The organism is Arthrobacter sp. ov407 (assembly GCF_900102895.1).
GTDB lineage: Bacteria > Actinomycetota > Actinomycetes > Actinomycetales > Micrococcaceae > Arthrobacter.
Window position 1 is genome coordinate 53,890 of the sequence record NZ_FNGD01000003.1, and the last position, 55,617, is coordinate 109,506.

Consider the following 55,617-nt stretch of genomic DNA (forward strand, 5'->3'; position numbering starts at 1 on the left):
TGGGGGACCGGATTCCCGTTACTTGGCGGGGGTGACGGTGGCTTCGTAGGTGAGGATTTCGGTGCCGCTGCCTTCGTCGCCGTTGTCGGGGGCCACCTTCATGGTGAGGTGTCCGCCGTCGGCGGTCATTTTGAACGGGTTGCGCGTGGCCACGTGCCCTGCCGTGGACCACTGCTGGAACGGGACGTCGCGGATCACGCTGCGGGATTTGAGGTCGATCATCGCCATGCCGCCGAGTTCGTAGGTGGCGCCGGTGCCGCCGGCCGCCGGGGTCTGCGGGAGGTTGGTGATCCCGCTGCAGAGCATCCTGGAGCCGGGCACGTACTGGCAGTCCTGGTAGTCGACGAAGTAGTTCGGGTTCTGCCAGGTCGAGAGCTGCTTGCCCTGCAGGTCCCATTCCGCGAAGCGGCGCGAACCCCAGGTGTTGCCGACCAGATGGCCGGTCTGCTTGTCCATCACGATGCCGCCGAAGTGGTCCTTCACCTGGAACTGCTTGTGCACGTCGAGGGTGCTCGCGTCGACTCGGTAGATGATGGCGCTGCTGTCGGGCCGGTACTGGGCCACGGGAACCCAGACATTGGTGCCGTCGAAGTCGATGCCGCCCGGGTGGTACATGTCGCCCTCGCCCAGGATGATGTCCTTTTGCAGGTTGCCGGCCTTGTCCATGACGAACAGGTGGCCGACACCCCTGCCGGGGGTGCGGTCGAACCCGTTCTGCGGGGTCGGGAACTTCACGGTCGGTTCAATGATCTGAACTGCCGAGAGGAAGATGTGGTCCTGGCTGTAGGCGATTCCCTCGGTGTGGTACGTAGGGAAGTTCAGCTTCAGCTTGGAGGTCTGCTGCCATTTCGTGTTCCGGTCAACACCGTTGAAGGTGTCGGCCAGGGCCGTGTTCCTGTCAGCGTGGTTGCCGGAATCGGTGTTGTTGCCTGCGGCCTGGGCGGCCGCAGTGGCGCTGATTGCAGACGCGGCCAGGACGATTGCTGCGGCGGCCGTGAGGATGCCTCGGGTGCGAGTCGTGCTCATTCGGGAGCCTCTCAAAGTTGGATCTCAACAAGAGATCGCCACGTTACTTGCCGGTAATGAACCCCCGGTACGGACAGGTGAACGGCAGATGGCCACAAGCGAACCGGCGGAGGCGGACACAGGACATCGCGTATGTCTGGTGCAGATGCGGCCGGGACCGGTGTGGGGCCATTTGTGAAGACCGTGCTGTGCTTAGAATGCAGGAATGTTGCTAAGGCCCACGTCAGTCGCTGATCTGGACGTTTTCCTGAGCTGGATTCCCGACGAAGAAGCCATGGTGCTGTGGACAGGACCTACGTTCTCGTGGCCACTAAGCCGATTCCAGCTGGAGACGTACCTGGCCAATGCGAACCGCCAGTACTGGACTGGAATCGATGAAACCACCGGCGCGGTTCTCGGGCACGGCACCCTGCTGCTCGACGACGAAGCACGGACGTGTCGTCTGGGCTCCATCATCGTCGATCCGGGCCGCCGGGGCGAAGGGCTGGGGCGGAAGCTGATGGAACTGTTGAGGGCCACAGCCTACGGGACCCCGACCGTAACCGAATTGACCCTAGGCGTGATCGCCCACAACACTCCGGCCCGAAGCCTCTATGAGTCGCTTGGCTTCCGGGGATCCGAGGTTGTCAGGCGTACCCCGATGGGTGACCAGATGTGGGAAGCGATCTCAATGCGGCAAAGCCGGTGAGTATCCGAAGGATTGGAGTCCAAAATGCCGTTGAAAGAATATGGAGTTCTTAAGGGGACCCCCATTAATCGTAGGTTGGGGTCCGGCAGCAATCCTCATTATCAGATCCACGTGGTTGACGACACGACCGACTACCGCATCGCAGTCAACGTTGCCTCTGCCCTCAGCCCCTCGGAGGTTGAGTACCTTGTGGATTCTCACTTCGAGCATCCCTTCCTGGCGCAACTTGATGCACTGGAAACGGGCTGGCACCAACTCGAGTCGACGCCGGGCGGCCCGGCCCTGGATTTCATTCGATCCAATCTGTTCGACCCGCGCGACATGGTGCCGCTGCCATTCAACGTTCCCGGACCGGACAACGATCTGAATGAGAAAATCGACCATTATGTGCAGCGGGCGATGGCTGACGAAGACGCGTTGATCTACGCCTTCGGGGAGCGATGGGGGCCGGAGGAACGCAAGAAGGACAAGATCTTCGGATTCATGCCGGGCAATGGCGTGCACGATATCCACATGAATCAGGCAAACGTTGGCCGCTTCGTCGCGGACGACGGCGTCTACCAGGACGGCGCACTGGTCCTGTACTTTCCGCACCAAAACCAATGGGTGGGGATATTTCTCAAGTTCCAGTCCCAGACCTGGCACACTGACGATACGACGGGCCATCAGATCAGGTCGGAGGTCAGCGGTCCGCCTTCGGATTCGGGCATTTCGCTGCGGCCGTTTGATCCTGGCTTCCTTCCGACGCCGGAAGCACCCGACGGTGCGGTACGCATCGTGGGAGCCCTGGCGAATCCCGTGGTGTCTCCAGAAGTTGAGACGGTGACCCTGCTTAACGCCACGGGCCAAACCGTGGACCTGCATGGTTGGCGGATACTCGACAAGGACAAGAACGCGATGGATTTGTCCGGTTCGATTGAGGCCGGCGACACAGTTCGGATCACGCTGATACCGACGGTTGTGCTGCCGAACAACGGAGGCCAGATTACACTGCTCAACCCGGACGGGTTGCGGGTCGACGGCGTCGCCTATACCGAGCGGGACGCATCACTTCCCGGGTTCTCGATTGCATTCTGAAGGCGGGCTTTAACGCCCCGGCCACTCTTTGCCCGCCCACGGGTCGTAGTCAGCGACGAGCTCCTCCTGTGACGGCCGCTCATTTTCGGGGACATGCTGCAGGTTCACCCGCACCCGGTACCAGAGCGAACTCGATCCGCGCATTCCGTCGACGAGTATGTCGGCGGGATGCAGGGCCGGGACAAGGCCCGCATGCCGTGTCTTCCATTCATCGAGCGCCGCGAGCGCCTCGGGCTTGGTCTTGGTCCGTGCCACCTCGATAAGCGGCATCACCGACTGCCGGCGGCCCAAGCCATCGCCAGCGCGCGGCGGCTTTTCGGCGGGTCCTAGTTCGGCAGCCAAAGCGATGAGTCTGTCGAGTGTCCCTACCGCGTCGTCGATGCCGGAGTGGGGGTCGCCCATCACGGCGAAGCGCTCAAGCACCGTGGGCGCCGTGAACTGTTCCGGCCGGGTGGAGGTAACCTCGTCCCAAGTGAGCGGGGTCGAGACCCGGGCGTCGGGCAGGGGTCGGATCGAGTAAGCCGATGCTACGGTGCGGTCCTTGGCGTTCTGATTGAAATCGACGAACACACTCTCACCACGCTCCTCCTTCCACCACCGCGCGGTGGCGAGGCCCGGAGCGCGGTTCTCGACCTCGCGGGCGAGGGTCTCGGCGGCGAGCCGCACGTCACGGTAGGACCACTGGGGCGCGATGCGTACCAAGATGTGGAGTCCCCGCGAACCGCTCGTCTTCGGCCACCCCACCAGTCCCACATCGTCGAGCACCTCCCGCGCGACATAGGCGACGTCAACGATCTGCGACCAGTCGACCCCCGGCATCGGGTCGAGGTCGACCCGGAGCTCGTCGGGGTGCTCGAGGTCCTCCGCGCGCACGGGGTGCGGGTTGAGGTCCAGGCATCCAAGATTCACGACCCACGCCAAGCCCGCAGCATCCCGGATGACGGTCTCTTCGGCTGATGTCCCCGACGCGTAGTGCAGCGTCGTCGTGTAGATGAAGTCAGGGTGGTTTTCAGGCACGCGCTTCTGAAAGAACGGCTCAGCGCCGATCCCCTTCGGGAAGCGCTTGAGCACCATGGGTCGTCCGCCGGCGCCCCGCAGCGCACCATCCGCGACGGCGAGATAGTAGCGAACCAAGTCGAGCTTGGTCAGCCCGGGCTCGGGGAACACCACCTTGTCCGGATTCGAGATGCGAACCTCGTTACCGGCAATGTCGAGGATCTCGGCGGGGGTCTTCGACGGGTTCATTCCGCCACGCTAGCAATGATCGGATGTCCCAGCCAGAGCAGCTGTGCGGCCGGCGAAATTGCTGACGTTAATTGGTTCGCACGACCCCATAAGCTGGCCCGCAGGCATACTCTACGACTGAAGGCTTTCTTCCAACGCCGGGAGCTCATCATGGACGCCGAATTCGCTGAGGTCATCGATCATGACGTCACCACCATCACCTGCGTATGCGGCAATACCGTCAGCAACGAGGGATTGATTCAGGCCAACTCACAAGGCATCCCGGTTCACATCGGCGGAAACACGGCAGTGCCCGCGGGGCTGGCTACGTGGCCTGAAGACGAGGATCTCTACACCCTGTGTCCCTCATGCGGCCGCGTTTACCATGACGTGGTCATCGAAGAGACAGGGACCGCGCCCGTTGCTTTCCGAGTCGATATCACTGCCGGACCGATTGCAGAGGCAATCCGTGTCCACTGGGACCTCAACACGTAGTCCCCGTGACCCTGCATGAGCCTGCACAGCGGGGAAGTTTGCGGACCTTGACGGCTTGCCCAGTGCTTGGCATGGTGGAAGTCAGATCGGGGAGGCGAGCACCATGCAAGAGAAAAGCTGGTCGGTGAACATCGTTATCGACGAACATGAAAACCAAACGCGGGCCACGGCGCGATTGAGGGCTGAGAACCGGGCAGAACTGGAAGGTGTCGGGTTGGCCAGGCTGAATCCGATTGACTCCGATGTCCCGGAGATCGGGGACGAGCTGGCGACCGCACGCGCCCTGGCGGACTTGGCGCATCAGCTGATCGAAGTCACCGCGGCCGATATCGAGAAAGTCACCAAAGAACCTCCGCATCTCCGCGCTTAGCCCTGCGACGTTGCTGACAGTGTCGACCGTATCCTTGATAGATGAGTGACATCGCGCATTCAACTGTCACATTTGATGGCCGCTTCGCCCGGGAGTTCAAGGAGATGGCTATTCCTTGGCGCGCGGAGGAGGCTCCGGACCCGCACCTTCTGGTGCTCAACGAGCAACTCGCCACCGAGCTAGGTCTCGATCCGGCCTTTCTGCGGAGCCCTGAGGGTCTGCTTTTGCTGATCGGCAACGCCATCCCTGCGGAGGCCAGTCCGGTGGCGCAGGCATACGCCGGCCACCAGTTTGGCTGGTACGCACCCCGTCTCGGCGACGGACGCGCACTCCTGCTCGGCGAGATCGGGCACGCGGACGGGCAGCTCCGCGACATCCACCTCAAGGGATCGGGACGCACGCCGTTTGCGCGAAACGGCGACGGCCAGGCAGTGGTCGGTCCCATGCTGCGCGAATACATCGTGAGCGAGTCGATGCACGCGCTGAACATTCCCACCACACGATCCCTCGCCGTCGTCGCGACGGGGCGCTCGGTGCAGCGCGAGACGGTCCTGCCCGGCGCCGTTCTTACCCGGGTTGCCAGCAGCCACCTGCGCGTCGGCAGCTTCCAGTACGCCCGGTCCACGGGCGACATCGGCCTCCTTCGCCGCCTCGCCGAATACGCAGTATCCCGTCACCACCGGGCCGCCGCGGAGGCCGAGAACCGTTATCTCGCACTATTCCAAGCGGTCATATCCGCCCAGGCTTCGCTGGTGGCCCAGTGGATGCTCGTAGGATTCGTTCACGGGGTCATGAACACCGACAACATGACGATCTCGGGCGAAACCCTCGACTACGGGCCGTGTGCCTTCATGGAAGGCTTCGACCCCGCCGTCGTCTACAGTTCGATCGACGAAACCGGGCGCTACGCCTACCGCAATCAGCCGGTGATGGCGGAGTGGAACCTTGCCCGGCTCGCGGAGTCCCTCCTGCCTCTGCTCCACGATGACCAGGAGCAGGCGGTGGAGCTCGCGGTGGAAGCACTCAGCGACTTCCGCCGGCAGTACAGTGAAGCCTGGTCGGCAGGCATGAAGACCAAGCTGGGGTTCCGCGAAGGGCTCGACGATGAAGTGACCTCGCCTCTTGTGGACGAACTTGTGGCTCTGATTCGGGAGTCACGGGCGGACTACACATCGTTTTTCCGGCACCTCGGCAAAGCCGCCCGCGGCCAGGCTGAGCCTGCGCGGGGCCAGGTTCTGGACCCGGCAGGGTTCGATGCCTGGGTAAGGCGCTGGCGCGCCCTGGCGCCGGATGCTGACGCCATGGACGGGGTCAACCCCGTCTACATCCCGCGGAACCATCTGGTGGAGGAGGCCCTGACCGCCGCCACCGGCGGGAACACGGGTCCGTTGGAACGGTTGATGGACGCGGTAGCCTCACCCTTCGAAGAGCGGCCCGGTCTCGAGAATTACGCCGCTGCCGCCCCGGAAAACTTCGGCCCTTACCGGACCTTCTGCGGAACCTGAGCTGCTGAGGCAGGTTGCGGCACGTAACCATCGTCCCCGACGGTTCGAGGAATCCGCTCAGGCCTAAGCGGCCGGGGCTGACGCCGGGCCGTTTCCTTCCGTGAGCTCCCGGCCGATCGGGGCGGTTCGGATGTCGTCGGCGGCATTCCCTTGGATCTCCTGGGGGAGCGGTGCGAGCGGGAGTTCCCGGTGGAGGATGTAGTCGCAGGCAGCGGGGCCGGTCATCGCCAGCCCTGTGCACAGGCCGCCGCGCTGGTTGGGCCGGATGTTCACCGCGCGCAGCCCTGCTCTGAAAGTTCTGGCTGGGGCGGGCGTGGATCCCCGGAGGGAGCACCAGCTGAGGTATAGACCGTACAGCTCTTCCTGGGTGAGCCCGTCAGCGTCCTGATTCCGGGCGATGCAGTCATTGACGAATTCGTGTAGCGGTGACTTCAGCATCTTGGCCTCCTGCGTCCGGCGGCGTAGCCGCTCAACTGGCACAGCTATCAAGGGGTGAAGCAAAACCATCCCGGGCTTCGCCGGGCACATAGAAAATTTAAGATGTCGGGCTGCGCCTGTCAACCAGAACATATCTCTTGATTCGCTGCCCGCCGGACCAGCCGGCGGGGCTCGCAGGGCCTCGCCTCCAGGACATCCACGTCGGCGGCATCCAGCAACACTGGCCCTTACCTTCACGACATTCAATTGTTAGCGTGAGGGGAGTTGTCTGCCGAAGGAGCTGGAGAAAGTCATGAGCAACGAATCGAGCGTGCCGGGCGAAAACGTGAGTGACGGCGGACGGGACGGAACCCGTCGCATCCCGAGAGACCCCAGGGACGATGAAGGCACTACGGCGTCCTCCGGCCCGGCCGAGGACCAAGACAGCGAATCCCCGGACACCCGGGGCCTGACAACAGATACTTCACCCAGCGAGTAACATGCCATGGCGGTGCTTCAGGGGCCGGACCCGGCCATTGGCAGCGCCACAGGAGATCACACGGGATACCGGATATCCGTCCGTCTGTCCCCCGCACGGGACAACACAGCTGCGAAAGGTGCATGACCATGAACGCTGGAGAGCACGGGAATGACACAACCGGGGAGAGTTCGTTGGCCGCGTACCTGCACAGTCACCTGATAGCCGCGGCGGCTGGCGAGCGTCTCTTCGGACAGGCGGCCAAGACGTGGAAGGACTCGCCAGGCGGCGAAACTATCGGCCGGCTCGCGTTGGAAGTCAGCGAAGACAAGGCAGCACTTCAGGGCATCACCGAAGGGCTCGGCCTGGGCATGCCGGTCTACAAAAAGCCCTTTGCCTGGACAGGGGCGCACCTGGCGTCCCTTGGCCCGCTCAATCCGCTGCACGCCAGGACCGGCGCCGCCGAACAGCTGGAGCTCGAAGCCCTGATCAGTGCCGTCACCGGTAAGTCACTGCTCTGGAAGACGCTGGTCCTGCTGTCCCGCATCGACCCACGCATCGGGCATGAGCCGGTCAAGAATCTGTTGGACCGGGCCACGGGACAGCTCCGAGAACTCGAGGGTCTGCTCCTGGATACGGCGGCGGAACGGTTCACCGACGCCGGCCGGTGAGATTCCGCCGTTTGCCGACAGAACTGTCGACCTGAGGATCAGCGTGCTGCCAGGTCACTAACGTGGAGCCACGCCTGCCCGGGTTCCTTCGCAGACGGAGCGTGAGTCTGTCCAGGACGGCTCTTCCGGCGGTGCTGTGTGATGTCTTTCGACGGACTCAGCGTGCCGCGACGAGGGCCTGGGGTGCGGCCTGTTTCATCCGGGTTTGCAGCCAGCGCAGCTGGGTGGCTGTTTCGGCATCGCATTGTTCCACGACGGCGAGTAGCTCCTTATCGCGCAGCGCGGACCCTGCCTGTTTGACCATCGTCCAGGTGACGTCGACGAGGCTGGCCAGCAGGTAGAGGTCCTGCAGGTCGCGCAGGAGCCCGACGGGACCCTTGCGGGTCGTGTTCAGGCCTTGGGCGTGTAGCCGTTCGGGCTCATTGTCTGAGCTGTTTTCACCGTAGCGATGTACGACGGGGCCGAGGAGTTCACCGTGGCGGTCGCACTGCGCTGCCAAGGTACGGCAGAGGAAGTGGACGTCCGGCTCTGCCCCATGGCCCTCTGCCACTTGGCGGAAAGATTCGGCGAGGGTGTTCTCTGCCTGGTGGAGCATACCCAGATAAATGTTCAGGTTCATGGCTGGCGACCCTCCCGGGCGTTTCTGATCGCGTCGGGGAACCGGGGTGCAGGTTCGGTACCCGGCGTTTCCGTGGCGTGGGCCCCGTCGCCGCCGGCAGTGGCCGGGACCGGTCGGGAACCAGGGGCCGCGGCCGGCCGGGACGCTGTCGTGGTCGGGGCCGGCGCCGGTCCGGTGGCATCTCCGATCTTCTCCACAGTCACCGCCGCGTTCTTGAACATCGGCTGCTTGGATACGGGGTCCCATTCAGTCGCGGTCAGTTCATTCGCGGCCGCCGGATGGGCTCCGGGTCCGCCGCCGGTATCCCAGTAGCCGTAGTGGAACGGGGCGAACACCGTGCCGGGCGCGATCCAGCTGACTCTTGCGGGGATCTCGATCCGGCCCCGGCGGGAGGTGACCCGGACCAGGTCGCCTTCGGAAATTCCGAGCCGGTCCGCGTCCTCCCGGGCCAGTTCCACCCAGGCCCGCGGCGCCGCGTCAGTCAGGGGGCGGGAGCGGCCCGTTTTGGTGCGGGTGTGGAAGTGGTAGGCTGTGCGCCCGGTCGTATACCGGAGCGGGTAGTCCTCGTCGGGTTCCTCGTGCGGCGGGTGGAACGGGGCGGTCTTGAACAGGGCCCGTGCGCCGGTGTCCTGAGCGCGGAAGGCCTGGGCTCCCACCGTGGCGCCGGTGAGCAGGTCATGGCCGTAACTTTCGCAGTAATCCGGGTCCGTGGGAAAAACGCCGTCCCCGTACAGGCGGTCCGTTCCGTTCGGGTGGTCCTCGTTGCAGGGCCAGGGGATACCGCTGCCGCCGCGCAGCCTGTCATAGGTGATTCCGGTGTAGTCGCACGGGCGTCCGCGGGAGCAGTTTTTCCACGCCTCGAACGCGTCTTCGGGCCCGGTCCAGTCCAGCAGCGGCCCGCCGTCCAGAGTCGTGAAATTCATTCTGCGCGCATAGTCGAGGAAGATGTCCAGATCGCTTCGGGCCTGGCCTGGAGGGTCAACCGCCTTGTCGGAGAGGTGCACGATGCGGTTGACATTGGTGAACGTTCCGGTTTTTTCGCCCCACCCGGCTGCCGGCAGCACCACGTCCGCGTACTGGGCTGTTTCGGTGAGGTAGAGGTCCTGGACGACGAGGAAGAGGTCGGGTTTGGCAAGGATGTCCCGGATCCGGGGAAGTTCCGGCATGGACACCGCCGGGTTCGTCGCCGAGATCCACAGAAAGTCGATCGAGCCCTGCTCGGCGTAACGGAAGATCTGCATGGCATGGGTCGGCGGCGCCCAGTGCGGGATGGTCATCGGATCCACTTTCCAGAGCCGGGCCAGTTCATGGATGTGGTCGGGATTTTCCCAGTTGCGGAATCCGGGCAGGTCCCCGTCTGCGCCGCATTCCCTGTTGTTCTGCGCCGTGGGCTGGCCATTCATTTGGAGGACCCCGCGCCCTGGCTCCCCGAGCATTCCGCGCAGCAGGTGCAGGTTGTTGACCTGGCACGACGCGGCCGTCGCCTGCGAGGACTGGTAGAAACCCTGCAGCACGGTGGATACGACCCGGGCGGAGGTGCCGAAGATTCGGGCCGCGTCCCTGATGTCCGCGGCTGGTACGCCGCACACGGCGGCGGCGGCCTCGGCTGTCCACGGCTCGACCGCTTCCCGGAGGCGGTCCAGGCCCAGGGTGTGGTCGCGGATGTAGCCGGCATCCTGCCAGCCCTGGGCGAGGACCTCGCGGACCAGGGCGTGCATGAGTGCAAGGTTGGTACCGGGCCGGAGGGCCAGGTGGACGTCGGCGTGGCGTGCGACCTCCGTGTCGCGCGGATCCACGCAGACGATCTTGGGCCGGTCCGGGCCGGCGATACGATCCAGGACGCGGGACCAGAGCACCGTTTGTGTCTCGGCCATGTTGTGGCCATAGAGGAAGAGCGCGTCGCAGCTGTCGATGTCGGTATAGGATCCGGGCTGGCCGTCGGCGCCGAAGGACTCCTTCATGGCAGCCGCCGCCGTGGCGGTGCACAGCCGGGTGTTTCCGTCCATGTGCGGGGTACCAATGCCGGCCTTCCCGATCACGGCGAGGGCGTAGTACTCCTCCAGGAACAGCTGCCCGCTGGTGTAGAAGCCGTGGCTCAGCGGGCCGCGCTCCGCCAGCAGCTCCCTGCTCCGGTCCACGATCCGGCGCATCGCCGTGTCCCAGTCGCATTCGATCAGTTGCCCGTTTTCGCGGATCAGGGGACTCGTCAGGCGGTCCTTGTGAGACACGCCCTGTCGGCTGGCGAAGAGCCCCTTCGGTCCCAACCTGCCGTGATTGACCAGATCCTGCGCCCGGCCGCGGATCCCGACCATGGCGCCGTCCTTGACGGCGATGTCGCAGGCACATCCGTTGCTGCAGAGCACACACGCCGACTGCACCCACCGGTCGATATCGCCCAGCGCGATGCCAGGGTCCAGGACCTGATCGACGCGGACGGGCCACAGGGCGTCCCGGGGGTAGGGGGTCCGGGTTCCCCAAATTTTGGCTATCCGGTCGACCATGTCACACCTTCTCTACCTTCAGGCCAAACGCGGCCGGGGTGCTGCTTCGTGACCGACGCCTACAACCTGTCTACCCGGCCGCGTCTTCGGGTCCAGTGCCGGATCTCCCTTGGTCCGGCTCGTCGACGTCCCCATCGAGTTTCCGGGCAACGTCGCCAGCAAGCGAGTCCCTGGCCGACTCGTCCTCGTCGCGGCGGTCCCTGTCTTCATCTGGAATCTCAGTCATGAGGCCCAACCTAGCGCCCGCCGCCCGGCCTGTCGACCTAGAAGCAGGACGGGCCGCCCGGACGGACACCACCGCACGGCATTGCACGCGGCGGGCAGTTCGGCGAGATGCGCACGATGATGCAGTACCTGTTCGAGAGCATGAACTTCCGCGGCGACGCAGCCGCGAAGCCCTACAAGGACCTGCTCCAGGGCGTGGGTACGGAAGAGATCAGTCACGTCGAGCTGATCGGCACCACCATCTCCCGGCTGCTGGACGGGTCTCCCCAATACCAGGGCAAGAAGACCGACCCCGTGGACCAGTCCGGCGCCAAGGGGGCCACGCCCCTCAAGATCGCGCTCGACAGGAGCAACATCCACCACTACCTCGTCGGCGCCCAGGGGGCGTTGCCGGTGGATGCGGCCGGCAACCCGTGGAGCGGATCCTATGTCTACAACAGCGGCAACCTGGTCCTGGACCTTTTGTACAACCTCATGCTCGAGTCCACCGGACGGCTGCAGAAATGCCGGATCCAGAGAACCCAAGAAGAAATAGCCCGACGCAGGACGAGCCCGACCAGTGCCCTCCGCCCTGGCCGGCTCGTCCGAGGCAACCCGCCAGAGGGTTGCTGGCACCCAGTTGGTCCTCCGGGGGCTGTGCAGATGAGTGCCGGGAAATTAGGCTCAACTCAACGATCAGATGATGGAGGAAGCACATGAAACCGTTGCCGCTGCTGAATCTCGTTTCCCGTCTGGAGGACAGTCTCTGGCTTGATCCTTTGGTCGCGGGAGTTAAAGGAACCGTGAACTCGATCGTCCGGTTCCCGTGGCTCCGTGATGTACTCCACGGGGTGCCGTTGGGACATCCGGTCCACCCCTTTGGAGTCCAGATACCGATGGGGGCGTGGACATCGGCCGCCATTTTGGATGCTGTACCCGGCAACGACCGGGCGGCCGGCATATTGATTGGCGTGGGTGCCATCACCGCGGTTCCTTCCGCCGTTGCCGGTTTCACCGACTGGTCAGAACTTCACGAGCAGCAACAGCGCGTGGGCCTGGTCCACGCCGCGGGGAACCTCACGGCCACCGGTCTCTATGTCGCGTCACTGGTGGAACGCTCCCGCGGGCGGCAGTCACGAGGCAAGCTGCTCGGGTATCTGGGATTTGCCACGCTTGCGGCCGCCGGTTTCCTCGGCGGCCACCTCACCTACCGTCTGGCCGCCGGTGTAAACCACAGCGAGGATGTTCCGCACCGCTTCCCTGTGGGTTGGCACGCCCTGGCCCCGCTGGACGAGCTCGTTGAAGGCAAGCTGGAGCGGAGGATGGTGGCCGGGATGCCGCTGCTCGTGTTCCGCCGGGGCGACGGGGTCCACGTCTTGTCTGATGTCTGCAGCCACCTGTCCGGCCCCCTCCACGAGGGCAAGGTCGAAGAACGCGGGGAGCCCTGCGTTGTCTGTCCATGGCATGGGAGTACGTTCTCCCTGCGCAGCGGAGAAGTCATGGGCGGGCCGGCGACAGCGGGCCAGCCGCGATTCAGCACCCGCATCGAGAATGGTCTGGTTGAGGTGTCCCTCCCCGGGGCAGGGTAAGGGGGAGCTGACCACGCGGTCGGCGGGTGCCCCGCGTCAGCGCTTCTTGCGGAGCCAGGGCCCCAACAGCCGGGTGGTGACCGGAAGGAAGACATACGTCATCAGCGGCGTGAGGAGACAGGTGGCCAGCAGCACCTGGAACGCAAGGGGCCACTCCTGGGTCAGCGGGTGCAGCAGGAAATTGGCCAGCAGACTGAGTGGGAAAAACGGCAGAAAGATGCTGACCATCTGCTTCCACCGGGGAGGTATAACGGTCTCGGGAACGCTGAGTTGGACATCGCCGGGCTGCGCGAACCAGCCTTCGATGCCAGTGCGCCGCTCGATCTGCGTGACTTCGACGAGGTCTGCCGCGCTGTCGATCCACCAGCGCCGTTCGTCGGACTGCTCCCAGTCGTTGAGCATGTCGGCGTTGGCAAAGCGGTACAGCATGTGCCATTCGTTCGAGTCAGGGGCTGAACGCACCCAGCCGGAGCCGAGATAGCCCGGCCATTCGCGGGCGAGTTCCTGGCCTGCGTGTGCCCAGGCGCTGGCCTGACGTGTCCGGCCGGGCTGGACTGTGCGGGCAACGGACACAGTGACGGGCTGGAGCTGGGAATCGGAGATGGTCACCATACGAATCTTACCGACGGCGCCGCAACGCTCGCGTGCGACGTGTCGGACTCGATAGGACCGGCGGCCAGTGCCGCCTGAACTAAACGCCCTGAGGGTGTTGAGCAGCCTGGCCAGAGTCGGCGATGCCGTCGATGTCTATCAGCAGGTGGGAAGGGCCGCGCAGGAACGGGCTCGGCCGGTACGGGGGCGGCTCGGCGACAAGCCGCGGGTTCTCCAGCCTCGTGGCGAATGCGGTGAGCGCGGTCTGAGCCTCCAGCCGGGCCAGCGGCGCCCCGAAGCAGAGATGGACGCCGCCGCCAAAGCCGAGGTGTTGATTGTTGCGCCGGTCTGGGATGAAGAGGTCGGGGTCCTTTACGTGGGCTGGGTCGCGGTTGCCGGAGGCCAGGACCAGGGTGAGGGAGGCGCCGGCCGGGATGGTTGTGCCGGCGATATCGATGTCGTCGAGGGCTGTACGGAAGGGGACGAAATGGACGGGCGGCTCGTAGCGCAGCAGCTCCTCGACCATCGGGATGGCCAGGTCGGGGTCGTTGCGCAACCTCTGGAGCTCGGCCGGGTGGCGGAGCAACGTCAACGCGCCGTTGGAGATGAGGTTGACGGTGGTTTCATGTCCGGCAATGAGCAGGAGAAGCCCGGTGCTCACCAGTTGCTCGTCCGGCAGGCGGCCTTCCGGACCGTCGTCGGTGGCCATCGCTGAGAGCAGATCCGTGCCGGGCGCCTGCCGGTGGGCTTCGACCAGCTCCTCCATGAAGGCGCGCAGTTCTTTGCCGGCCTCAGCCCTCTTTTTTTGCTGTGTTTCCGGATCGAGGCCGGGATCCGTGGATTGCAGGGCCACGTCCACCCAGACCCGGAAGCGCTGTTCGTCGCCCGGGGGCACACCCAGAAGTTCGCAGATCACCGTGACGGGCAGCGGATACGCCAGGTCATCGACGACGTCGATCCGGTTGCGGGCCTTCATGTTGTCGACCAGGTCGGTGACAATTTCCGCCATCCTCGCCTCCATCCCGGCGACCCTGCCCGGCGTCGTGGGCGGTCCGAAATGCCGCATGGTGATCCGTCGAAACTTGTCGTGGTCAGGGGGGTCCATGCTGAGGAAGGTCGGAGTCATGCCCGGGCCGTCCCCCTCGTCGCCGGCGGCACCGGCAGCGGCGGCCGCCGGGTTGCGGCTGATGTCGGAACTGACCCTCGGGTCGTGCAGCAGGGCAGCGATCTCCGCGTAGGTGCTCACGAGGTAACTGCCATCCGGAAGCCGTGTCACCGGGGTCTTGCGGAGCTCGTCGTAAAACGGGTAAGGGTTCGCCCTGTTGGAGTAGTCGAGGATCTGCTCCCATGAGCTGGGCTGGGTCATGGCCAAGGCTCCTTGGTTCGTGGGGAGGTTTCTGTGGGTCTCCGGGACGGGGTGTCACCGGCGGCGGGGTTGGTCAGTCTGGCGCGGCGTTCATTGGGATCGTGTCCGGTCACGACGACGGTCGCATCCTGGGTTGGGCTGACTGCGGGCTTGAATCTGGCCGGGACGGGCTGGGCATGGGCTGACTCGTCGATGTGGTGGAACGTCGGCGGAAAGGGTGCTGCCTGCTCGATCAGCGGTTCGTAGAATTCCAGCCATCTATTCTGGTTGAAGGCGACTGCAGCCACGATGCGGCCCTTATAGCCATAGACGGCCAGGAATCGCCGCTGCGCGACCGATCCTTGGACGATGGCGACCTCGTCGGCGACCGAGGGCACGCCCACGCTCTTGATTTCTGTGCCGAACTGGACTGACCAGAATTTCGGCACCTCCAGGTGCGGCCACCGTTCAGTCCCGCGGCTGACCATGTTGTGTGCCGCGACCTCGGCCTGGGAGATCGCATTGCCCCAGTGCTCGACGGCGAGGAATTGGTAGCCGTACATCGGCTGCGGGGCGCGCGCAATGTCCCCGGCGACGAAGACGTCGTCAGTGACCAGGCCGTTCGCGTCGAAGGCGCGGCAGCCGGCGTCGCAAGCGACGCCCCATACGCCGCATGCCAACCCGGAATCGGCGAGCCATTCGACATTGCGGACGGCGCCCAGCGCGGCGACGGCCACATCCACCTCAAGAATTGTGCCGTCGGAGAGAGCGGCCCGGCGCAGCTGTCCAGTGGCATCGGCCTCAAGAGACAGGACCCGGACGCCGCAGCGCAGATCCACGCCATTCTCGACCTGCAGCTCCCCAGCGACTGCGCCGATCACCCCGCCGAGGGCAGCCACGAGCGGAGCCGGACCGGCCTCCGCGACAGTGACCGGAAGGCCGAGTTCCCGACACACGGAAGCGACCTCGCAACCAATGAACCCGGCGCCGATGACCAACACCCGACGCGGACGGCCCGCGAGGAGCTTTCGCAGAGTTGCGGCGTCCTCCCGGGTGCGCAACGTCAGGACGCCTGCCAGGGCCGCCTCCGCGGCGTTGGGCCAGGCGCGGGCCCGCAAGCCGGTGGCGATCAACAATTTGTCGAATCCGATCCGGCTGCCGTCGGTGAGGTGGAGCTGCTTCGCGGCCAGATCCAGTCTGGTCGCCGCCACACCCAGCCGCCAGGTGGCGCTGATGTCCCGGTGGCGGGGAAGCGAGGTGTCTTCCAAGGGCACAGACCCGGCCAGGACCTGTTTCGACAGCGGTGGCCGGTCGTAGGGTTCGTGGGGCTCATCGCCGACCAGAGTCAGCGAACCGGCGAACCCTTCCTCACGCAGCCGCTCCGCCGCGCGCAGCCCCGCCATCGATGCTCCAACGATGACGATACGTCCGGTTCCCTTGAAGGTGCCCCCGCTGTCCTCATCGGGGGCAACCGTCGGTGGCGGTGCGTTCGGATGCGGCGATCCGTCCTGCCCGTCCAGCTGTTCGAGCCGGATGGCCTGAACAGGACAGGCAACGGCGGCCCGCCGAATCCTCGTGAGCTGCGCCCCGTCAGGGTGCGGATCGTAGGTGAGGGCCTCGTCCCCCTGGATCGTGAAGACGTCCGGGGCGAGAAAGGCGCACTGAGCGTATCCCTGGCATTTGGTGAGATCGACGAGGATCCTCATGCCGAACTTCTCCCTCTAGCGGGTCCCATTGCGGTCTTGCGATCTCCGGCGGCCAATGGGGCCGGCGCTTCCGCCGGTCGAATCGAGCCCCTCCTTGGTCCCGGCAGGACTTCCGGGGCCGGGAGCCGAAACCTGGGACATGGATTCCCTTCTTGACGAAGTGAACCGAGTCTAAGCCTCGTGAACGGGCCGCGGAAGAGGCCTGTGACCTGCTACGGCGAGGCCCGACTGACAACGAATGGCGGATTTTCGGGGACTTTTGCTCAGCAATATCAGGTGTCCATCGGTTCATCAGCGGAAGTTGTCCGGGACTATTTCGGCGAACGACGCAGTTATGCAGTTGGGGACGGAACCGGTTCTGCACGCAACACGCTTTGGGCGCCGACGGGAATGAGATCACGTGACGACTACGCCTGCCGAGGGAGTCGGCTTCCGGTCCAAGCGCGGACCTGTCCTCATTGCCCTGATGCTCTCAACTGGTCTGGTGGCGATCGATGCGACGGTTGTGGCGACAGCGGTGCCTTCGATCGTGCGCGACATCGGCGGGTTCACGTCCTTCCCGTGGCTTTTCTCCGCCTACCTGCTGGCGCAGGCTGTGTCAGTACCTGTCTACGCGAAGCTCTCCGATGTCATCGGCCGCAAGCCGATCATGCTCGTCGGAATTGGCCTGTTCCTGGTGGGCTCGATCCTGTGCGGAGTCGCCTGGAGCATGCCGGTCCTCATCGCCTTCCGCGTGGTGCAGGGCCTGGGTGCGGGGGCGGTCCAGCCGATGGCCATCACCATCGCCGGCGATATCTACACGCTGGCGGAGCGGGCAAAGGTGCAGGGCTACCTTGCGAGCGTGTGGGCGGTCTCCTCGGTCGTTGGCCCGACGCTCGGGGGAGTGTTTGCCGCACTCGGCATCTGGCGTGGCATCTTTCTCATAAACATCCCGCTGTGCCTGGTGGCCGGGTGGATGCTGGTCCGGTCGTTCCACGAGAATATCGAGCACGTAAAGCACCGGGTCGACTATCTGGGGGCGGGGCTGCTGACTCTCTCGCTCACCCTGCTAATCCTCGGGGCCCTCGAGGGCGGCCAGGCCTGGGCCTGGAACTCCGCCATCAGCGGCGCAGTGTTCGCAGGCGGTGCCATCTTGTTCGCCGCGTTCCTCCTGGTCGAGCGGAAGGCAGCCGAGCCGGTCCTGCCGCCGTGGGTTGTGTCCCGCCGGCTGCTGGCGACGACGGCGATGATCGCCTTCGGCGTGGGAGCGGTCATGCTTGGTCTGACTTCTTACGTTCCCACGTTCCTCGTAGGAGCCCTCTCGACCTCGCCGATCCTGGCCGGACTCGCCCTGGCGGCGCTGACCATCGGCTGGCCGATCAGTGCCTCCCAATCGGGGCGGCTGTATCTTCGGATCGGGTTCCGGAACACTGCCATGATCGGCATCACGGTCACCGTCATCGGCACAGCAGTCCTTGCCCTCACCGCCTCCTCACCCAACATTGCGATGGTCGCGGGCAGTTGCTTCATCGTCGGGCTCGGACTCGGGCTCGTCGCCACCCCGACCCTCATAGCCGCCCAGACGAGCGTCGAATGGAACGAGCGCGGCGTGGTCACCGGCACCAACCTTTTCGCGCGATCGATCGGCAGCGCCATCGGCGTCGCCGTGTTCGGGGCGATAGCGAACGCGGTCTACGCCGGCACCCCGCACGGCGACACGGACCCCCAGACCATCGTGGCGGCCTCCGCCGCCGTGTTCCTGGCCGTCATGATCTGTGCCGTGCTCACCGTCGTCGCCGTTATCGGGATGCCCGCCACAAAACCCGTCAAACAGGTCCACGCCGCCGCGCGGGGGTAATCCGTCCCTAGACGGTGTCCGGCCGCTGATCTCCCTTGTGGCTCCGCAGATTCTCCTGCACCTTGCCGAACAAATCCTTGATGGTCGACTCCGTATTGGTGAGCATGTCCGGCTGGACGTAGACCAGTTGGGCGGGAGGCAGGCTGAAGTGGGAAGGCAGGCCACCCGTGCCGTCCACCCCTGCAAGTGCGATGGTCACGCCGCCCTCCTTGCGCGCAACGGCGCCGATCCGGCCGAAGACCACGGTAAATTCGTCCGGCTGGAAGCTTACGGTCAGTCCGACGTGTGTCCGGTTTAGGTCGCTTGCTGCGACGGCCTTCTCGTTACCGGTGCCTGCATAGCTCATGTCCATCTCCTGACAGTTGGTGGCGTTGTACGCGAGCAGTCTACGGCTGTGTCCGGAGGCCGGGTAGGGACCCGCCCGGCGCCTGATGCCGGGCGGGGACCGTTCCTGGTGGAGAATGCGTTCATGACCAATGACGATCTTCGGCCTGTCTACTTCCTTTCGGACAGCACCGGCATCACCGCGGAAACCCTCGGCAACACCTTGTTGACGCAGTTCCCCGCGAATAACTTTGACCGCGTCACGGTCCCCTTCATCACGACCGTCGAACAGGCCAAGGCCGTGGTCCGTACCATCGACAAACGGGCCGCCACCGGTCGGCGGCCGGTCGTCTTTTCCACCGCTGTCAGCAGTGACATCCGCCAGGTCCTGGCGACGTGTAAGGGAATCATCGTGGACCTCATCGGGACGCATGTCGGACAGCTGGAGCAGGCCCTCGGCTCACCGGCCAGCGGGGAACCCGGCAGGGCCCATGGCCTGGGCAATGCAGAGCGGTATCAATCCCGGATGGCCGCCGTCGAGTACGCCATGGAACACGACGACGGCCAGAGCCTGCGCGCGCTGGAAAAGGCCCAGGTCATCCTGGTGGCACCGTCCCGATGCGGCAAAACACCCACGACCATGTATTTGGCGCTGCAACACGGCATCTTCGCCGCGAACTTCCCGCTGGTGGACGAGGACTTTGAACGGGAAGGGCTGCCCAAGCCGCTGAGGCCCTTCGTTGAGAAATGTTTCGGACTCTCCTCCAACCCCCTGCGCCTGAGCCAGATCCGCACCGAACGGCGTCGCGGCTCACCGTACGCGTCGCTGCGGCAGTGCGGCTTCGAGTTGCGCAGCGCCGAGCAGTTGTACGTCTCCCACAGGATTCCGTACCTGAATTCAGCCACGGTATCCGTGGAGGAAATGGCGGCCACTATCCTGCAGCGGATGAATCTCAAACATTAGGGAAAAGTTTCACAAACCCGGTGTGGCGCACGTCATATGGAAAGAGCGCTGGAGACCTGTCACTGTGGACAGGACTTACGCCCATCAACCGGCCATCGCCGCGAGCGGGGCGGCGCGCTTGCATGCCATCCTCTGCAAAGGAGCAGTAACAATGACGACAGACATCCTGTGGTTCTCAGAACTCGGACTCAAGGACCTGGACCGAGTGGGCGGAAAGAACGCCTCCCTCGGCGAAATGGTGCAGAACCTGACCTCTGCCGGCGTCCAGGTCCCGGACGGCTTCGCCACGACCGCGGATGCCTACCGCAACTTCTTGGCAGATTCCGGTCTGGACCAGAAGATCGCCGACCGGCTGGTCGGCCTGGACACCGATGACGTGACGGCCCTTGCCTCGGCCGGTCAGGAGATCCGGTCCCTGATGCGCGAGACGCCCTTCCTGCCGGACTTTGAAGCGCAGATCCGGGACTCCTACCAGAAGCTGGTGGACAAGCACGGCGGTTCCGAGGACCTGTCCTGGGCCGTCCGTTCCAGCGCGACCGCCGAAGACCTTCCCGATGCCTCCTTCGCCGGGCAGCAGGAAACGTTCCTGAACGTCCGCGGCATCGAGAACATCCTGCTCGCCATCAAGGACGTGTTCGCGTCCCTCTACAACGACCGGGCCATCGCCTACCGCGTGCACCACAAATTCGAACACGCCGAGGTGGCGCTCTCGGCCGGGATCCAGCGCATGGTGCGCTCGGACGTCGGGGCCTCCGGCGTCATGTTCACCATGGACACGGAGTCCGGGTTCCAGGATGCCGTGTTCGTCACGTCCTCCTACGGCCTCGGCGAGGCGGTCGTCCAAGGCGCCGTCAACCCCGACGAGTTCTACGTCTACAAGCCCGCGCTGCAGGCTGGGCGGTCCGCTATCCTCAAGCGCGGACTGGGCGAGAAGGCCCTCCAGATGACCTACACGACCAGCCGCGAAATCGGCCGCACCATTGACTTCGTACCGGTTGAGGCCTCCTTGCGGAGCCGCTTCAGCCTCAGCGACGACGACGTCGAGCAGCTCGCCCGGCATGCCGTCGCCATCGAGGAGCACTACGGCCGCCCCATGGACATCGAATGGGGCAAGGACGGGATCGACGGCGGCCTGTACATCCTGCAGGCGCGCCCGGAGACCGTGCAGTCCCGCCGGGCCTCCGGCAGCCTGAGCCGTTTCCGCCTCAACGGGACCGGCCGGGTGCTGGTCGAGGGCCGTGCCATCGGCCAGCGCATTGGCGCCGGCAGCGTCCGCATCCTCACCGCGATTGACCAGATGGCCGCCTTCAAGACCGGCGATGTCCTCGTCGCCGACATGACCGACCCGGACTGGGAACCGATCATGAAGCGTGCCTCCGCCATCGTGACCAACCGCGGCGGGCGCACTTGCCACGCGGCCATCATTGCCCGGGAACTGGGGATTCCCGCCGTCGTCGGCACCGGGGACGCCACGGACGCCCTCTCCGACGGCCTCGACGTGACCGTTTCCTGCGCCGACGGCGAGACCGGCACTATCTACGAAGGGCTCCTGGATTTCAGCGTCGAGGAAACCGAGATCACCCAGCTGCCCGAGGCCCCCGTCAAGGTCATGATGAATGTCGGCACCCCGGAGCAGGCATTCACTTTCGCGCAGCTGCCCAACCACGGAGTGGGCCTGGCCCGGCTGGAATTCATCATCAACCGCCAGATCGGCATCCACCCCAAGGCACTGCTGAACCTGGACGAGCAGCCGGCGGACGTCGCCGCGGAAATCCGTGAGCGGATTGCCGCGTACGACAGCCCGCGCGACTACTACATCAAGCGCCTGGCCGAAGGCGTGTCCACCATCGCAGCGGCCTTCGCACCGGAACCGGTGATTGTGCGCATGTCCGACTTCAAGTCCAACGAGTACGCCAACCTGATTGGCGGACCCGCCTACGAGCCGCACGAAGAGAACCCGATGATCGGCTTCCGCGGCGCCTCACGGTACCTGGAGCCGTCCTTCCGGGACTGCTTCGACCTTGAGTGCGAGGCCCTGTCCTTCGTTCGCAACGAGATGGGCCTGACCAACGTCAAGCTGATGATCCCGTTCGTGCGGACCCTGGACGAGGCCCGCGGCGTCATCGAACTGTTGGCGGAGAACGGCCTCACCCGCGGCGAGAACGGCCTCGAGGTGATCATGATGTGCGAGATTCCGTCCAACGCGCTGCTCGCCGACGAGTTCCTGGACTACTTCGACGGATTCTCCATCGGCTCCAATGACATGACCCAGCTGGCCCTGGGCCTGGACCGGGATTCCGCGATTGTCTCGGGCGGCTTCGACGAACGTGACCCTGCCGTCAAGAAGCTCCTGAGCATGGCCATCAAGGCCTGCAAGGCGCGCGGCAAATATGTGGGCATCTGCGGCCAGGGTCCCAGCGACCACACGGACTTCGCCGAGTGGCTGGTCGAGGAAGGCATCGATTCCGTCTCCTTGAACCCCGACACCGTGGTGGATACCTGGCTCCGGCTCGCCGGCGCGGCCGTCGAGTCAGGGGTCGGCGCCGAGGCGAACTAGGGCAAGGGCGTCCCTGCCCTAGTCCCCAACTGCGAGAGGATGCTCTACTGGTGTGAACGGGGTACCGGGCCGGATCATGGCTCGCTAGGCTTTGTCCATGGACGGGAGCGAGACATGATCCAGCGGACCTACCCGCAGGGCGTCCCGTGTTGGATCGACACCGAGCAGCCCGACGTCGAGGCGGCCGCCGAGTTCTACGCCGGAATCTTTGGCTGGACGTTCGAGGACGCCATGCCGGCGGGAGCGCCGGGCCGTTACTTGATAGCAAAGCTCGGTGGCCAGGACGTCGCTGGGTTGGCCAGCACCCAAGGTGCCGCTGCGTGGAGTACTTACGTGTCCGTCGAGGACGCGGATGTCGCAGTGCAGCGACTGGTCGCTGCCGGCGCTACGCTGCGATCGGCGGCTGCCGATGCGGGGGAGGGCGGCCGCAGTGCGGCGCTGATCGATCCCGTAGGCGCAGAGCTCCGCATCTGGCAGGCCAGACGACGCCTAGGGGCACAAGTGGCCAATCAACCAGGGGCATGGAACTTCAGCGATCTCCACACGCCTAACCCCGGCGCGGCCATTAAGTTCTACGAGGACGCGTTCGGCTGGCAGGTCGACGACCTCGGCTTCGCGATGATGATCCGCCGGCCCGGTTATGGTGATCACCTTGAGGCGACAGTCGATCCGGGCATCAGGGCGAGGCAGTCAGTGCTGGCCGCCCCACCTGGCTTCGAGGATGCGATCGCCTGGATCGCGACCACCGCCCCCGACGAACTGTCGCGCTGGCATGTCTCGTTCACTGTTGCCGACCGGGACCAGACGGTGGCTGATGCGAAGCGACTCGGCGCCCAAGTCCTTAGCCAAAACGACGCCGAATGGACGCACACGGCACTGATCCGGGACCTCCAGGGAGCGGTATTTACCGCCAGCCAGTTCACGCCCCCGTCGGGATGAGCGATCCCGACTACTTCACGTCGTGGAGTTCTCACGCACGCGCGCGAGCCATTCGATAACCAGGGCTTGCGTGAGCGCGGGTTGCTCGTGGAACAGAGCGTGGCCGGCGCGATCGAGTACAGCAAAGGTAGCGCGGGGGTAGTGCTCGATCAGCTCCCACGGGCCCGTGTGCCCGGCGGTGGCATCCTGTCGCCCGGCAAGAATTAACACAGGATGAGGATAGATAGTTGCAGCTTCCGGGCGATCCCGTAGCTCCCAGTGCGAAAAGATTCGCATCAGCCCCGACTCGTCAACGAGGGGCACTGCGGGAGCCACAAGCTCTTGGAACCGGCTCAGGGTTTCGGTCGTCTGGACAACGAAGTAGCCACGGTAGGAAGCCTCGAGTTCCGGGCCCAGTTTGCCGGTCAGGCCGGGCGACGAAACAAGGACCTCGTGCTCAGGCAGGCTCCGGGTATGCGCGCCGACCGGGCAGATTAACGCCAGCCCGACCACCTGCTCAGGTCTCCGATTGGCAACCGCACGGGCTAAGTACCCACCGTACGACTGACCCATGACAAGCAAAGGTTCATCACCAATGGTGCTGTCGATCAGGCCGAGCAGAATGTCCAGAACGTCATCGTTGCTCGTGATTGTCTCGGGCGCCGGCGTGCGGCCCATCCCCGGCAGGTCCGGATACAGCCGCCGAAAGCCGGGAACGTTGGAGAATATCGGTTCAAGAGCGCCGGCGATCTCGCGATGATCCACGCCCGCGCCGTGCAGGGCGAGAACCGGCGTGCCGCTGCCGTACTCGGCGTAATGCACAGGCACTCCGCCGACCGTCGCCTCCATCCAGATAGTGTAGATCCCAGGAATAGGGTTTGCCTTGGCAGACGAAGGGGTCCAAATGAGCTATAAATATCGAACTGTCCGGGTTCGCGGCACCGACTTGATCGGAACCATCGCGCGAAAACACGGGAGCGCGCCCGAGATCTACGAAACCTCGAAGGACGCGAACACTTCAGTGGTTCCGGTGTTTTTCCAGGCAACGGGCGAGATCAGATTCTTCGACAGGTCAGTGCTGGAGGACGTCGTGGCGCCGGCCAGTTAGCCGGGCCCGGAGGGCCTCATGCACGGTCACCATCTACCGTTGACACTGTTCAGGGCCGCGAGGAGACTTTATTTTTGGGGGGCCTGTTCGAAAGGAGCCCCAAATGCCGTGGCATGTCGAGGGTACATATTTTGAGAATTGCAATTGCGACATGGCCTGCCCGTGTACGATTTCAGGGCAGACCGCACCGGCGGATAACGAACGCTGCAACGTGGCCTTGGCCTTCCACGTCGAAACCGGCGAAGTGAACGGTGTCGACGTCGGTGGTCTGACAGTCTGCGTCGTAGCCGATACTCCGGCCGTCATGGGTGACGGGGGCTGGAAGGTCGGAGTTCTGATGGATGCCGCCGCCTCGGCTGAGCAGGCAGAAGCGCTCGGTGCAGTCTTCGGCGGACAGCTCGGCGGACCGATGGAGGGCCTCGCGCCTTTGATCGGTGAAATGGCAGGCATGGAGTCCCTGGAAATGGCCTACGCCGACGACGGGCGTGTCCACCAGGTCCGCATTGGCAGTGCCGTCGACATGGTGGTCGAGGACTTCGTGTCTCCCCTGGATTCCACAGGACGAGGAGTGAAAATCAGCGGGGTCGGATTCCCGGCGGACACTCTGGCAGCCGGCACATCCAGCACCGCCCGCGTCGACGTGTTCGGGATGACCTGGGATAACGCCGGGAAGAACTCCTTCTCGGCCCCCTTCGCCTGGTCCGCTTAAGTGCCGGGCAGGAGCGGCCTGACAGTTAGCCACCATGCCGCAGAGTTGGCGTTGATCGGGTGCGCCGCACTGGCGTGGTATCTCACTTTCGTAGGCCTCACCGACATGTCCACGGGCCCGGGAACCATGGGACTGGGGCTCTGGGGTTTCCTGGGCGTGTGGACGCTGATGATGGCAGCCATGATGCTGCCGGCACTCGCGCCTCTCACTTCGACGTACCTCAGGTCCATCCGTGCCGTCCGCAGCCGCCGAGTCCGGACCATCCGGACAACAGGTTTGGTCGGCGGTTACCTGTTGACGTGGATCGGATTCGGAGTCGTTGCCTACGCGGCCGCGGCTCTCTCTGGGCTGCTGGCTGAGGACTCGGCTAATATCGCACCTTGGGTGGGGGCTGGAGTGCTCGTGGCGGCCGGCGCCTACCAGCTGACCCCGCTGAAGGATTTCTGTCTCAGGCACTGCCGGTCGCCCGTAGCTTTCCTGTTGCACGTATCCGGTTACAAGGGTCGCCTGCGGGATGTCCGCGTCGGCATGTACCACGGTGTGTATTGCGTGGGCTGCTGTTGGGGGCTCATGGTGGTGCTGATTGCTGTTGGCGTGATGAACCTGGCATGGATGGCGGTGCTCACGGTAGTTATCTTCCTGGAGAAGACGTGGAAATACGGGCCCACCCTCAGCCGGATCACTGGAGTCTCACTGATCGTTTTCGCGCTCTTCGTCCCGTCTCACCCGGAGCTGCTGCCCGGGCTATACATGACTTCGCCCATGTGAGTGAAGGTAATCGCCATAGTGCGAGGAGATCGACCATGGTTGACACGGCAGCACGGACTCGCCGGGCAGGGGCGCGGAACGATCTTGTGACGCAACTGCTGGGCATCTGGCTCCTCCTGGCCGTCTTCCTGGACGGCTGGGCCCACATGCACCTTCCCGGGCTGGAAACCTTCTTCACTCCCTGGCACGCGGCGCTTTATTCGGGTCTCGTGGCCACTGCCGTGTGGACGGCAAGCGTTATCTGGAGGAACCGTCAGCCCGGGCGGCCGTTGACCAGGGCGATACCGGCCGGCTACCAGGGCACTGTCATCGGACTCGCCCTCTTCGCCGTCGCCGGCGTTCTGGATCTGGCTTGGCACGAGATCCTGGGCATCGAAGTCTCCCTCGATGCGCTGGTGAGCCCCACACACTTGCTGCTGGGGTTCAGCCTCTTCCTCATCCTCGGCACCGGCATCCGTAGTGGACGGGCCGCCAGCGGATCAGAGGCCTTCAAATGGACGCCGCCTGCAGTACTGTCTCTCGCCCTGATGACCGGCCTGGGCGCCTTCTTCCTCATCTACTGCTCGGCCTTTGTCCGGACCCCGCCCGCCGTCCCATATCTACAGACGCCGATCGGGAGCCCCGGGCACACCCAAGCGGAGCTGCCCCCGGCCCTCGGACTGGCCAGCTACCTGATGACCACGGCGCTGATCATTGCCCCCTTCCTCTACACCCTCTCCGGAGCCCGACGGCCGCCTCACGGCATTGCCACCATCCTGGTCGCCGTCGTGGCGTGGCTGCCACTGGCCATGTCGGGGCTGCGCCCGGCGGCGGTCGCCGGTGCGGCCGGGGCAACGGCCGCCGCGGTCGTGACTGACGTGCTGCTCGCCCGACGGGCGGGGCCGTGGCTGAGGCGCCGGCTGCCGGCGGCCACCGCGATACTGGCGGCGCTAATCTGGACGGGCCAACTGGCCGGCATCGCCGTGGCGTCATCAATTCAATGGCCCGTGTCGATGTGGCTGGGAGCCGTAGTGCTGAGTGCGGGATTGGCTGCCGCACTGGCCTTCCTCAGCTCTTGGAACACCAAGAGCGTCCCGGGGCCGACAGTGCTGCGATACCAGGCATAAGGGCCGCGGTCAGCGAATGGGCGCAGCGCAGCTCAGCGCGAATACTGGTGCGGTCTGGGTGCGAGGCGCCGCCCCTGCATCGTTGGGGGACTCTGCAGGGACGGCGCACCCTTCACGCTACCGTGCGGCACCGGCGCCTGGGCCGGACCGGGAACAGTCTTAACGTTTCCCTAGCGTGCCTGTACCGCCGGGACAAGGCGCCCTCGGAGTTTCCAGCGTGAATTTGCACGGTCCAATCACCACTGTTCCCGGCGACCGGAGTGGGCTATTTTTGGGGATAAGGGGAGTGCCCGGTGGCCGGTTCGTTGCCGACGGATGTCGTCCGGCCTCGCCATCGAGTAAGGAAGCCCACCGTGGCCTACAACGTGGCCCAGAAGCTCATCGCATCCCATCTGGTCGCCGGAGAGATGATTCCCGGGCGTGAGATTGGTTTGCATATCGATCAGACCCTCACCCAGGACGCGACGGGGACGCTGGTCATGCTTGAACTGGAGGCCCTCGGGCTCGACCAGGCACAAACTGAAGTGTCCGTGCAGTACGTGGACCACAACCTGTTGCAGGCCGACAGCAAAAACGCGGAGGACCATGATTTTCTGCGCTCAGCCTGCCGCCGGTTTGGTGTGTGGTTCTCGAAGGCCGGAAACGGGGTGTCCCATCCGACTCACATGCAGCGGTTCGGTATTCCGGGCAAAACCATGGTCGGCTCCGATAGTCATACCCCGGCCGCAGGTTCACTGGGGATGTTGGCAATCGGGGTCGGCGGCACCGAGGTAGCCCTGGCAATCGCGGGTGAGCCGCTCTATCTGAAGATGCCGGAGATCTGGGGCGTGAGGCTTACCGGCAAGCTGCCGCCCTGGACCAGCGCCAAGGACGTCATTCTCGAAATGCTGCGCCGGCACGGCGTGAAGGGCGGCAGGGACCGGATCATCGAGTACCACGGTCCCGGCGTCGCCACCCTGAGCGCGATGGACCGGCACGTGATTGCCAACATGGGCGCCGAACTCGGTGCGACGAGCACGGTCTTCCCGGCCGACGACCAGGTCCGGGCTTTCCTGCGCACCGAGCAGCGGGAGGGCGACTTCACCGAGCTCCTCGCCGATGCCGATGCCACCTACGACGTGACCGAGGAGATCGACCTCTCCACGATCGAGCCGCTCATCGCCCTGCCCAGCTCGCCGGGCAATGTGGTTCCGGTGCGGGAGGCCGCAGGGAAGCCGGTGGCGCAGGTCGTGATTGGGTCCTCAGCGAATCCCGGGCTGCGGGACTTCGCGATTGTGGCCGCAATCACGAAGGGGCGGCAGTGCCACCCCGGACTGTCTTTCGACGTCAATCCGAGTTCCCGTCAGATCCTGCAGGACCTGACGAAAATGGGTGCCACCTACGATCTGATCCGTGCGGGCGCCCGGCTGCATCAGACCGGATGCATGGGCTGTATCGGTATGGGCCAGGCCCCCGCGAGCGGAAGCAACAGCCTGCGCACGATGCCCCGCAACTTTCCGGGCCGTTCGGGCACGAAGGAGGACTCGGTCTACCTCTGCTCACCGGAGACGGCCGCGGCTGCCGCACTCACCGGAACGATCACCGACCCGCGGGACCTGACAGAGCTCTTCGACCTGGAATACCCCGAGATCGAACTTCCCGAGGTGTCGAGCGTGAACCTGGCAATGCTGGAGAAGCCGTTGGCGCCGGAGGAAGCCGGCAAAGTAGCACTCGTCAAGGGCGAAAACATCTCCTCGCTTCCGGTATTCGGTCCCCTCGCCGATCGCATCGAGGCACCAGTCGCCTTGGTCTTGGGGGATGATGTCTCGACGGATGAGATTCTGCCAGCCGGTGCGCGCGTTCTGCCCTACCGCAGCAACATCCCCAAACTCGCCGAATTCACCTTCGACCAGGTCGACCCTACTTACCCCGCCCGTGCCGCACGAACCCGCGACTCGACAGGCCACATCCTGGTCGGCGGCATCAACTACGGCCAGGGATCCTCACGGGAACACGCAGCTATCACCCCGCGCTTCCTCGGGCTGCGCGCAGTGGTGGCCATCTCGTTCGCGCGGATCCACTGGCAGAACCTGGCTAATTTCGGCGTCCTCGCACTCGAGTTCACGAATGCCGACGATCATGACCGTATCGAACAAGGCGATGTGCTCCTGCTGACGGGAATACACGACGCCCTCGTGACAGGCAACGAGATCCTCGTGCAGAACGAGACCCGCGGCGAGGTCTATCCTGTGCGGCACAGCCTCTCCAATCGTCAGGTGGACATGCTCTTGGCGGGTGGGCTCATCCCTTGGCTGCGCGAACGAAGGGCGCGGGACGCCCGCGACCCAGGCTAGCGCGTGGGACCGGTGGATGATGATGGTGACGTCCTGAAGCATGGGAGTTGAAATGAGCGGCCGATCACCGCTGATGAGAATGGGTAATCCCCGGTGAGTGGATGGCCGCGGCCGGACGAGCCTTCCGGCGAAATCACCCTCGTACTCGATCAGCGCAGCACCCTCGATCGGCAGGATGACCTCCGCGATGGGTTGTCGGCGATCGCCCGCCAGGGCCCCCATCTCTGGGTCGCCAATGACGAGACGACCAGTGTCGAGCGGCTCACGCTGGAGACCGGCGACCAGGCTCGCGACCATCGCAGCTTCGATCTCACCCAGCTCCTTGAGCTGCCCGGGGACAGGGGTGAGATGGACATCGAAGGACTCGATGTCGAGGGTGACATGCTGTGGCTGGTGGGATCGCACAGCGCGGCCCGCAAGCAGGTCAAGGGGAACGCCACGCCCGCAGAGGCGCAGAATTCCCTGGCGACAGTGGAGGTCAGTCAGCGCCGTCGGGTGTTGGCCCGGCTCTCCACCAAGACGCTCCTCGAACCCGGCGGCAGCCCGACGGATCACCAACAACACCCCGCCGTTTTAGGCCTCGGTCGGGGCGCGGACTTGGTGGATCTCCTGGCCGACGACCCTCACCTGGGAAGCTTCATACAGTCCCGGACGATCGGGGCGCGCCCTATCCCGGGCAAGGACAACGGGATTGACTGCGAGGGCCTCGCCGTAGACGGAGACCGGGTGTTCATCGGTCTCCGCGGGCCGGTGCTGCGCGGGTGGGCCATGATCATCGAGCTCCAGGTTGGCGACGGGCCAGGCCTAGAGCCGCAGCCGATCGGTCCCGGGAATCGTCGCTACCGCAAGCACTTCCTCCGCCTGCACGGCTTGGGCGTGCGGGATCTGTGCCGTCACGGAGAGGACCTGCTCGTCTTGGCGGGACCCACCATGGAGCTCGACGGGCGCGCAGCCGTGTTTCGCTGGCGGGGCGCGCTGACGTCGCAGGCCGAGACTGTCCTGCAGAAAGACGACTTGCATTGCGAATTTGAGGCGCCGTTCGGTGAGGGTGAGGACCACGCCGAGGGGATCACCGTTCTCGACGACGGCAGGTCGGCTTTGGTCTTGTATGGGACGCCGGCTGGAAAGCGCAAGACGGGACGCCATGAGATCAAGGCCGACGTTTTCCGCCTCAGCAAGTAGGGAACCATCGCCGCCTCGGTCCGCGGGGTTGTGGGACGTTCCTATTGCTCCCTGCCCACCTGATCCCGGCCCACTTTTCCGAGCCAGGCTTTCAGAAGGGGAACGACGACGTCGCTATGCATCGCGCTCAGGTGATCGAGTGCGGGGAGGACTTGCACGTCCCACCCGGCCTCGATGAGCTCGCGCTCGTGGGCAGCAAGCGGTTCGCCGATTCGCACGGTCACGTTTCCCCAACGGGGTCCGTAAACGATTTGATCGGCGGAGCCGGCGAAGGCAAGCCGTGGGAGGTCTCGCGCCAGTGCAACAGTTGAATCGCCGAAGTCTTGGAGTGCTTCGTACAGCGTGACGAACTGGCGCGTTTGTGCCTCGTTGGTCTGTATTGTGGCGGCATCCCAGTCGCCTGGTTCGACCGGGAGGTTCACCGCCGGAGATTGTTCCGAGGATCTGGCAGCCGCGGAGTGGGCCGCCCGCGTCACCGCCAGCATGCTTTTGTAGGGGCCCTCGAGCGGCGGGAACCCGCCCATGATGAGGGCCCAGAGGCGGTTGGTGCGGATCGCCAACTGCAAACCGCACAGGGCCAGCCAGGAGTACCCGTAGTACCCAAAAGTGTCGGCGTGTGCCGCGTCAGCGATGGCCAGGAAATCGGCGGCGACGTTCTCCGGGGTGAGGGTATCCGGCGCCGGGTGCGCCATCCGGTGGCCCTCGTAGTCGGCCGCGACTACCCGATAGGACTGCGAGAGAGCCGACACAAGGGTGGGCCCGAGGTCCGGGTCTGCGCCCCAATCGCGCATCGTCTGGGCTTCCGACTCGGAACGCGGCTTCAAATCCGCTGGGATAAGGAGCGCCCGGCCGTCACCGCTCACCAGGATGGATATCGTCGTGCCGTCGTGCAAAAGCGCCTCAGCCATGTCGGCCACCGGGACCCTCCTCATTGGTATTACTCCGGTGGACAAAGTCTGTCACCGCGGCGTTCATCTCGGAACGCCTGGCAGCCGTGGCGGTCCGACGCGCCTGCTCTGGCGCCCACGGGCTCAGGAGGCGAGAATGGGGTCGTGCTCGCCCCTGAACGAACCCAAGGGAAGGACTTTCATGACGCTGTATCAGCCTGAACCGGTCGAAATCTCAACGAGGATGCGACCGGGGGAGTGGACCGAGGAAAGCCTGGTTGCACTGGAAGCGTCGTATCGCGAACAGCTGTTGCGCATGGGCGCGGCCGCATCCGAGATCGACGTCGTGATTGACCGCGACGACGGCGGCGGAGTCAGCGTGGTGGCGTCCTGGCTTAAGCCTGCCCTCGCGCAGGAGCTGACAGAGGTGGTGGACGACACCGGGCTCGTGGCGATGGACCCAGACGCCGAGTCAGGGCGGCCGGCGCGCGACGATTCCACGCCCCGATAGCCTTCTGGGCGTGCCGCGGGCTCCGGTAGGGTGGTGATCCCGAAGCAACTCTTCCAGCAGAGTGGAGCTTTCATGGCACCGAAGATTTCCGGCACAGTCGATAAGAAATTGTTCGGGCTCTACCTTTCGGACCACCTCGCGGGGGCCACGGCGGGGCAGGGCCGCATAGAGCGCATGGCGCGCGACTTCACGGACACTCCCTTCCACGCCGAACTTTCTGCGCTTGCCACCCAGATCCGGGAAGAGCGGGAGTATGTACGCGGACTAGTGGGGGATTTTGGCTTGCCGCGGCGGACTCCCCGGCGGGCGGCGGCGTGGGTCGCGGAGCGCGCCGGTCGGCTCAAACTCAACGGGCGGGTGGTGAACCGCTCGCCGATGACGCTGGTGCTGGAATCCGAGGTCATGCGGTCGGCTGTGATGGGAAAACTGGGGCTTTGGCAGACGCTGCAGGACCTCTCCGGCGATCTGGGGCTGGATGGGGCCAGATTCGACGGACTGGCCACGAAGGCACGCGAACAGATCGCCACCCTGGACCGGGTCCATGAGTACGCCCGCCGTCGGGCGTTCTACACGAACCAGGGAGCCTGAGCAGGTCGGACCGCTTCGGCTCGATCGATCGCGTCATGCCCTCAGCCTGATTTGCTCTGGCGCGCGACGGCAGGGGAGACGAGAATGGGCTCGTGCTCCCTCCTCGCCCCGGCGGGGACGGCGACGCGATGAACGCCGCCGCCCGAAAGATCCAGCGCATCTATCTGACGTTGACGCTGGGCAATACCCTTGCGGCCTCGTTCATCTGGGGGATCAACACCCTCTTCCTGTTGGATGCCGGACTCAGTAACCTCGAGGCGTTTGCCGCGAACGCCTTCTTCACGGCCGGTATGGTGCTGTTCGAGGTGCCCACCGGAGTGGTTGCCGACGGCTGGGGGCGCCGTGTATCGTTCCTGCTCGGAACCGTGACCCTTGCCGTCTCGACCTACTTCTACTACCTGCTCTGGCAGTTTTCCGCCCCGTTCTGGATGTGGGCGGTGGTCTCGGTCCTGCTCGGCCTGGGCTTCACCTTCTTCTCTGGAGCGGTCGAAGCCTGGCTCGTCGACGCGTTGCGCTTCTCGGGGTTCGAAGGCGGGATGGAGACCGTGCTCGGGCGGGGCCAGATGGTGTCCGGCGTCGCGATGCTCGCCGGCTCCGTGGCTGGGGGCGTGATCGCGCAGGCCACCAATCTGGGCGTGCCGTTCCTGATGCGCGTGGGCGTGCTCTTGGCCATGTTCGCCGTCGCTTTTTGGCTCATGCACGACGTCGGGTTCACCCCCGAACGCTCGACCCATCCGCTGCAGGCGACCCGGGCAGTACTCAACGCCTCGATCGAGAACGGCCTGAAAAATCCACCAGTACGTTACGTGATGCTGGCCGCGCCGTTCAGCGCCGGCGTCGGCATCTATGTGTTTTACGCCCTGCAGCCCTACCTGCTCAATCTGTTCGGGGACCCGCGGGCGTACTCCGTGGCGGGCCTAGCGGCGGCCATCGTGGCGGGAGCGCAGGTGCTCGGCGGCTGGATGGCGCCCCATGTCCGGCGCCTTGTCCGTAAACGCACGTCGGTGTTGATCCTGAGTAGCATCGTGAGCACCTTGATTCTGGTTGTGCTTGGATTCACCCAGGTGTTCTGGGTGGCCCTGGTGCTGCTGGCGCTCTGGGCACTGGTAGCGTCGGCGGGTATCCCGGTGCGGCAGGCCTACCTGAACGACATGATTGCCTCGAAGCAGCGGGCAACAGTGCTTAGCTTCGACTCGCTCATGGGCTCAAGTGGTGGCGTGGTGGTGCAGCCACTGCTCGGCCGGGCAGCCGATGTGTACGGCTACGCTGCATCACTAGCGATGGGTGGCGTGATCGAGTTGATCGCGGTGCCCTTCCTGCTGGCGAGCCGCCGGCAACACCCCCCGGCCGATCAGGCAAACGCCCCGACCAGTACGAACACCGGATCCCAGCCGGCGTAGGACTCCACCCGGAAAATCCCTTCGGCCGGGCGCCTTACTTGGCGAGGCCTTCCGGGCCTACAGTTGGGCGTGTAGAACCGTCGACAGGAGCGCCCCAGTGATTACCCTGCAGATCGAACACCAGGTCCGGGACTTTGACATGTGGCGGAGGGCTTTTGACAGTGATCCGCTGGACCGCGCCGCGTCGGGTGTGCGGTCATATCGAATCTCGCGCCCGCTCGACCAGCAAGACTATGTGATGCTGGAGATGGATTTCGATACGCAGGAGGCTGCGGTGGATTTCCTGGGCCGGCTGCAGAACGATACGTGGAAAACCGGAGTGACGGCGCCGGCGCTGGTCGGTGAGCCATCGACCAGAATCATCGAAACGGTCTCCATCGAGGACGTGGGCGCCGCCTGAGCCCGGCAGCGAGAATGCTTCCGCGATTGGCGCCAGGGTTAACGCCGCTGCTGCCCCTCGGCGGGGTCCTGGGCCGTCCGCGGAAATACCGTGAGGGAAGCGACCTGTTCCAGCCCGGGACGCAGGTGGTCGCCGCCGTCCACGACGCCGGTCTCCCACCATAGTTTCAACCCTTCCGGAACCACCTCCAGGTGGGCCAGGTTGTTTTGAAACCACGGGCCCCTAACGCCGGACCAGTGAAACGGCGGGTCCGGGACCTTTGCCGAGCGCGCAACCAAGGCGCCTACCGGCGTGGCCAGACCGTAGGACATGATGGCCGCGAAGGACCTCAGCAGTCTGGGCAGCGGGTTGCGGATGGGGGAGCAGACCGCCTGCATAATCCGGCTGCCCGAGGCACGGTCCACTTCCGCAACGTAGGAGTAGTGAACATCCCCGGACAGGAAGGTGATGGTTTCCGGCGCCGGGCCGCGTTTGCCATCGGCGACTTCACTCGCCATGGCCGCCATTTCCCGGAAGCTGTTTTGGAATGCTCCCCAGTGCTCCAGATCCAGCGCCTGCCGCAGCTTTTCGCCGGCCCGGGCGGCACGCTTTCCCCACGCACCTTCAGAGACGGCCTCATTCCACGACTCGACGTAGTGCAGGCCCATCGGCAACAGGAAAGGCAGTGACGTCGCCACGAGCACGTGGCGGAAGCCGCCACGCATCCGGCTATCGACCCAGGCCATTTCCGGCGCGTCAACGAGTGCCCGTTCGTCTGGCGTCAGGTCCCGGGCCGCGCGGGAGTCAACCACGATCAACCGGGTGTCCCCAAAATCGCGGCAGTAGCTCCAACGGTAGGATTTCGGGTCCCGATCAGCCCGATCCGCGAAGCTGTCAAGCTCCGCCCCCACGTCGATCTCATCCTGGCCGGCGTGCCCGACGATCCGCTGCCAGACAGCATCCTCCGCCCGTTCCTGCGGTGACAGATTCCCCAGATGCTGGTAGACCCAGTACGAGGCCAACCCCGCGACTATCCGCTCATGCCACCATGAGGTGGCTTCCATTTTCTTCTTCCAGCTCACTGAGGTATTCCAGTCGTCGCGGATGTCGTGGTCATCGAAGATCATGGCGCTGGGCAGGGTGGACAGCAGCCATCTGTTCGCGGGGTCCGACCAGGCCAGATAGTAAAGGTGGGCGTACTCCTCGTAGTCCTTGAGCTCTTCGCCGGGGGGTGCCTTGATGTCGCGTCGGGCGCGGATGAACTCCTGCATCTGCTCGCTGGTCAAATCGGCGTACACCTGGTCTCCGAGGAAGGCCACCAGATCCGGCCATGGCAGGTCACCGCCGGCGGCCATCCTCAGTGCGTAGGCGCGCAGTGAGTCGACGCCGTGGGTCCGGTTGCCGGACGCATCGTGCGGGACACTGGTCCTGCAGGAGCCGTAAGCCATCCGCAGCGGCTTGCCGGTGGCCAGGGTGGCGATCATGGACGGCGGGAACTCGGACGAGGGATCGGGCCAGACCTGTGTTCCGTCGACGTCGAGGGTGTAGGGCGTGACCGTGCCGGGCTCCAGTCCGTCCAATTCCACCAGAGCGTAGTGGTGACCGTGAACTGCGAACGTACGGGCGGCCCAGTCCCTGCCGCCGGCACGGATGGAAACCCGGGCGGCAGATTGGGTCTCCACCCAGACACTCGCCGACGTCTCATCCACGTACCGCACCATAGGGCCGAGCACCAGGGGGGAGGTGGTCATGAGTCAGTTGTACCCGCTCCGGCCGAATGCGGCCATGGCGTCACGGAAAAGACAGCATTGATGGCTCTAACGTGGTTCATCGCGGGCTTGTCCTTCGGCGGGGTTGCTGTCGGTTTCGCCCGGATCCCGGGCGAGCTGGTCATGGAGCCTATTGAGCTGGGCCGTGAGGCGGGCAAGCTCCTCGCTGCCAATAGGGTCGTCCGGCTTCGTTCGTTTATTGGTTGCGGCTGCCACGCTTTCAACAAGCCAGGAAGACAGTGCCGCGGTGACCATCCCCAAGGCGGCAAACCCGCCGACCATCAGCGCGGTCGCAGCCCAACGGCCCGGAACGGTTACGGGGTAATAGTCGCCGTAACCGATCGTTGTAATGGTGACAACCGCCCACCACAACGAGTCGCCCATCGTGGTGATATTCGCGTTCGGAGCGCCCCTTTCGAAATAGAGGACGCTCAGGGCCACGGTGTAGACCAGCAGGATGGCGGAGACAAGGACGTACGCCATGACGCGGCTTCGGATGGCAGTGCCCGGGGCCCGGTCCATGACTTGACGCAGCTTGAATGGGCGCAGGAGCCGCAATGGCCGCGCCACCGGGAACACCACCATGAACAGGTCCATGGGGTGGCGAATGAACCATCGGCCCGGCCGGGGCGCCAGGAGCAACTTCACGATGTAGTCGACCCCGAAGGCAAGCCACGTCGACCCCATGACGAATACCAGAACGGCGGCATAGGGGTCCGGCGGTTCGACAATGACCAGGACGGAGTAGGCCGCCAGAAAGATAAAAGCAGCACCGAGGAGCGGCCACTCGGAATACTTTTGCCAGGTTTCTTGCCTCATGGCTGAATGCTAGGACTTTGCGCCGCGGATGTCCGCACGAATATGCAGGCCGAGTCCCGACGTCTCAGTGCTTTCGGTGTGCTGTGCCTGGCGATTCTGCCCGTGTGGCTCATGGTGTACCACGCGCCGCAGATGCTGATCAGCCCTGAGCCGCCCCGGGTGTCGGACGGAACAAGCCCTGCCACCAGCCAGAGTCAACCCAGTAAGGACAACAGCGATGACAACTGACTTGGGCAGCGGTACATTGGGGTTCTGAGGTGGCGGACCGCGCTGGGACGGCAGACCACATGGCCAGAACCTTCGGAGGCTGACAGCCATGGCGGAAGATCAGGGCAAGCGCGGAACCGGACGCGGCAGTGCTCACGAGGACCAGGCGCATCGCCACTTCATCCCCAGCAGGCTGGGCACAGCGGAGCAGAACGTCCTGCAGCGAATTGAGGACTTCAATGATCCGCGCCAGGAATGGCGGCGCCTGGTCTCGGAGTTGTATGGCACCTTCCTGCTCGTGATTGTTGCGGCCGGTGGCGGAATGATGAGCCAGGCCTTTCCCGGCGCCATCAGCCGCACGGCGGCCGTGGTGGCGCCCGGCCTGATGGTAATGGCGATCATCCTGTTCATGGGCAAGATATCGGGTGCGCATCTGAATCCCGCCGTCAGCATCGCGTTCGCGCTCCGCGGCGACTTCCCGTGGCGTCGAGTCCCTGGCTACATCGTCGTTCAGCTCATCGGCGCGACGCTTGCCTGTCTTCTCCTGCAGGCCGTGATCGGCGTATCCGCGACCTACGGTTCGAACTACCCGGCGCAAGGCTATCCGGCGACCGCGGCGTTTTGGATGGAGGCGCTGCTCACGATGGTGCTGGTCAGCGTCATCCTGGGGACCGCCTCCGGAGCCCAGAATATCGGGATCCTCGGGGCGTTTGGCGTCGGCGGATATATTGCCTTGGCCGGCCTGTGGGGCAGTCCCATCTCTGGCACGTCGATGAATCCGGCACGAACGTTCGGGCCTGATCTCGCCAGCGGCAACTTCAACGACTACTGGGTGTATGTCGCCGGGCCGCTGGTCGGCGCAGCGGTCGCCGTCGGTCTCGCGTTCATTCTGCGCGGTCCGGGCGGCGGGATGTCAGGCTCAGGAGCAGCGCAGGGTGCCCTCTTCACTGAGGCCGCCGAGGAAGGGAAACCGTAGCGTCCCGGTTGGACCTCCGCTGAGGCCGATGTTCGAAGGCTGGCCCGAGAAGGAGATCGCCGTGAGAATTTCGGCCCAGTTTCATCCACTGGATCCGCTCAGTGCGGACGAGTTCCGTGCAGCGGCGGCCCTGCTCGCCAGCGAACAGGGCGTCACGTTTCCCGCGTGGCGGCTGGCAGCCATTGAGCTGATAGAACCGGACAAGGCCGCCATCAGCGCCTTCGAAACCGATGCTAGCGGGGCGGCTCCCGATCGGGTCGTCGGTGTGAACTGCTTCGAACGGTCCTCGAACATGACCTACCAGGCGCGGTTATCGCTGACCCGCGGTGTTGTCATCTCGTTCGCCCATGTCCCTGGCGTTCAGGCGAACGTCACCGTCGACGAGTGGGAAGAAGCTGACGCAGCGCTGCGCAGTGACCCGCGGGTGATAGCTGCGCTTGCCAAGCGCGGCATCACCGATTTGTCTCTGGTGTTCATGGACGTTTGGACCTATGGCCAGGCACTGATTCCGGAAAAATACCAGGGCCACCGGATCGGCTGGTCCGATACCTGGGTCCGTGCCCGTTCGGGCGCAAACCCGTATGCAGGGCCGGTCAACGGCTTCCACTGCGTCATTGACCTTGCCTCGATGGAGCTTCTGGATATCGAGGACACTTTTACGGTCGACCCTCCCGAGATCATGGGCGAGTATGTCCCGGCGCTGATCCCGGAACGACTCCGCAACGCAAGCACCCGTGAACCCCTGAAGCCGCTGGACATCGTCCAGTCAGAGGGCGTTTCCTTCCGTTTTGACGGCAACAGGATCAGCTGGCAGAACTGGTCCCTGCGAATCGGGTTCAACTATCGCGAAGGCCTCACCATCCACCGGGTCAGCTATCGGGACGGAGGCCGCGAGCGGCCCATCGCGAACCGCCTGTCCTTCGCCGAAATGGCCGTTCCCTACCGAGATCCCAGTGAGGACCATTACCGCCGCACCGCGTTCGACGTCGGCGAATGGGGTCTGGGATTCATGACGACATCGCTGGAAATGGGCTGCGATTGTCTCGGGGAAATCCGGTATTTGGACGCCGTCATGCACAATTCGGCGGGGGAGCCGCACACCATCAAGAACGCGATCTGCATCCACGAAGAGGACGCAGCAGTGTTGTGGAAGCACATCGACCACGATGGCGGCATGGAGGTGCGCCGGATGCGTCGACTGGTGATTTCATTCCATGTCACCGTGGCCAACTACGAATACCTGGCCTACTGGCGCTTCTATCAAGACGGGAACATCGAGTGCGAGGTTAGGGCCACGGGAATAATGGTGGTCACCCATTTCGGCGAGGGCCAGGAGCATCCGACCGGAACGCTTGTGGACAACCGGACCTACGCGCCCTTCCACCAACACTTCCTGGTGGCCCGGCTCGACCTGGACATCGACGGCACGGCCAACACGGTTTACCGCTCGGAAACTGAGATGGTTCCGATGGGTCCGGACAATCCGCACGGGCTCGCCCTGCATCAGAAAAAGACCCCCATTACCACCGAGGGGCATGACGACTATTCCTGGGAGACCCAGCGGGCCTGGACAGTGACGAACGACAATTCGGTCAACGGACTCGGGACCCCGGTGTCCTACAAGCTGGTGCCCGGCGCAGCGTTCCCCTCGTTCTTCGACCCGGCATCCCCGGTTTTCCAGCGCGCAGAGGTCATTGGGCACACGGTATGGGTAACACCTAACGATGCCAAGGAACGATGGCCGGCCGGGGAGTTCGTGAACCAAGGAACGGGCGGACTGGGAATGCCCGAGTGGGTGCGACAGGGCCGGTCCGTGGAAAACACCGACGTTGTCCTTTGGTACGTCTTCGGCATTCACCACATCACGCGTCCGGAGGACTGGCCGATAATGCCGGTGGACACTGTCGCGTTCTGGCTCAAGCCGGTGGGCTTCTTCGACCGGAACCCGTCGCTGGACGTTTAGGCGGCCCCGTCCAAGGAGTGCTCTTTACACCGATCCTGGATGGGGCGCGCATCCAGGGTCGCCAGTGCTCAGCCGGTAAGGAATTCCTCGGTCACCCGCCCGAGCTCGTCCGGATGCGTCCAGATGAGCGCGTGGTCGGCCGCGTCGATTATGACCAGGAGCGATCCGGGGATACCGTTGTGGAGCATTTTCGCCTGATGGATCGGTACCGCCTGATCGTTCGCAGCGGCGATGACTAGCGTCGGGCAGGCGATCTCGGCCAGCCGGCGCCTGCTGTCGAACGCCATCGCAGCCTTCCACGCGGACGCCATCGCCCTGGCGTCCTGGCCCGCCATGAGCCCGGTGAGCCAGTCGGTGCGTTCATTGCCCAGTCGTGGAGCGGCCTGTGCGGATATCAGCTTTGACAGCCGGCGCATCCCGAGGACCTGCAGCGCCGGCGGCAGGACGTGGCCTTCAACCCACTCCCGCCCCGTGGCCATGTTGAAGGCGTAGGTGCACACGAGCACGAGGCGGTCGCATCGCGTGGGATAGTCCAGCACCAGCTGTTGGGCGATGGCACCGCCATGCGAGTAACCAAGCACGTCCGTGGAATCGATGGCGAGATAGTCGAGCAAGCGCGCCAGATCAGCTGCCAGCAGCGTGGCCGTGTAGGGCGGCGGAAGGCCCCGGCTTTGCCCGTGGCCGCGCAGATCCGGAATGATCAGGCGATGCCGGGCAGAGAGACGCTCGACCACGGGGTCGAACATCTCGCCGGTGACCATCAGCCCGTGCACGAGCAGCAGGGGCCTACCCGATCCGCGCTCGGTGAAGTGAATTAGGCCTGAAGATGGGGAGCTCATGTCACTAGCGCAGTGTCCTCCCCGGACTTGTGTGCGAGCCCGGCCCGTTCGCGGGCTCAGGGCGCCGCCGAAACCGCGGGCTCATGGCCCGAGTGTTACACCGCCTCTGCTTCTCAGGCAACTGGCCAATGCCGCCGGAGGCACGACGCCCAAGTAGATTGGCAGAGTGTCGAAGCAACTAGTGTCGATGCAGATATTTTTGGGACCGAAGAATCGGGGAGTGGCGTGAGCAAGCTGATTGAGAGCCAGGGCGGAGCCGATGGAGACTTCGCGGCAAAGATTGTCCGGGGTCCGGCGTATCCGCAGCTGCGGCTGGACAGCGATGCCCTCGACAACAATATCCGGGTCATGGCGGAGTGGTGCCGGAAGCGGGGCGTGGAGCTCGCCCCGCACGTAAAGACAACGATGTCGGCACCGATCATCGAGCGGCAGCTGGCTGCCGGCGCCGTCCGCGTAACCGTCGCCACCGTGGATCAAGTCGCCTCAGCACTGGCTTGGGGACATGACCGCGTTCTCGTGGCCAATGAGATCGTCGACAGGTTCGGACTCACCCGTGTCCGCACGTGGCTGGAGGAAGACCCCGGACGGGAAATCCGTTGCTTCGTCGATTCGGCAGCCGGGGTCAAGACGGCGGGCGAAGTTTTCGACGGCGGGACGGTCGCCCTGGAGGTGCTCATCGATGTCGGCACACCCGGCGGCCGCTCGGGGGTACGCAGCCTGGATGAGGGTGTGCTGCTCGCTGAGCTGGTCCGGACAACGCCGGGTCTGAGGCTGGTGGGCGTCGCCGGATACGAAGGAGTCGTGCCCAACAGTAGGGCAGAGGATACGGTCACCGCAGTTGACCGACACTGCCGACTGGTGCGTGACGTGTATCTGGAAGCGGCGAAGTTCTTTGAGACCGCCACTCCCATCTATTCAATGGGTGGCTCGGCGTTCCCGGACCGAGTCGTCGAGTTCCTTCCCGACCGCGGCCAGGTGCCCCGAACGCGGATTATTCTCCGATCAGGGTGCTACGTCACCCACGATCACGGCACCTATGCCGCAGTCAGCCCCGTTCCGGGACTCATTCCGGCGATTTCCGTTCGCGCTGTCGTCCTGTCCACCCCTGAAGAGGGGATGGCTGTGGTCGGTGCAGGCAAACGGGATCTTCCGTACGACGCCGGCCTGCCCACCTTCCTGTCGGCCCGGACGGAGGCAGGTACCGAAAAGAAGGACGCAGCCGCAGAGGTGCGAAATCTCTTCGACCATCACGCAGTCCTTACCGGGGTCGCCGGACTGGATGTCACCGATACGGTGGATTTCGGGCTATCCCATCCCTGCTCCGCGTTCGACCGCTGGCCCGAATACGTCCTCACCGACCGGGACGGGCGCGACATTGACGTGTGGCACACCGACTTCCGCCGATCGTCCCTGGGGACGACTGATTCTTGACCGTCACTCCTTCTGGCCCTCAATCCTTGAGGTGCCGGGTCAGCACTTCGAATTCCTCGACGCCCAGGATCTGCATGTGCTGCTCCGCGCTGGTCTCGGCGCGGATCTTGCCGGCAGCCTGCTCGCTGCCGGCAAGGGCGTCCGCGTCCTCCCACAATGTGATGGACAGTGACTTGTTGTCCTTCCCAGACAAGTAGTAGATGCCCAGGCATCCCGGCAGCTCGAGCACCCGGTTCACGGTGTCATCTGAGGGTGCCCCGGTGCTGTCCGGGCCGGGGTGGTACGTGCTGACGCGAGCGAACATGACTGTCCTCCTAGATCCAGGTCCGACGATTGGAGCGCCTGCCGCCCAAGCCGTTGAACCGGGAGCTGGATCCTCGGGATTTCGCGTCCTGGTGGCGGGCGGCCAGGTCTCCTCACACCAGTAAGGACCCGTCGTCGCAGAAGCACAAGGCTCCTGGTTCGGGGCCATCCGCCGGAGCCTGCCGGTCGGCTGCTAGCTGCCGGCGCCGATGGCCGTCCGGGCGTTCCTCTTGAGCTCGGCGAGTTCCTTACGCGCCACCAGGGCCTCGTCCAGGCTGATTGCCACGAACCTGGTGGACGTGCCGGGGGCGGCGCGGGCCACCAGATCCATGTCGGCGCTGATGACCGTGCCCACCATGGCGTAACCGCCGCCCGAGACGGCATCGCGGTGCAGGATGATCGGCTGGGTGCCGCCGGGAATCTGGATGGACCCGACAGCGTATCCGGCATCCACAATGTTCGACGGGTCGGAGCCGGCACCGAATGGCTGTTCCCGCTCTTTCCACTGCACTCCGGGACCCGAGTACCTCAGCCCCATCCGGTCAGCCACCGGGGTCACCTTCCACTCGCTGTGGAGGAGACTTTCCAGTCCCTCGTCCGTGAGCCGGTGGTCGTACAGGCCCAGGACGATCCGGACGGCCTGTTCCTTGGCGAATACGGGACGGAATTCCTCCGGAACTGTGTCGGCGTCGGGAAGGGCTCCGCCGTTGAGCGGGGCGCCCACCGGAACCTGGTCACCGGCCTCCAGCTTGCGGCCTTGGAACCCGCCGATCGCGCCCAGGCTGTAGGTGGACCGGCTGCCGAGCACCTCGGGAACATCCATGCCGCCCTGGACCGCGATGTAGTAGCGCGTGCCGCCCCGGATGACCCCGAAGCTGAGTTCGTCGCCTGCGGTCAGCTGCAGCCGGGTCCACTGGGGCCGGGTTTCACCGTTGACCTTGACGTCCACAGGTGCCCCGGTGACGGCGACGACGGCATCCTGGTCAGTGGTCAGCACCGGGCCCAGGTACGTGCATTCGAGGACGGCCTCCTTGGCGGTGTTGCCCACCAGGGCATTGCCGAGTTCGGCCGAGTATTGGTCCATGGAACCGCTCTGCGGGATGCCCACGTTGTAGTGGCCGGTGCGTCCCTGGTCCTGGACCGTGGTCGCCAGTCCGGGGTTCTTGATGTCAAACGCCATTGAGGGCCTCCATGAGTTCCTGGTTGTAGCCTTCGGGATCCGCCAGCGCCTTGGACAGATCAAATGTCACGGGCACCTGCCGGTAGCGGAACGTCCCGGCGGAGATCTCGGCCTGGATGGTGTTGTAGTCGGCCTCGGTGACCGGCTTGAACTTCACGATGTCGCCCGGCTTGAAGAACACCATGAAGTCCTCGAAATCGGCCAGGGACTGGGCCGGATCGAAGATGGGCGCGGCGGCGACCCCGAACATCTGGTAGCCGCCGGCACCCCGCACGGAGTAGATGCAGCCGAAACAGCCGCCGTGGCCCACGGTCAGTTTGGGGGTATCGGTGCGGGGACTCAAATACTTGGGGACTTCGAGTTGTTTTTCCCGATCCACCAGCTGGAAGAGGAACGGCAGGCCGGCGACGAAGCCAACCATGGAGACAAGCCACGGTTGCTCATGGTGGCGCTGGATGAATTCTGCGGCATCCTTGAGGTTGTTGACCTTGGCTGCGTAGTCAATGTCGGTGCCGCCGGGCTCCTGATGGAATCCTTCGCGGAATCGTTCGGCCACCTCCGCCGTGAACGGGTCCTCGTACCAGACCGGGACTTCGATGATCCGGGTTTCCAGCGAATGTTCGTGATGCTGCGTCAGATCCCCTTCAATGGTCCGGACGGTCTCTTCAAGGGTCGACGGCGGCAGGACGTCGGGATCGAACCTCACCAGCAGCGAGGCGTTGGCGGGACAGACGTCCACGATGCCGGGCCGCTGCATGGCCGAAAGCTTCGCGGCGATGGACATCACCCTGAAATTGGCGGCCAGGCTCATGGACTCCGAGACCTCAACGAACAGGAATTCGTCTCCGCCCCAGGTGTAACGGGCCTCCAATACGGCGGGTTCCGGGCTGCTCATTGTGCCTCCATCAGATCGGGGACGGTTTCAAGGAATTTCGAGTGGTGGGTGACGGCCGCAAATTCGGGCCGGCTCAGCAGCTTCTTGTGCACCGGGATGGTGGTTTTGACCCCTTCGATGCGGGTCTCATCCAGGGCCGTCAGCATCGCCTCAATGGCCAATTCGCGGGTGTCTGCATGCACAATCAGCTTGGCCATCAGGGAGTCGTAGTACGGAGTGACCGTGGAACCGGCCTCCACCCCGGTGTCCACCCTGATGCCTGCCCCCGCGGGCCAGTCCATGGCCGTGATGAGGCCAGGGCTGGGGAAGAAGTGGTGGTCAGGGTCCTCGGCATTGATACGGCATTCGATGGCATGGCCATTGAATGCGATGTCATCCTGGCGGAGGGACATCGCCCCGGTGAACGCGATCTGCAGCTGTTCGCGGATAAGATCGACCCCCGTGATTTGCTCGGTGATCGGGTGCTCAACCTGGATACGTGTGTTCATTTCGATGAACGCGGCTTCATGGTTGACCGGGTCATAGAGGAATTCGACCGTTCCGGCGCCGCTGTAGCCGCACTCGCGGGCGAGTTCCACGGAGGATTCCAGGATCCTCTGGCGGACGTGGTCCGGGAGATCCGGTGCCGGTGCTTCTTCAATGACCTTCTGGGAGCGCCGCTGCATGGAGCAGTCGCGGTCGCCGAGGTGGATGAAGTTTGTGCCGTCGCCGAGGACCTGTACCTCCACGTGACGGGCATGCTGCACAAAGCGTTCCAGGTAAACGGTGGGATCGCCGAAGACCGCAGCCGCTTCGCCGCGCGTCTGCTCAATGGATCCCAGAAGCTCGCCTTCGCTGTGCACAAAGCGGATGCCCCGACCGCCGCCGCCAGCGGAGGCCTTGATCACGAGCGGGTAGCCGATGCCACGGGCGATTTCTACGGCGTCGGCCGCCGGATCGAGGGGGCCGTCCGAGCCACGGAGCACGGGGACGCCAGCCTTACGGGCCGATTCCCGCGCCAAGGACTTGTTGCCCATCATCGCGATGGCGTCCGCACGGGGCCCCACCCAGATCAGGCCAGCATCAGCGACCTTCCGGGCGAAGTCCGCATTCTCGGAGAGGAACCCGTAGCCCGGATGGACGGCATCGCAGCCGTTGTCCACGGCCGCGGCGACGATGGCGTCCTGGTTCAGGTAGCTGGCGGTGGCAGGCGCCGGACCCACCACGACGACGTGGTCAGCGGACCGGGCAGCCAAGGATTCGACGTCGGCTTCGCTGGCCACCACGAATGTCTCGATGTCCATTTCGCGAGCGGTCCGGGCGATGCGCACGGCGATCTCGCCGCGGTTGGCGATGAGTAGTTTCTTCATGGCTATCCTTCCCGGACGACGACGATTGCATCGCCTGGGTTGACCATGTCGCCCTCGTTGACCTCAAACGACTCCAGGGTCCCGGCCACATCGGACTGGATTTCGGTGAACTGCTTCATGATTTCGATAATGCCGAGGGTCTGTCCGACCTCGATGGCGTCGCCTTCATTTGCGAAAGGCGGCTTGCCAGGGCCGGGCTTGCGATAGAAGACGCCGGGGAGCGGGGAAACGATGGTTGCCACGGGATGCTCTCTTTCAGATGGTTTGGATAGATCGGTTCAGCCCAGGACCGCACGCACTGCGGTGGCCACTGCAACAGAATTGGGTGCGTCGGAGTGGACGCAGATGCTTCGGAATCGGATGTCCAGCTCGGTGCCGTCAACAGCGAGGACGGGCTTCCCGGCCAGTGCCCTGCTGACACGCTCGGCGGCGGCGTCGGGATCGGTGGGCGCCGGGCGGCGCTGGATCAACAACTCACCGGCCGGACCGTAGTTGAGGTCAACATAGAGTTCGGGCACGAAGTCCACCCCCATGGCCCGGCACACACTTTCGTGGGCGGTTCCCGCGAGCCCGAAAAACGGAACGCCGAACTGCAAGGCTGTGCCAGCGGCGGCCTGCATCAGTTCCTCGTCGCCGGCCAGCATGCCGTAGAGGGAACCGTGGGGTTTGATGTGGTTCAGTTCCAGCCCGTGCTTTGCCAGGAACGCCGTAAGGGCTCCGGTCTGATACAGGATGATCGACTCAACCTCGGCCGGGGTGAGAACCATTCGGCGGCGTCCGAACCCCACAATGTCCGGCAGGCCGGGGTGCGCTCCGACCGCCACGCCGTGCTCTGCAGCCATCGCCACGGTCCGTTCCATGACGTCGGGATCGCCGGCGTGATACCCACAGGCCACGTTGGCGACGTCGATGATGCGCATGAGTGCTTCGTCGTTGCCGAACTCGTGGAGGCCAAGGCCTTCGCCCATATCGGAGTTCAAGAGCACACGCCCTGAATCGTGGGGAGAGGTGCGGGGAGAGGTGTCAGCAGAAGTGTCGGGAGTCACATTGGTATGCATGGGTGCAACGCTACTCAGCAATTCATGCGCCCGATATTGTGCAGGTCGCTGAATCTGCGGGCATCAATTATGGTTATTGCACTGTCCGGCGGGAGTCCGCCGTAGTTGGAGGGTTCCGTGCGAATTTCAGATTTAGCCGACGACGCCGATCTCAACATCCGACTTCGTGTTGCGGGCGGCGAAGGCCGACTGGCCCGGCCTATCACCTGGTGCGCCCCCACCGAACACATGGACCCCACGCCCTTCCTTAGCGTGAATGCCCTGGTGCTGACCAACGGCATGGGCCTGAACGTCAAGGACTTCAGGATCTGGGACGCCTACGTGGAACGGCTGATGTCCGTCCCTGTCTCCGGGCTGGCGTTCGGCTTGGGCGCGGCGCACAGCGAGCTGCCGGCCGGGTTGCTCCGGGCCTGCGAGGACCGCGGCCTGCCGCTGCTGGAGCTCCCGCCGCAGGTGCCCTTCGTGCTGGTCATGCGGCACGTGGAGCGGGTCATCGCCACCGAACGTTATGACGAGCTGCGGAAGGGCTGGGAACTGGCCGACGAATGCACCCGGTTGGCGGCCGACGGGCATTCCCTGGCGGAGGTTTTGGCGAGGGTAGCGGACGCCATCAATGCGAGAGTGGCCGTGATCGACCAGAACGCCTTCGAGCTTGTTTCCGCGGGCGCGGCTCACGGCGGGACCGCGCGGACCGCGCTGCGCCTGCCCAGCGGCGAGTCCGAGCAGTTCAGGCTTGCCATCGAGGGGATCGGGAGCAACATTGTGCTGCAGCCTATTCTGGGCCCCGTCGCTGCCGTCATCGCCATGCAGCTGAGCTATACCCTCGGGTCGCATTCGCCCCTGCATTCCCGGGAAGCCGCACGCTTCATGGAGGCCCTCTATGAGGACCGCGGCGAGCCGTCCGCGCCGCTGCGCCGCTACGCCCTCGAATCCGGGTTCGATCCTGACAGCGACTGGGGTGCAGTGCTCATCGGAAGCTCAGAAGAGGTGGCCCCGGCAAAGCTGCGCGCCATCGCATGGCGCGCCCGGGTGGGGCTGCAGGCCGGGTTCGGCACGGTGCGGTTCATGGAAGAAGCCGGGCTCACGACTCTTTTGCTGCAGCACCGGCACGCGGCGGCCGACTTGCTGGATGCCGCGCGGGAGTTCTTTACGGACGCCCCGGAACTGTCCGTTATCGTCTCGGAATCCGCGGGCCTCAGCGAACTGCCGCTGGCGCTTCAGCTTGCCCGCCGTCAACTGGGACGGCCCGGCGTGCACCAGGCGCCGCTGGCCGATCTCGCCGGCATTGTGCAGGGATTGCCCAGCCCGGGGCTGGTGGCAATGTGCCAGCGGCTGCTGGCCCCCTTGGCCTCCGACGGCGGCAGTTCGCTGCGGGAGACCTTCGACGCGTACCTGCGCCACAGCGGGAACTCCACGAAGATCTGCGACGAGCTCTTCATCCATCGGAATACGCTCAGCTACCGGCTGCGGAAAATCGAGGACCTGCTCAAGCTGGACCTGTCCGATGGCGAAGTCCGCGCCACGTGCATGCTCGCCCTCGGGATTGTTGCGGCCGCCCGCTAAGGCGAATGTGCAGATTGCACGAAAAGTAGCCTCAATCTTGGGCGAAATTCCGATGTGACGCTGTGAGGCGGATCACTAATCTCAACTCATGGGCTTGGAGCCTGCACGGTTGGACCACTGATTGACGGACCGCGCGGGCCCGTATGGCCTTCCGATTCGACTCGTTGATTCGACTGACTGGAGGATCCCCTTGCCGTGTCAAACCGAGGTCACGAAGTCGCTGCTTTCTCGCACGCACAGGACCGGCTTCAGCCTGACGGATTCGACCTCCCGGCCGTCCAGCACGCGCTTGAGGAGCTGTACCGCCGTCCGCCCGATATCCAACATGGGCGAGCGGACCGAGGATAGCGGGATGGGAAGTTCCGCGGCAAGGGAGGTGTCATTGAAGCCAACCACCGCCACGTCGCGGCCGACGCCGAGGCCATGGGACCGCAGGGCTCCCATGGCGCCGATGGCCGCGAAGTCGTTGACGGCGAACAGTGCAGTCGGGCGGGGGTTGCAGTGAGCCAGGATGGTCTCGGCCGCTTCCCGTCCACCGGCCGTATCGAAGCGGGACCACACCACGGCGTTCCGGGGAATCTTCCCGCCCAGCGCACGCCAGCGGTCCACGAAGCCGGCCGTCCGGTCGACGGCCGTGCTGGCATAGGGCTCGCCGGCGATCACGGCGACGTTCCGGTGCCCCATGCTCCACAGGTGGTCGGCCACAAGCTCGCCGCCAAGGACGTCGTCGCACGTGGCCGACGGGAAGCCTGGGACGCGGCGGTTCATGAGCACGAACGGCACCTTCCGGGCGGCCAGCTCCTGCAACAGGCCGCTGTCCAGGTGTGCGTCGCCGATGATCAGCCCGTCCACGCGTCGGGCCAGCATGGAGTCCGTCTTGCGGCGCTGTTCCTCAGGGTCGTCGCGCGAGTTCATGACAAACGTGGAATAGCCGAGGTCCGCCGCGGCCTCGTCGATGCCCTCGTACATGATCGCCAGAACGAGGTCCGAAAGCCGGGGAACGATCACACCCATGAGATGCGTGCGCCGCGTCCGCAGGCCGGCGGCCTGCGGATCGGGGGAGTACCCGCGTTTCCGCGCCAGCTCGCGCACGCGTTCGGCTGTAGCCACGGAGGCTGCCCCGCGTGCCACCTCGGAGCCCGAGTGCAGGATTCTGGACACGGTCGATGGGTGGATGCCGAGCTCGCTCGCGAGATCCTTCAGCGTGACTGTGCGGCCATCGGCCGTGGTCTCTTCCATTCATTCCCCTGCCTTAGCTCAGAAGGTCGTCATTACCAAGAGTGCCTGATGAGGCGCGGATCTCAGGTCCAGGCACCCTTGACGTGTCGCACCTCACATTCTATAGTCAGTTCAACGACTTACCCAAACGATTGGGTAACCGAAATCCCGGCGGTCGGCGGCGAAGTGTTTACCCCCTTGAAACTTCCGGGAGCATCTGCAAGAAACATGGCAGGGATAACTTTTAGCCAACAACCCAATCGATTGGGTCAGCATCTGGAAACAGCTGCAGAACAAGCGGAGTAGAAATGACAGTCACAGATTTGGTTGGTCCCCACGTCGTGCTGCTGGCCACGGGGGGAACCATTTCTTCCCGTGCGTCCGAGGCCGGGGGAGCCGCCGTGGCGTCTGACACGGGGGAGCAGGTGTTCGCCAGCCTAGGGGTGCCAGCGGCCCATCCGGTCCGCGTGGTCGATGTTTTCCGGAAGGGTTCGTACCTGCTGACAGTCGACGACATGATCGCAATCTGCGCCAAGATCCGGCAAGCCCTGGCCAACCCGCAGGTTCTGGGCGTTGTGGTCACCCACGGTACGGACACGATGGAGGAAACGGCCTATCTCGTTGACCTCACCCACGACGATCCCCGCCCGGTCGTGTTCACCGGCGCGCAGCGGGCGGCCGACGCCGACTCACCGGACGGTCCCGGCAATTTGTCCCGCGCCATCGCCGTCGCCGGTTCTCCGCAGGCGCGGGGAGTTGGGGTGCTAGTGGCGTTTGCCGGGACCATCTTCCCGGCGGCCGGAGTGCGCAAGCGCCACACCACGAGCCTCGATGCGTTCGCCAACCCGGACTTCGGAACCGCCGGATCGGTGTCCGAATCCGGCGAGGTCGAGATCCAGGCGGCGCGGAGCGGCCTTGCCCCGTTGCCGCTGCCAGAGGTGGACGCCGGTTCGCCGCGCGTGGACCTTATCGCTGCCTACCCCGGAGCGGACTCCACGCTCCTGCGGGCCTGCGTCCAGGCCGGGGCGGCAGGGATCGTGCTCCAGGGGACGGGAACGGGGAACGCCAACCGCGCGCTCTGCCGGGAGGTCGCCGACGCAACGGCGACCGGCGTCGTCGTGGTGACAAGCACCCGCGTGGAAGCCGGCGCCGTAGTGCCCGTGTACGGCGACGGCGGCGGCGAGGATCTGCGCGCTGCCGGTGCCATCCCCGCCGGGCTGCTCAGGCCATCCCAATCGCTGGTCCTGCTGAGCCTTCTGCTCAGGCTCGGCACTCCCGCCGCCGGGATTGCGGAGACCTTCGCCCGGAGGGGCACGCTCCCTGACTAGTTCCGGCCCAAATGCAAGCCTGACCAACAAACCTCAACAAAAGCCAAACCTCAACAAAAATGCGCAGTGAAAGGTTGATCTCATGACTAAGGACATCCAAGTCGCGTTCGGCGTCGACGTGGACGCAGTTGCCGGAATGCTCGGCTCCTACGGGGGCGAGGACTCGCCCTGCGATATCTCCCGCGGCTTGTTCAGCGGCGAGGTCGGCGGCCCGCGGCTCATCCGGCTCTTCGAGAAATACAGCCTGCCCGCCACCTGGTTCGTGCCGGGCCACTCGATCGAGACCTTCCCGGACCTGACGCGGATGATCGTCGACGCCGGGCACGAAATCGGCGTGCACGGGTACTCGCATGAAAACCCCATCGCCATGACCCGCGAGCAGGAGACCGCCATCCTGGACCGCTCGATCGAACTCATCGAGAAAGTCTCCGGCCGACGGCCCACGGGCTACGTTGCTCCCTGGTGGGAATTTTCCCCGGTCACCAACGAGATCCTGCTCGAACGCGGGATCAAATATGACCACTCCCTGATGCACAAGGATTTCGAGCCCTACTACGTCCGGGTCGGCGACAGCTGGAAGAAGATCGACTACACCAAGGGCGCCGAGACCTGGATGGAGCCGCTGGTCAGAGGCACGGAAACGGACCTCGTCGAGATCCCCGCCAACTGGTACCTGGACGACCTCCCTCCCATGATGTTCATCAAGGCGGCCCCAAACTCCCACGGATTCGTCAGCCCCCGGGACATCGAACAAATGTGGCGCGACCAGTTCGACTGGGTGTACCGGGAAATGGATCAGGCCGCCTTCACCATGACCATCCACCCGGACGTCTCGGGCCGCCCCCAGGTCCTGCTCATGCTTGAGCGCCTCATCGAACACATCAACTCCCACGAGGGCGTCAGCTGGCTGACGTTCGACCAGATCGCGGACTCCTTCCTCGCACGCAGCCCCCGAAAGGAAAACCAGTAATGACCATCCAGCAGCCCGCCGTTGATCTGACGCAACCCGCGCCGGACGAAAAACGCCGCTTCCCGGTATTCTCTAAGCACCACACAACCGTCGCCACCGTCTTGGCGCTATGTGCCTGGACGGTCGCCGTATTCGACTTCGGACTTTTCGGCACCCTCCTGCCGGCCATGCAGCAGGAATTCGGCTGGACCGCGACCGAAGCCTACGCAATCAACACCTGGATCGCCGTCGGCACCGCGATCGTCTGCTTCGGAATCGGCCCCGTCATTGACCGGCTCGGCCGCCGCAAGGGCATGATGACCACTGTCGGCGGAACCGCCGTTGTCTCCGGCCTGACAGCCCTGATCCCAACCGGAATCCCGTTCCTCAGCAACGGCCTGTTGATTCTGGTCCGTTCCTTCGGCGGGCTCGGATTCTCCGAGCAGGCCGTCAACGCGACCTACATGAACGAGGTCTACCAGGTCACCGAAGTCGCGGACAAGCGCAAGCGCCCCGGCTTCCACTACTCCTTCATCCAGGGCGGCTGGCCGCTGGGCTTCCTGCTCGCCAGCGCCCTCGCCCTGATCTTCCTTCCGTCCCTTGGCTGGCGCGCACTGTACCTGATGGCGACTGTTCCGGCAGTAATCATCGTGTGGCTCATTTCCAAGAAACTGAAGGAGACGCCGCAGTTCGAACTGCACCACAAGCTGACCCAACTAGAGAAGAGCGGCAAGCCCGAGGATGCCCATTCCCTGGCCCATGCATTCGGCGTCGAGCACTCCTCCGCGGCCCCGCTCAAGCGTATCTGGGAGCCGCACCTGCGCCGGAACACGATCGTCTTCTCGCTGGCCTGGATCTTCAACTTCTTCGGCATCCTGATCTTCAGCATTCTCGGCAGCTCAGTCCTGAAGAACGCCAAGGGTGTGGAACTTTCGGATGCCTTCTGGATGTTGATCGTCATCAACGGGCTGGCGTACTTCGGCTACGTCTTCCACGGGTGGCTCGGTGACAAGATCGGCCGGAAGCGGACCATCATCGGCGGCTGGATTCTCTCCGGAATTTCGTTCACCATCATGCTCAGCCCCTTCGTCACGGACCCCTTCCTGATCATCGTGACCTACGGCGCCGGACTGTTCTTCCTGGTCGGACCGTATGCCGCGATCCAGTACTTCATGGCCGAGTGCTACCCCGTCAGCTGCCGTGCCACCGGCACAGCCTTCATCGGCGCAATGAGCCAGCCCGGCACCATTCTCGGCGGTTTCCTGTTCACGCTGGCAGCCGCCAGCGCAGGAACCGGCGCTGCAGCCCTGTGGGTGGGCGCTGCCGGAACGCTGTTCTCCGGCCTCCTGATGATCGCCGCGAAGCCGCCGGCCGAGGCCCTGCTTGAGGATCACCCCCATGACGTCTGAGAACAGGGTAGCCGTCATCACAGGTGCGGCCAGCGGCATTGGACGGGCCCTCGCGGTCCACTACGCCCACCGCGGCGTGCATTCGGTGATCGGTACCTTTCCCGGTGACCCGCACGACCCGGAGGAAACCCTTCGCCTGGTGAAAGCCGCCGGCGGCCAGGGGGTCATCCAGGAAGTGGACGTCCGAAGTACCCCGTCCGTCGACGCCTTCGCCGAACGCGCCGTGCGGGAGTACGGCCGCCTGGACTACGCGGTGGCCAACGCCGGGATCCTGCGCAACTCACCCCTGGAGGAGATGACCGATGAGCGTTGGCACGAAATGCTGGATGTCGACCTCACCGGCGTGATGCGGACCCTGCGCGCCGGGTCCGCGAAGATGACCGACGGCGGAGCGATGGTTGCCGTGTCCTCTATTGCCGGCGGCGTTTACGGGTGGGAGGAACACGCCCACTACGCGGCCGCCAAGGCCGGAATCATCGGGCTGATCCGCAGTGTGGCCGCGGAGTTGGGGCCGCGCGGCATCCGCGCCAATACCGTAATCCCCGGACTGATCGAAACCCCGCAGTCCCTGGATCCGGTGAACTCCCTCGGGCCCGAGGGCCTGCAGCGCGCCGGTCTGGAAATCCCCTGGGGCCGCGTCGGACGGCCCGAAGAGGTGGCCAGCGTGGTCGGCTTCCTGACCTCCGATGACGCTGTCTACGTCACGGGCCAGTCCCTGATCGTCGACGGCGGCCTCACCATCAAGATGCGTGCCTGAAAAGCCCCGGAAGGACAAGCATGAATAACCCGGACGCCTCCCGCAACACGGAGAGCCGCGCCGTTGTGGTCACGGGCGGAGCGAGCGGCATCGGCAAGGCCATCGCCGAAGCCTTCACCGCCAACGGCGACAGAGTCGCCGTCCTGGACCGGTCGGGCGCGGCGGGAAGCATCGCCGTCGACGTCTCAGACGAAGCGAGCGTGAAGGCGGCCTTCGCCGCCGCACGGTCCCAGCTCGGCAGCATCGACATTCTCGTGAACAGCGCCGGCCTGCTGACGGAATCGCCGCTGGAAGACATGACCCTTGCCATGTGGAATGAGACGATTGCCGTGGACCTGACGGGTGTCTTCCTCTGCTGCCGGGAGGTGGTGGGGGAGATGCGGCACCAGAAGTGGGGCCGCATCATCAACATCGCCTCCCAGCTGGCCATCAAGGGAGGCACCGGGCTCAGCCACTACAGTGCCGCCAAAGCCGGAGTCGTGGGGCTGACCAAGGCCCTGGCCCTGGAAACCGCCGCCGACAACGTGCTGGTCAACAGCATCGCCCCGGGTCCCATCGAAACGCCCCTGGTTGACGGCATATCCGAGGAGTGGAAGGCGGCGAAGCGTGCTGGGCTGCCCCTGCTGCGCTTCGGGCTCGCGGCCGAGGTGGCCCCGACTGCATTGCTTCTCGCCAGCGATCCGGGCGGCAACCTGTATGTCGGGCAGACACTCGGGCCCAATTCCGGCGACGTCATGCCCTAGGAGGGACGATCACATGTGCGGTGCCTGCGGTCGAAGTGTGGTGAGCGATCCCGTCTTGGGCTCGACCAGGACGCTGCGGCAGCATCTGATCGTCGCCCAAACGATCAACGAGGCCTGCCATTCCTGGCCGGGAGCCCCAAAAGTGGCCGCGACCCGCAGCGGCTGGCTGGTCGCGGGACCGAAGGGAGCCACAGAAGCCGTGTCGACTGTGGAAGCGCTGTGGTCGACTGTCCTGCGGGGCAGGCCGGGCGTGCGGCGGCAGGACCTGCGTGCCGCCGAGGACCTGGACGCGGGGGAACCGGACCCGGGGGAGTTGGCGCGCCGGGTGATGAACCTCGGCCACGAGATGGCACAGGATTCCGCTACGGAAACGGACACGTGACACGCCAAAGGTCAGGCGCTACGGGTATCCCCGTAGCGCCTGACCTTTTCCGCGGCGCCGGCCCGAATTCGTAGCGAAAACCTTGCGAAAACGGCCTGGCTAGGAGCACTGAGAGTGTGTTCCGGCGGTGGCCAGCCGGCGCCCGGATTAGGAAGCGGGCCCGGCCGGAGCCTCGGAGTGCGGGCATCCTGCCTGGGCTCGCGCGTTCTCGACGTCGGCGGCGCTTTGCATTTGCCCGCGGGCCCGCAGCCCGGCCACGACACCGTCAATGTCGGCGTCGGGCCGGTTCTGGCTCAGCTTGTGCTTCGCCTCGATCCGGGTGATGAGGAGTTCGATGCCGACGATCGCGCGCAGCTGTCCGGCAATGTAGCGCTCGGGGGCGTCGTCGACCGTCCACGGCCG

The 55,617-nt window shown here is 64.9% G+C and carries 55 protein-coding genes and 1 pseudogene (1 of these 56 only partly in view); 33 read left to right on the plus strand and 23 right to left on the minus strand.

Annotation, left to right across the window (positions count from 1 at the left end):
* Positions 1-18: 18 nt before the first annotated feature.
* The gene (locus BLS42_RS04755) at positions 19-1,026 is read right to left on the minus strand and encodes a DUF6454 family protein (RefSeq protein WP_090577294.1); all 1,008 of its coding nucleotides are present in this window, start codon (positions 1,024-1,026) and stop codon (positions 19-21) included.
* 205 nt (positions 1,027-1,231) lie between these two features.
* Between BLS42_RS04755 and BLS42_RS04760 the strand changes: the two genes are divergently transcribed.
* Both BLS42_RS04760 and BLS42_RS04765 read left to right on the plus strand, forming a co-directional pair.
* Positions 1,232-1,714, plus strand: coding sequence for a GNAT family N-acetyltransferase (locus BLS42_RS04760; protein ID WP_090577297.1), 483 nt, complete (start codon positions 1,232-1,234; stop codon positions 1,712-1,714).
* A gap of 24 nt (positions 1,715-1,738) precedes the next feature.
* Positions 1,739-2,791 (plus strand): DUF2278 family protein, encoded by a 1,053-nt coding sequence (locus tag BLS42_RS04765; protein WP_090577300.1) that lies wholly within the window; start codon positions 1,739-1,741, stop codon positions 2,789-2,791.
* A gap of 9 nt (positions 2,792-2,800) precedes the next feature.
* Here the strand turns inward: BLS42_RS04765 and ligD are convergent, their stop codons facing one another.
* Positions 2,801-4,036: a non-homologous end-joining DNA ligase gene (gene ligD, locus BLS42_RS04770; protein WP_090577303.1), complete on the minus strand. Its 1,236-nt coding sequence runs from the start codon at positions 4,034-4,036 to the stop codon at positions 2,801-2,803.
* Positions 4,037-4,186: 150 nt separating this feature from the next.
* Between ligD and BLS42_RS04775 the strand changes: the two genes are divergently transcribed.
* The 3 genes from BLS42_RS04775 (at position 4,187) to BLS42_RS04785 (ending at position 6,385) form a co-directional block, all read left to right on the plus strand.
* The gene (locus tag BLS42_RS04775; protein WP_090577306.1) at positions 4,187-4,510 is read left to right on the plus strand and encodes a hypothetical protein; all 324 of its coding nucleotides are present in this window, start codon (positions 4,187-4,189) and stop codon (positions 4,508-4,510) included.
* A gap of 103 nt (positions 4,511-4,613) precedes the next feature.
* Positions 4,614-4,880: a DUF1876 domain-containing protein gene (locus BLS42_RS04780; protein ID WP_090577309.1), complete on the plus strand. Its 267-nt coding sequence runs from the start codon at positions 4,614-4,616 to the stop codon at positions 4,878-4,880.
* A 41-nt stretch (positions 4,881-4,921) separates the two neighbouring features.
* Positions 4,922-6,385, plus strand: a complete 1,464-nt coding sequence (locus BLS42_RS04785; protein WP_090577312.1) for a protein adenylyltransferase SelO — start codon at positions 4,922-4,924, stop codon at positions 6,383-6,385.
* Positions 6,386-6,448: 63 nt separating this feature from the next.
* On the opposite strand, the gene BLS42_RS04790 is transcribed toward BLS42_RS04785, so the two are convergent.
* Positions 6,449-6,823, minus strand: coding sequence for a hypothetical protein (locus BLS42_RS04790; RefSeq protein WP_090577315.1), 375 nt, complete (start codon positions 6,821-6,823; stop codon positions 6,449-6,451).
* A 292-nt stretch (positions 6,824-7,115) separates the two neighbouring features.
* Here BLS42_RS04790 and BLS42_RS19910 point away from each other — a divergent pair, with 292 nt between their 5' ends.
* Together BLS42_RS19910 and BLS42_RS04795 are read left to right on the plus strand one after the other, a co-directional pair.
* Entirely contained in the window at positions 7,116-7,301 is a 186-nt protein-coding gene (locus BLS42_RS19910; RefSeq protein WP_143019144.1) for a hypothetical protein, read from the plus strand.
* Positions 7,302-7,429: 128 nt separating this feature from the next.
* Complete coding sequence (locus BLS42_RS04795) at positions 7,430-7,951, plus strand: hypothetical protein (protein ID WP_143019145.1); 522 nt, start codon at positions 7,430-7,432, stop codon at positions 7,949-7,951.
* A gap of 157 nt (positions 7,952-8,108) precedes the next feature.
* On the opposite strand, the gene BLS42_RS04800 is transcribed toward BLS42_RS04795, so the two are convergent.
* The 3 genes from BLS42_RS04800 to BLS42_RS20130 all read right to left on the minus strand — a co-directional run bounded on the left by BLS42_RS04800 (position 8,109) and on the right by BLS42_RS20130 (position 11,297).
* Positions 8,109-8,570, minus strand: coding sequence for a hypothetical protein (locus BLS42_RS04800; protein ID WP_090577321.1), 462 nt, complete (start codon positions 8,568-8,570; stop codon positions 8,109-8,111).
* A complete protein-coding gene (locus BLS42_RS04805) occupies positions 8,567-11,071 on the minus strand; it encodes a molybdopterin-dependent oxidoreductase (protein ID WP_090577324.1) in 2,505 nt (834 codons plus the stop codon). The genes BLS42_RS04800 and BLS42_RS04805 overlap by 4 nt, the downstream gene beginning before the upstream one ends.
* A 70-nt stretch (positions 11,072-11,141) precedes the next feature.
* On the minus strand, positions 11,142-11,297 hold the full coding sequence (locus BLS42_RS20130; RefSeq protein WP_176803186.1) for a hypothetical protein: 156 nt from the start codon (positions 11,295-11,297) through the stop codon (positions 11,142-11,144).
* An 89-nt stretch (positions 11,298-11,386) separates the two neighbouring features.
* On the opposite strand from BLS42_RS20130, the pseudogene BLS42_RS04810 reads away from it, so the two are divergent.
* Together BLS42_RS04810 and BLS42_RS04815 are read left to right on the plus strand one after the other, a co-directional pair.
* A pseudogene (locus BLS42_RS04810) lies at positions 11,387-11,845 on the plus strand (manganese catalase family protein); the annotation flags it as partial.
* Between the two features lie 146 nt (positions 11,846-11,991).
* Entirely contained in the window at positions 11,992-12,864 is an 873-nt protein-coding gene (locus BLS42_RS04815; protein WP_090577327.1) for a Rieske (2Fe-2S) protein, read from the plus strand.
* A 36-nt stretch (positions 12,865-12,900) separates the two neighbouring features.
* Here the strand turns inward: BLS42_RS04815 and BLS42_RS04820 are convergent, their stop codons facing one another.
* The 3 genes from BLS42_RS04820 to BLS42_RS04830 all read right to left on the minus strand — a co-directional run bounded on the left by BLS42_RS04820 (position 12,901) and on the right by BLS42_RS04830 (position 16,506).
* On the minus strand, positions 12,901-13,476 hold the full coding sequence (locus BLS42_RS04820; RefSeq protein WP_090577330.1) for an antibiotic biosynthesis monooxygenase: 576 nt from the start codon (positions 13,474-13,476) through the stop codon (positions 12,901-12,903).
* 79 nt (positions 13,477-13,555) lie between these two features.
* Entirely contained in the window at positions 13,556-14,821 is a 1,266-nt protein-coding gene (locus BLS42_RS04825; protein WP_090577333.1) for a cytochrome P450, read from the minus strand.
* Positions 14,818-16,506: an FAD-dependent oxidoreductase gene (locus tag BLS42_RS04830; RefSeq protein ID WP_090577336.1), complete on the minus strand. Its 1,689-nt coding sequence runs from the start codon at positions 16,504-16,506 to the stop codon at positions 14,818-14,820. Before BLS42_RS04830 ends, BLS42_RS04825 begins: the two co-directional genes overlap by 4 nt.
* Positions 16,507-16,906: 400 nt before the next feature.
* Here BLS42_RS04830 and BLS42_RS04835 point away from each other — a divergent pair, with 400 nt between their 5' ends.
* Complete coding sequence (locus tag BLS42_RS04835; protein ID WP_090577339.1) at positions 16,907-18,343, plus strand: MFS transporter; 1,437 nt, start codon at positions 16,907-16,909, stop codon at positions 18,341-18,343.
* 7 nt (positions 18,344-18,350) lie between these two features.
* Here the strand turns inward: BLS42_RS04835 and BLS42_RS04840 are convergent, their stop codons facing one another.
* Positions 18,351-18,689, minus strand: a complete 339-nt coding sequence (locus tag BLS42_RS04840; RefSeq protein WP_090577342.1) for a hypothetical protein — start codon at positions 18,687-18,689, stop codon at positions 18,351-18,353.
* A gap of 123 nt (positions 18,690-18,812) precedes the next feature.
* Here BLS42_RS04840 and BLS42_RS04845 point away from each other — a divergent pair, with 123 nt between their 5' ends.
* From BLS42_RS04845 to BLS42_RS04855, 3 genes are all read left to right on the plus strand, one after another.
* On the plus strand, positions 18,813-19,631 hold the full coding sequence (locus BLS42_RS04845; protein ID WP_090577345.1) for a pyruvate, water dikinase regulatory protein: 819 nt from the start codon (positions 18,813-18,815) through the stop codon (positions 19,629-19,631).
* A 151-nt stretch (positions 19,632-19,782) separates the two neighbouring features.
* The gene (ppsA, locus tag BLS42_RS04850) at positions 19,783-22,188 is read left to right on the plus strand and encodes a phosphoenolpyruvate synthase (protein WP_090577348.1); all 2,406 of its coding nucleotides are present in this window, start codon (positions 19,783-19,785) and stop codon (positions 22,186-22,188) included.
* Positions 22,189-22,302: 114 nt separating this feature from the next.
* Complete coding sequence (locus BLS42_RS04855; protein WP_090577351.1) at positions 22,303-23,127, plus strand: VOC family protein; 825 nt, start codon at positions 22,303-22,305, stop codon at positions 23,125-23,127.
* A gap of 15 nt (positions 23,128-23,142) precedes the next feature.
* Here BLS42_RS04855 and BLS42_RS04860 read toward each other — a convergent pair whose 3' ends face one another.
* Positions 23,143-23,955: an alpha/beta fold hydrolase gene (locus tag BLS42_RS04860; protein ID WP_176803190.1), complete on the minus strand. Its 813-nt coding sequence runs from the start codon at positions 23,953-23,955 to the stop codon at positions 23,143-23,145.
* A 55-nt stretch (positions 23,956-24,010) separates the two neighbouring features.
* Here BLS42_RS04860 and BLS42_RS04865 point away from each other — a divergent pair, with 55 nt between their 5' ends.
* The 6 genes from BLS42_RS04865 to BLS42_RS04890 all read left to right on the plus strand — a co-directional run bounded on the left by BLS42_RS04865 (position 24,011) and on the right by BLS42_RS04890 (position 30,312).
* Entirely contained in the window at positions 24,011-24,214 is a 204-nt protein-coding gene (locus tag BLS42_RS04865) for a hypothetical protein (protein ID WP_090577354.1), read from the plus strand.
* A gap of 103 nt (positions 24,215-24,317) precedes the next feature.
* The gene (locus BLS42_RS04870; protein WP_090577357.1) at positions 24,318-24,923 is read left to right on the plus strand and encodes a DUF1326 domain-containing protein; all 606 of its coding nucleotides are present in this window, start codon (positions 24,318-24,320) and stop codon (positions 24,921-24,923) included.
* A gap of 105 nt (positions 24,924-25,028) precedes the next feature.
* Positions 25,029-25,691, plus strand: a complete 663-nt coding sequence (locus tag BLS42_RS04875; protein WP_256336249.1) for a DUF2182 domain-containing protein — start codon at positions 25,029-25,031, stop codon at positions 25,689-25,691.
* Positions 25,692-25,726: 35 nt separating this feature from the next.
* Entirely contained in the window at positions 25,727-26,797 is a 1,071-nt protein-coding gene (locus tag BLS42_RS04880) for a hypothetical protein (protein WP_176803191.1), read from the plus strand.
* A gap of 353 nt (positions 26,798-27,150) precedes the next feature.
* On the plus strand, positions 27,151-29,130 hold the full coding sequence (locus BLS42_RS04885; protein ID WP_090577367.1) for an aconitate hydratase: 1,980 nt from the start codon (positions 27,151-27,153) through the stop codon (positions 29,128-29,130).
* Between the two features lie 93 nt (positions 29,131-29,223).
* Entirely contained in the window at positions 29,224-30,312 is a 1,089-nt protein-coding gene (locus tag BLS42_RS04890) for a DUF3616 domain-containing protein (RefSeq protein WP_090577370.1), read from the plus strand.
* A gap of 41 nt (positions 30,313-30,353) precedes the next feature.
* Here the strand turns inward: BLS42_RS04890 and BLS42_RS04895 are convergent, their stop codons facing one another.
* Positions 30,354-31,220, minus strand: a complete 867-nt coding sequence (locus BLS42_RS04895; protein ID WP_090577940.1) for an alpha/beta fold hydrolase — start codon at positions 31,218-31,220, stop codon at positions 30,354-30,356.
* A 181-nt stretch (positions 31,221-31,401) separates the two neighbouring features.
* Between BLS42_RS04895 and BLS42_RS04900 the strand changes: the two genes are divergently transcribed.
* From BLS42_RS04900 to BLS42_RS04915, 4 genes are all read left to right on the plus strand, one after another.
* Entirely contained in the window at positions 31,402-31,710 is a 309-nt protein-coding gene (locus BLS42_RS04900; protein ID WP_256336250.1) for a hypothetical protein, read from the plus strand.
* 72 nt (positions 31,711-31,782) lie between these two features.
* Complete coding sequence (locus BLS42_RS04905; RefSeq protein WP_143019146.1) at positions 31,783-32,298, plus strand: hypothetical protein; 516 nt, start codon at positions 31,783-31,785, stop codon at positions 32,296-32,298.
* Between the two features lie 128 nt (positions 32,299-32,426).
* On the plus strand, positions 32,427-33,698 hold the full coding sequence (locus BLS42_RS04910; RefSeq protein ID WP_176803215.1) for an MFS transporter: 1,272 nt from the start codon (positions 32,427-32,429) through the stop codon (positions 33,696-33,698).
* A 97-nt stretch (positions 33,699-33,795) separates the two neighbouring features.
* Complete coding sequence (locus BLS42_RS04915; protein WP_090577381.1) at positions 33,796-34,098, plus strand: hypothetical protein; 303 nt, start codon at positions 33,796-33,798, stop codon at positions 34,096-34,098.
* Positions 34,099-34,136: 38 nt separating this feature from the next.
* Here the strand turns inward: BLS42_RS04915 and BLS42_RS04920 are convergent, their stop codons facing one another.
* Together BLS42_RS04920 and BLS42_RS04925 are read right to left on the minus strand one after the other, a co-directional pair.
* Positions 34,137-35,828, minus strand: coding sequence for an alkaline phosphatase D family protein (locus BLS42_RS04920; RefSeq protein ID WP_371129512.1), 1,692 nt, complete (start codon positions 35,826-35,828; stop codon positions 34,137-34,139).
* 66 nt (positions 35,829-35,894) lie between these two features.
* Positions 35,895-36,665 carry a potassium channel family protein gene (locus BLS42_RS04925; protein ID WP_090577385.1) on the minus strand — a complete coding sequence of 257 codons (771 nt, stop codon included), beginning with the start codon at positions 36,663-36,665 and terminating at the stop codon, positions 35,895-35,897.
* Positions 36,666-36,981: 316 nt separating this feature from the next.
* On the opposite strand from BLS42_RS04925, the gene BLS42_RS04935 reads away from it, so the two are divergent.
* Positions 36,982-37,848 (plus strand): MIP/aquaporin family protein, encoded by an 867-nt coding sequence (locus tag BLS42_RS04935; RefSeq protein WP_090577392.1) that lies wholly within the window; start codon positions 36,982-36,984, stop codon positions 37,846-37,848.
* A 61-nt stretch (positions 37,849-37,909) separates the two neighbouring features.
* Positions 37,910-39,811 carry a primary-amine oxidase gene (locus BLS42_RS04940; RefSeq protein ID WP_256336252.1) on the plus strand — a complete coding sequence of 634 codons (1,902 nt, stop codon included), beginning with the start codon at positions 37,910-37,912 and terminating at the stop codon, positions 39,809-39,811.
* 68 nt (positions 39,812-39,879) lie between these two features.
* Here BLS42_RS04940 and BLS42_RS04945 read toward each other — a convergent pair whose 3' ends face one another.
* Positions 39,880-40,650, minus strand: a complete 771-nt coding sequence (locus BLS42_RS04945) for an alpha/beta fold hydrolase (protein ID WP_090577399.1) — start codon at positions 40,648-40,650, stop codon at positions 39,880-39,882.
* Positions 40,651-40,875: 225 nt separating this feature from the next.
* Here BLS42_RS04945 and BLS42_RS04950 point away from each other — a divergent pair, with 225 nt between their 5' ends.
* Positions 40,876-42,081: an alanine racemase gene (locus BLS42_RS04950; protein WP_256336253.1), complete on the plus strand. Its 1,206-nt coding sequence runs from the start codon at positions 40,876-40,878 to the stop codon at positions 42,079-42,081.
* 19 nt (positions 42,082-42,100) lie between these two features.
* Here the strand turns inward: BLS42_RS04950 and BLS42_RS04955 are convergent, their stop codons facing one another.
* The 6 genes from BLS42_RS04955 to pxpA form a co-directional block, all read right to left on the minus strand.
* Positions 42,101-42,385 (minus strand): hypothetical protein, encoded by a 285-nt coding sequence (locus BLS42_RS04955; protein WP_090577402.1) that lies wholly within the window; start codon positions 42,383-42,385, stop codon positions 42,101-42,103.
* Positions 42,386-42,577: 192 nt separating this feature from the next.
* A complete protein-coding gene (locus BLS42_RS04960; RefSeq protein WP_090577405.1) occupies positions 42,578-43,564 on the minus strand; it encodes a 5-oxoprolinase subunit C family protein in 987 nt (328 codons plus the stop codon).
* Complete coding sequence (locus BLS42_RS04965) at positions 43,554-44,459, minus strand: 5-oxoprolinase subunit B family protein (protein ID WP_090577407.1); 906 nt, start codon at positions 44,457-44,459, stop codon at positions 43,554-43,556. Before BLS42_RS04965 ends, BLS42_RS04960 begins: the two co-directional genes overlap by 11 nt.
* Positions 44,456-45,808 carry an acetyl-CoA carboxylase biotin carboxylase subunit gene (locus tag BLS42_RS04970; protein WP_090577410.1) on the minus strand — a complete coding sequence of 451 codons (1,353 nt, stop codon included), beginning with the start codon at positions 45,806-45,808 and terminating at the stop codon, positions 44,456-44,458. Before BLS42_RS04970 ends, BLS42_RS04965 begins: the two co-directional genes overlap by 4 nt.
* A gap of 2 nt (positions 45,809-45,810) precedes the next feature.
* On the minus strand, positions 45,811-46,050 hold the full coding sequence (locus BLS42_RS04975; RefSeq protein WP_028276237.1) for an acetyl-CoA carboxylase: 240 nt from the start codon (positions 46,048-46,050) through the stop codon (positions 45,811-45,813).
* 36 nt (positions 46,051-46,086) lie between these two features.
* Positions 46,087-46,866: a 5-oxoprolinase subunit PxpA gene (gene pxpA, locus BLS42_RS04980; RefSeq protein WP_090577414.1), complete on the minus strand. Its 780-nt coding sequence runs from the start codon at positions 46,864-46,866 to the stop codon at positions 46,087-46,089.
* A 117-nt stretch (positions 46,867-46,983) separates the two neighbouring features.
* On the opposite strand from pxpA, the gene BLS42_RS04985 reads away from it, so the two are divergent.
* Positions 46,984-48,429, plus strand: a complete 1,446-nt coding sequence (locus tag BLS42_RS04985; protein ID WP_176803192.1) for a PucR family transcriptional regulator — start codon at positions 46,984-46,986, stop codon at positions 48,427-48,429.
* Positions 48,430-48,627: 198 nt separating this feature from the next.
* Here BLS42_RS04985 and BLS42_RS04990 read toward each other — a convergent pair whose 3' ends face one another.
* Positions 48,628-49,668: a LacI family DNA-binding transcriptional regulator gene (locus BLS42_RS04990; protein WP_090577420.1), complete on the minus strand. Its 1,041-nt coding sequence runs from the start codon at positions 49,666-49,668 to the stop codon at positions 48,628-48,630.
* A gap of 287 nt (positions 49,669-49,955) precedes the next feature.
* Between BLS42_RS04990 and BLS42_RS04995 the strand changes: the two genes are divergently transcribed.
* The 6 genes from BLS42_RS04995 to BLS42_RS05020 all read left to right on the plus strand — a co-directional run bounded on the left by BLS42_RS04995 (position 49,956) and on the right by BLS42_RS05020 (position 55,215).
* Positions 49,956-50,975: an asparaginase gene (locus tag BLS42_RS04995; RefSeq protein WP_090577423.1), complete on the plus strand. Its 1,020-nt coding sequence runs from the start codon at positions 49,956-49,958 to the stop codon at positions 50,973-50,975.
* A gap of 82 nt (positions 50,976-51,057) precedes the next feature.
* A complete protein-coding gene (locus BLS42_RS05000) occupies positions 51,058-51,945 on the plus strand; it encodes a polysaccharide deacetylase family protein (RefSeq protein WP_090577426.1) in 888 nt (295 codons plus the stop codon).
* Positions 51,945-53,333: an MFS transporter gene (locus BLS42_RS05005; protein ID WP_090577429.1), complete on the plus strand. Its 1,389-nt coding sequence runs from the start codon at positions 51,945-51,947 to the stop codon at positions 53,331-53,333. The genes BLS42_RS05000 and BLS42_RS05005 overlap by 1 nt, the downstream gene beginning before the upstream one ends.
* Positions 53,323-54,090, plus strand: a complete 768-nt coding sequence (locus BLS42_RS05010; protein WP_090577432.1) for an SDR family NAD(P)-dependent oxidoreductase — start codon at positions 53,323-53,325, stop codon at positions 54,088-54,090. The genes BLS42_RS05005 and BLS42_RS05010 overlap by 11 nt, the downstream gene beginning before the upstream one ends.
* A 20-nt stretch (positions 54,091-54,110) precedes the next feature.
* The gene (locus BLS42_RS05015; protein ID WP_090577435.1) at positions 54,111-54,833 is read left to right on the plus strand and encodes an SDR family NAD(P)-dependent oxidoreductase; all 723 of its coding nucleotides are present in this window, start codon (positions 54,111-54,113) and stop codon (positions 54,831-54,833) included.
* 40 nt (positions 54,834-54,873) lie between these two features.
* On the plus strand, positions 54,874-55,215 hold the full coding sequence (locus BLS42_RS05020) for a hypothetical protein (RefSeq protein WP_218122072.1): 342 nt from the start codon (positions 54,874-54,876) through the stop codon (positions 55,213-55,215).
* A 147-nt stretch (positions 55,216-55,362) separates the two neighbouring features.
* Here BLS42_RS05020 and BLS42_RS05025 read toward each other — a convergent pair whose 3' ends face one another.
* Positions 55,363-55,617 carry the final stretch of an FMN-binding negative transcriptional regulator gene (locus BLS42_RS05025; protein WP_090577442.1) on the minus strand. It continues 411 nt past the right edge of the window, so 255 of the gene's 666 nt are visible here — the last part of the coding sequence; the start codon falls outside the window, past its right edge; its stop codon occupies positions 55,363-55,365.

What these genes read in the sequence shown, in the direction of transcription:
- BLS42_RS04755 (WP_090577294.1), bottom strand. Translation starts at nt 1,026, where the DNA reads ATGAGCACGACTCGCACCCGAGGCATCCTCACGGCCGCCGCAGCAATC.
- BLS42_RS04760 (WP_090577297.1), top strand. Translation starts at nt 1,232, where the DNA reads ATGTTGCTAAGGCCCACGTCAGTCGCTGATCTGGACGTTTTCCTGAGC.
- BLS42_RS04765 (WP_090577300.1), top strand. Translation starts at nt 1,739, where the DNA reads ATGCCGTTGAAAGAATATGGAGTTCTTAAGGGGACCCCCATTAATCGT.
- ligD (WP_090577303.1), bottom strand. Translation starts at nt 4,036, where the DNA reads ATGAACCCGTCGAAGACCCCCGCCGAGATCCTCGACATTGCCGGTAAC.
- BLS42_RS04775 (WP_090577306.1), top strand. Translation starts at nt 4,187, where the DNA reads ATGGACGCCGAATTCGCTGAGGTCATCGATCATGACGTCACCACCATC.
- BLS42_RS04780 (WP_090577309.1), top strand. Translation starts at nt 4,614, where the DNA reads ATGCAAGAGAAAAGCTGGTCGGTGAACATCGTTATCGACGAACATGAA.
- BLS42_RS04785 (WP_090577312.1), top strand. Translation starts at nt 4,922, where the DNA reads ATGAGTGACATCGCGCATTCAACTGTCACATTTGATGGCCGCTTCGCC.
- BLS42_RS04790 (WP_090577315.1), bottom strand. Translation starts at nt 6,823, where the DNA reads ATGCTGAAGTCACCGCTACACGAATTCGTCAATGACTGCATCGCCCGG.
- BLS42_RS19910 (WP_143019144.1), top strand. Translation starts at nt 7,116, where the DNA reads ATGAGCAACGAATCGAGCGTGCCGGGCGAAAACGTGAGTGACGGCGGA.
- BLS42_RS04795 (WP_143019145.1), top strand. Translation starts at nt 7,430, where the DNA reads ATGAACGCTGGAGAGCACGGGAATGACACAACCGGGGAGAGTTCGTTG.
- BLS42_RS04800 (WP_090577321.1), bottom strand. Translation starts at nt 8,570, where the DNA reads ATGAACCTGAACATTTATCTGGGTATGCTCCACCAGGCAGAGAACACC.
- BLS42_RS04805 (WP_090577324.1), bottom strand. Translation starts at nt 11,071, where the DNA reads ATGGTCGACCGGATAGCCAAAATTTGGGGAACCCGGACCCCCTACCCC.
- BLS42_RS20130 (WP_176803186.1), bottom strand. Translation starts at nt 11,297, where the DNA reads ATGACTGAGATTCCAGATGAAGACAGGGACCGCCGCGACGAGGACGAG.
- BLS42_RS04815 (WP_090577327.1), top strand. Translation starts at nt 11,992, where the DNA reads ATGAAACCGTTGCCGCTGCTGAATCTCGTTTCCCGTCTGGAGGACAGT.
- BLS42_RS04820 (WP_090577330.1), bottom strand. Translation starts at nt 13,476, where the DNA reads ATGGTGACCATCTCCGATTCCCAGCTCCAGCCCGTCACTGTGTCCGTT.
- BLS42_RS04825 (WP_090577333.1), bottom strand. Translation starts at nt 14,821, where the DNA reads ATGACCCAGCCCAGCTCATGGGAGCAGATCCTCGACTACTCCAACAGG.
- BLS42_RS04830 (WP_090577336.1), bottom strand. Translation starts at nt 16,506, where the DNA reads ATGAGGATCCTCGTCGATCTCACCAAATGCCAGGGATACGCTCAGTGC.
- BLS42_RS04840 (WP_090577342.1), bottom strand. Translation starts at nt 18,689, where the DNA reads ATGAGCTATGCAGGCACCGGTAACGAGAAGGCCGTCGCAGCAAGCGAC.
- BLS42_RS04845 (WP_090577345.1), top strand. Translation starts at nt 18,813, where the DNA reads ATGACCAATGACGATCTTCGGCCTGTCTACTTCCTTTCGGACAGCACC.
- ppsA (WP_090577348.1), top strand. Translation starts at nt 19,783, where the DNA reads ATGACGACAGACATCCTGTGGTTCTCAGAACTCGGACTCAAGGACCTG.
- BLS42_RS04855 (WP_090577351.1), top strand. Translation starts at nt 22,303, where the DNA reads ATGATCCAGCGGACCTACCCGCAGGGCGTCCCGTGTTGGATCGACACC.
- BLS42_RS04860 (WP_176803190.1), bottom strand. Translation starts at nt 23,955, where the DNA reads ATGGAGGCGACGGTCGGCGGAGTGCCTGTGCATTACGCCGAGTACGGC.
- BLS42_RS04865 (WP_090577354.1), top strand. Translation starts at nt 24,011, where the DNA reads ATGAGCTATAAATATCGAACTGTCCGGGTTCGCGGCACCGACTTGATC.
- BLS42_RS04870 (WP_090577357.1), top strand. Translation starts at nt 24,318, where the DNA reads ATGCCGTGGCATGTCGAGGGTACATATTTTGAGAATTGCAATTGCGAC.
- BLS42_RS04875 (WP_256336249.1), top strand. Translation starts at nt 25,029, where the DNA reads ATGTCCACGGGCCCGGGAACCATGGGACTGGGGCTCTGGGGTTTCCTG.
- BLS42_RS04880 (WP_176803191.1), top strand. Translation starts at nt 25,727, where the DNA reads ATGGTTGACACGGCAGCACGGACTCGCCGGGCAGGGGCGCGGAACGAT.
- BLS42_RS04895 (WP_090577940.1), bottom strand. Translation starts at nt 31,220, where the DNA reads ATGGCTGAGGCGCTTTTGCACGACGGCACGACGATATCCATCCTGGTG.
- BLS42_RS04900 (WP_256336250.1), top strand. Translation starts at nt 31,402, where the DNA reads ATGACGCTGTATCAGCCTGAACCGGTCGAAATCTCAACGAGGATGCGA.
- BLS42_RS04905 (WP_143019146.1), top strand. Translation starts at nt 31,783, where the DNA reads ATGGCACCGAAGATTTCCGGCACAGTCGATAAGAAATTGTTCGGGCTC.
- BLS42_RS04910 (WP_176803215.1), top strand. Translation starts at nt 32,427, where the DNA reads ATGAACGCCGCCGCCCGAAAGATCCAGCGCATCTATCTGACGTTGACG.
- BLS42_RS04920 (WP_371129512.1), bottom strand. Translation starts at nt 35,828, where the DNA reads ATGACCACCTCCCCCCTGGTGCTCGGCCCTATGGTGCGGTACGTGGAT.
- BLS42_RS04925 (WP_090577385.1), bottom strand. Translation starts at nt 36,665, where the DNA reads ATGAGGCAAGAAACCTGGCAAAAGTATTCCGAGTGGCCGCTCCTCGGT.
- BLS42_RS04935 (WP_090577392.1), top strand. Translation starts at nt 36,982, where the DNA reads ATGGCGGAAGATCAGGGCAAGCGCGGAACCGGACGCGGCAGTGCTCAC.
- BLS42_RS04945 (WP_090577399.1), bottom strand. Translation starts at nt 40,650, where the DNA reads ATGAGCTCCCCATCTTCAGGCCTAATTCACTTCACCGAGCGCGGATCG.
- BLS42_RS04955 (WP_090577402.1), bottom strand. Translation starts at nt 42,385, where the DNA reads ATGTTCGCTCGCGTCAGCACGTACCACCCCGGCCCGGACAGCACCGGG.
- BLS42_RS04960 (WP_090577405.1), bottom strand. Translation starts at nt 43,564, where the DNA reads ATGGCGTTTGACATCAAGAACCCCGGACTGGCGACCACGGTCCAGGAC.
- BLS42_RS04965 (WP_090577407.1), bottom strand. Translation starts at nt 44,459, where the DNA reads ATGAGCAGCCCGGAACCCGCCGTATTGGAGGCCCGTTACACCTGGGGC.
- BLS42_RS04970 (WP_090577410.1), bottom strand. Translation starts at nt 45,808, where the DNA reads ATGAAGAAACTACTCATCGCCAACCGCGGCGAGATCGCCGTGCGCATC.
- pxpA (WP_090577414.1), bottom strand. Translation starts at nt 46,866, where the DNA reads ATGCATACCAATGTGACTCCCGACACTTCTGCTGACACCTCTCCCCGC.
- BLS42_RS04990 (WP_090577420.1), bottom strand. Translation starts at nt 49,668, where the DNA reads ATGGAAGAGACCACGGCCGATGGCCGCACAGTCACGCTGAAGGATCTC.
- BLS42_RS04995 (WP_090577423.1), top strand. Translation starts at nt 49,956, where the DNA reads ATGACAGTCACAGATTTGGTTGGTCCCCACGTCGTGCTGCTGGCCACG.
- BLS42_RS05000 (WP_090577426.1), top strand. Translation starts at nt 51,058, where the DNA reads ATGACTAAGGACATCCAAGTCGCGTTCGGCGTCGACGTGGACGCAGTT.
- BLS42_RS05005 (WP_090577429.1), top strand. Translation starts at nt 51,945, where the DNA reads ATGACCATCCAGCAGCCCGCCGTTGATCTGACGCAACCCGCGCCGGAC.
- BLS42_RS05010 (WP_090577432.1), top strand. Translation starts at nt 53,323, where the DNA reads ATGACGTCTGAGAACAGGGTAGCCGTCATCACAGGTGCGGCCAGCGGC.
- BLS42_RS05015 (WP_090577435.1), top strand. Translation starts at nt 54,111, where the DNA reads ATGAATAACCCGGACGCCTCCCGCAACACGGAGAGCCGCGCCGTTGTG.